The organism is Microbispora hainanensis (genome assembly GCF_036186745.1).
In the GTDB taxonomy this organism is placed as follows: Bacteria; Actinomycetota; Actinomycetes; order Streptosporangiales; family Streptosporangiaceae; genus Microbispora.
In genome coordinates this window covers 7,689,867-7,747,537 of record NZ_CP108086.1, presented here as the reverse complement: position 1 = coordinate 7,747,537, position 57,671 = coordinate 7,689,867, and the positions used below count along the sequence as shown (strand labels likewise).

48 protein-coding genes (2 of these 48 cut by a window edge) are annotated in these 57,671 nt (G+C 72.9%); 31 read left to right on the top strand and 17 right to left on the bottom strand.

Translation table 11 applies throughout. From position 1 onward, the window contains the following. The 4 genes in view from OHB01_RS35300 to OHB01_RS35285 are tightly spaced (at most 27 nt apart) and all read left to right on the top strand, a layout consistent with a single transcriptional unit that may run on beyond the window. Positions 1-10,421 carry the 3' end of an SDR family NAD(P)-dependent oxidoreductase gene (locus OHB01_RS35300; RefSeq protein ID WP_328854559.1) on the top strand. 10,894 nt of this gene lie to the left of the window's left edge, so only the last 10,421 of its 21,315 coding nucleotides appear in the window; its start codon lies off the left edge, out of view; it ends in the stop codon at positions 10,419-10,421. Next, entirely contained in the window at positions 10,418-11,659 is a 1,242-nt protein-coding gene (locus OHB01_RS35295; RefSeq protein WP_142648893.1) for a hydroxymethylglutaryl-CoA synthase family protein, read from the top strand. The genes OHB01_RS35300 and OHB01_RS35295 overlap by 4 nt, the downstream gene beginning before the upstream one ends. Before the next feature lie 17 nt (positions 11,660-11,676). Continuing rightward, the gene (locus OHB01_RS35290) at positions 11,677-11,916 is read left to right on the top strand and encodes a phosphopantetheine-binding protein (protein WP_142648894.1); all 240 of its coding nucleotides are present in this window, start codon (positions 11,677-11,679) and stop codon (positions 11,914-11,916) included. 27 nt (positions 11,917-11,943) lie between these two features. Further along, positions 11,944-13,176 (top strand): beta-ketoacyl synthase N-terminal-like domain-containing protein, encoded by a 1,233-nt coding sequence (locus OHB01_RS35285; RefSeq protein ID WP_147943988.1) that lies wholly within the window; start codon positions 11,944-11,946, stop codon positions 13,174-13,176. A 155-nt stretch (positions 13,177-13,331) separates the two neighbouring features. On the opposite strand, the gene OHB01_RS35280 is transcribed toward OHB01_RS35285, so the two are convergent. The 3 genes from OHB01_RS35280 to OHB01_RS35270 form a co-directional block, all read right to left on the bottom strand. Beyond that, on the bottom strand, positions 13,332-14,006 hold the full coding sequence (locus OHB01_RS35280; protein ID WP_142648896.1) for a Crp/Fnr family transcriptional regulator: 675 nt from the start codon (positions 14,004-14,006) through the stop codon (positions 13,332-13,334). A gap of 186 nt (positions 14,007-14,192) precedes the next feature. Continuing rightward, positions 14,193-14,390 carry a ferredoxin gene (locus tag OHB01_RS35275; RefSeq protein WP_142648897.1) on the bottom strand — a complete coding sequence of 66 codons (198 nt, stop codon included), beginning with the start codon at positions 14,388-14,390 and terminating at the stop codon, positions 14,193-14,195. 72 nt (positions 14,391-14,462) lie between these two features. After that, positions 14,463-15,659: a cytochrome P450 gene (locus OHB01_RS35270; RefSeq protein WP_142648898.1), complete on the bottom strand. Its 1,197-nt coding sequence runs from the start codon at positions 15,657-15,659 to the stop codon at positions 14,463-14,465. Between the two features lie 409 nt (positions 15,660-16,068). Here OHB01_RS35270 and OHB01_RS35265 point away from each other — a divergent pair, with 409 nt between their 5' ends. Continuing rightward, on the top strand, positions 16,069-16,620 hold the full coding sequence (locus OHB01_RS35265) for a hypothetical protein (RefSeq protein WP_142648899.1): 552 nt from the start codon (positions 16,069-16,071) through the stop codon (positions 16,618-16,620). 204 nt (positions 16,621-16,824) lie between these two features. Here the strand turns inward: OHB01_RS35265 and OHB01_RS35260 are convergent, their stop codons facing one another. Together OHB01_RS35260 and OHB01_RS35255 are read right to left on the bottom strand one after the other, a co-directional pair. Beyond that, a complete protein-coding gene (locus tag OHB01_RS35260) occupies positions 16,825-17,328 on the bottom strand; it encodes a MarR family winged helix-turn-helix transcriptional regulator (protein ID WP_147943986.1) in 504 nt (167 codons plus the stop codon). A gap of 152 nt (positions 17,329-17,480) precedes the next feature. Then, on the bottom strand, positions 17,481-17,888 hold the full coding sequence (locus OHB01_RS35255; RefSeq protein WP_205830475.1) for a four-helix bundle copper-binding protein: 408 nt from the start codon (positions 17,886-17,888) through the stop codon (positions 17,481-17,483). A gap of 237 nt (positions 17,889-18,125) precedes the next feature. Between OHB01_RS35255 and OHB01_RS35250 the strand changes: the two genes are divergently transcribed. Then, positions 18,126-18,305, top strand: a complete 180-nt coding sequence (locus tag OHB01_RS35250) for a DUF4236 domain-containing protein (RefSeq protein WP_142648901.1) — start codon at positions 18,126-18,128, stop codon at positions 18,303-18,305. A 319-nt stretch (positions 18,306-18,624) separates the two neighbouring features. Here OHB01_RS35250 and OHB01_RS35245 read toward each other — a convergent pair whose 3' ends face one another. Together OHB01_RS35245 and OHB01_RS35240 are read right to left on the bottom strand one after the other, a co-directional pair. After that, positions 18,625-18,954: a DUF3140 domain-containing protein gene (locus tag OHB01_RS35245; RefSeq protein ID WP_142648902.1), complete on the bottom strand. Its 330-nt coding sequence runs from the start codon at positions 18,952-18,954 to the stop codon at positions 18,625-18,627. A gap of 1 nt (position 18,955) precedes the next feature. Beyond that, complete coding sequence (locus OHB01_RS35240; RefSeq protein ID WP_142648903.1) at positions 18,956-19,183, bottom strand: DUF2945 domain-containing protein; 228 nt, start codon at positions 19,181-19,183, stop codon at positions 18,956-18,958. A 176-nt stretch (positions 19,184-19,359) separates the two neighbouring features. Between OHB01_RS35240 and OHB01_RS35235 the strand changes: the two genes are divergently transcribed. The 4 genes from OHB01_RS35235 (at position 19,360) to OHB01_RS35220 (ending at position 22,402) form a co-directional block, all read left to right on the top strand. Next, positions 19,360-19,584, top strand: a complete 225-nt coding sequence (locus OHB01_RS35235) for a type II toxin-antitoxin system HicB family antitoxin (RefSeq protein WP_142648904.1) — start codon at positions 19,360-19,362, stop codon at positions 19,582-19,584. A 273-nt stretch (positions 19,585-19,857) separates the two neighbouring features. Continuing rightward, positions 19,858-20,397, top strand: a complete 540-nt coding sequence (locus OHB01_RS35230) for a hypothetical protein (RefSeq protein ID WP_142648905.1) — start codon at positions 19,858-19,860, stop codon at positions 20,395-20,397. Positions 20,398-20,661: 264 nt separating this feature from the next. Further along, on the top strand, positions 20,662-21,324 hold the full coding sequence (locus OHB01_RS35225; protein ID WP_142648906.1) for a fasciclin domain-containing protein: 663 nt from the start codon (positions 20,662-20,664) through the stop codon (positions 21,322-21,324). A gap of 358 nt (positions 21,325-21,682) precedes the next feature. Next, a complete protein-coding gene (locus OHB01_RS35220) occupies positions 21,683-22,402 on the top strand; it encodes a hypothetical protein (RefSeq protein ID WP_147943985.1) in 720 nt (239 codons plus the stop codon). A gap of 82 nt (positions 22,403-22,484) precedes the next feature. Here the strand turns inward: OHB01_RS35220 and OHB01_RS35215 are convergent, their stop codons facing one another. Continuing rightward, a complete protein-coding gene (locus OHB01_RS35215; RefSeq protein WP_142648908.1) occupies positions 22,485-22,685 on the bottom strand; it encodes a transposase in 201 nt (66 codons plus the stop codon). A 151-nt stretch (positions 22,686-22,836) separates the two neighbouring features. Between OHB01_RS35215 and OHB01_RS35210 the strand changes: the two genes are divergently transcribed. The 7 genes from OHB01_RS35210 to OHB01_RS35180 all read left to right on the top strand — a co-directional run bounded on the left by OHB01_RS35210 (position 22,837) and on the right by OHB01_RS35180 (position 31,245). Continuing rightward, positions 22,837-25,032 carry a glycogen debranching N-terminal domain-containing protein gene (locus OHB01_RS35210; RefSeq protein WP_142648909.1) on the top strand — a complete coding sequence of 732 codons (2,196 nt, stop codon included), beginning with the start codon at positions 22,837-22,839 and terminating at the stop codon, positions 25,030-25,032. 7 nt (positions 25,033-25,039) lie between these two features. Beyond that, entirely contained in the window at positions 25,040-25,483 is a 444-nt protein-coding gene (locus OHB01_RS35205) for a DUF6157 family protein (RefSeq protein ID WP_142648910.1), read from the top strand. A 153-nt stretch (positions 25,484-25,636) separates the two neighbouring features. Further along, the gene (locus OHB01_RS35200) at positions 25,637-26,305 is read left to right on the top strand and encodes a dienelactone hydrolase family protein (protein ID WP_142648911.1); all 669 of its coding nucleotides are present in this window, start codon (positions 25,637-25,639) and stop codon (positions 26,303-26,305) included. Positions 26,306-26,329: 24 nt separating this feature from the next. Then, positions 26,330-27,307 (top strand): aldo/keto reductase, encoded by a 978-nt coding sequence (locus tag OHB01_RS35195; protein WP_142648912.1) that lies wholly within the window; start codon positions 26,330-26,332, stop codon positions 27,305-27,307. Positions 27,308-27,617: 310 nt separating this feature from the next. After that, positions 27,618-28,424, top strand: coding sequence for a carotenoid biosynthesis protein (locus tag OHB01_RS35190; RefSeq protein ID WP_142648913.1), 807 nt, complete (start codon positions 27,618-27,620; stop codon positions 28,422-28,424). Further along, complete coding sequence (locus OHB01_RS35185; protein ID WP_168066091.1) at positions 28,412-29,956, top strand: phytoene desaturase family protein; 1,545 nt, start codon at positions 28,412-28,414, stop codon at positions 29,954-29,956. Before OHB01_RS35190 ends, OHB01_RS35185 begins: the two co-directional genes overlap by 13 nt. Then, entirely contained in the window at positions 29,953-31,245 is a 1,293-nt protein-coding gene (locus OHB01_RS35180; protein WP_142648914.1) for a glycosyltransferase, read from the top strand. The genes OHB01_RS35185 and OHB01_RS35180 overlap by 4 nt, the downstream gene beginning before the upstream one ends. On the opposite strand, the gene OHB01_RS35175 is transcribed toward OHB01_RS35180, so the two are convergent. Next, positions 31,196-31,810: a glycerol-3-phosphate acyltransferase gene (locus OHB01_RS35175; protein ID WP_260617340.1), complete on the bottom strand. Its 615-nt coding sequence runs from the start codon at positions 31,808-31,810 to the stop codon at positions 31,196-31,198. The genes OHB01_RS35180 and OHB01_RS35175 overlap by 50 nt on opposite strands. Between OHB01_RS35175 and OHB01_RS35170 the strand changes: the two genes are divergently transcribed. Continuing rightward, on the top strand, positions 31,767-32,507 hold the full coding sequence (locus tag OHB01_RS35170) for a spheroidene monooxygenase (RefSeq protein WP_240971620.1): 741 nt from the start codon (positions 31,767-31,769) through the stop codon (positions 32,505-32,507). The genes OHB01_RS35175 and OHB01_RS35170 overlap by 44 nt on opposite strands. 40 nt (positions 32,508-32,547) lie before the next feature. On the opposite strand, the gene plsX is transcribed toward OHB01_RS35170, so the two are convergent. The 3 genes from plsX to OHB01_RS35155 are packed head-to-tail and all read right to left on the bottom strand — an operon-like array spanning position 32,548 to position 36,081. Beyond that, positions 32,548-33,645 (bottom strand): phosphate acyltransferase PlsX, encoded by a 1,098-nt coding sequence (plsX, locus tag OHB01_RS35165; protein ID WP_260617341.1) that lies wholly within the window; start codon positions 33,643-33,645, stop codon positions 32,548-32,550. A gap of 1 nt (position 33,646) precedes the next feature. Next, positions 33,647-34,576: a phytoene/squalene synthase family protein gene (locus OHB01_RS35160; RefSeq protein WP_142648915.1), complete on the bottom strand. Its 930-nt coding sequence runs from the start codon at positions 34,574-34,576 to the stop codon at positions 33,647-33,649. Further along, positions 34,573-36,081: a phytoene desaturase family protein gene (locus OHB01_RS35155; protein WP_142648916.1), complete on the bottom strand. Its 1,509-nt coding sequence runs from the start codon at positions 36,079-36,081 to the stop codon at positions 34,573-34,575. The genes OHB01_RS35160 and OHB01_RS35155 overlap by 4 nt, the downstream gene beginning before the upstream one ends. 352 nt (positions 36,082-36,433) lie before the next feature. Here OHB01_RS35155 and OHB01_RS35150 point away from each other — a divergent pair, with 352 nt between their 5' ends. The 3 genes from OHB01_RS35150 to OHB01_RS35140 all read left to right on the top strand — a co-directional run bounded on the left by OHB01_RS35150 (position 36,434) and on the right by OHB01_RS35140 (position 38,672). After that, positions 36,434-37,516 (top strand): MerR family transcriptional regulator, encoded by a 1,083-nt coding sequence (locus tag OHB01_RS35150; protein ID WP_328710398.1) that lies wholly within the window; start codon positions 36,434-36,436, stop codon positions 37,514-37,516. Positions 37,517-37,628: 112 nt separating this feature from the next. Beyond that, positions 37,629-38,150: an RNA polymerase sigma factor gene (locus OHB01_RS35145; RefSeq protein ID WP_142648917.1), complete on the top strand. Its 522-nt coding sequence runs from the start codon at positions 37,629-37,631 to the stop codon at positions 38,148-38,150. A 42-nt stretch (positions 38,151-38,192) separates the two neighbouring features. After that, entirely contained in the window at positions 38,193-38,672 is a 480-nt protein-coding gene (locus tag OHB01_RS35140; RefSeq protein WP_142648918.1) for a TspO/MBR family protein, read from the top strand. Positions 38,673-38,781: 109 nt separating this feature from the next. Here the strand turns inward: OHB01_RS35140 and OHB01_RS35135 are convergent, their stop codons facing one another. Continuing rightward, complete coding sequence (locus OHB01_RS35135) at positions 38,782-39,288, bottom strand: MarR family winged helix-turn-helix transcriptional regulator (RefSeq protein WP_142648919.1); 507 nt, start codon at positions 39,286-39,288, stop codon at positions 38,782-38,784. Between the two features lie 87 nt (positions 39,289-39,375). On the opposite strand from OHB01_RS35135, the gene OHB01_RS35130 reads away from it, so the two are divergent. Further along, complete coding sequence (locus tag OHB01_RS35130; protein WP_142648920.1) at positions 39,376-41,676, top strand: phosphoketolase; 2,301 nt, start codon at positions 39,376-39,378, stop codon at positions 41,674-41,676. Between the two features lie 184 nt (positions 41,677-41,860). Further along, positions 41,861-43,837 (top strand): threonine--tRNA ligase, encoded by a 1,977-nt coding sequence (gene thrS, locus OHB01_RS35125; RefSeq protein ID WP_142648921.1) that lies wholly within the window; start codon positions 41,861-41,863, stop codon positions 43,835-43,837. 157 nt (positions 43,838-43,994) lie between these two features. On the opposite strand, the gene OHB01_RS35120 is transcribed toward thrS, so the two are convergent. Next, positions 43,995-44,555, bottom strand: a complete 561-nt coding sequence (locus OHB01_RS35120; RefSeq protein WP_142648922.1) for an Asp23/Gls24 family envelope stress response protein — start codon at positions 44,553-44,555, stop codon at positions 43,995-43,997. A 287-nt stretch (positions 44,556-44,842) separates the two neighbouring features. Between OHB01_RS35120 and OHB01_RS35115 the strand changes: the two genes are divergently transcribed. Beyond that, entirely contained in the window at positions 44,843-45,394 is a 552-nt protein-coding gene (locus tag OHB01_RS35115) for an HIT family protein (protein WP_221889943.1), read from the top strand. Between the two features lie 51 nt (positions 45,395-45,445). Here OHB01_RS35115 and OHB01_RS35110 read toward each other — a convergent pair whose 3' ends face one another. The 3 genes from OHB01_RS35110 to OHB01_RS35100 all read right to left on the bottom strand — a co-directional run bounded on the left by OHB01_RS35110 (position 45,446) and on the right by OHB01_RS35100 (position 51,818). Beyond that, a complete protein-coding gene (locus OHB01_RS35110; RefSeq protein ID WP_328854558.1) occupies positions 45,446-47,668 on the bottom strand; it encodes a hypothetical protein in 2,223 nt (740 codons plus the stop codon). A gap of 169 nt (positions 47,669-47,837) precedes the next feature. Then, complete coding sequence (locus OHB01_RS35105) at positions 47,838-49,454, bottom strand: glycoside hydrolase family 10 protein (protein ID WP_142648925.1); 1,617 nt, start codon at positions 49,452-49,454, stop codon at positions 47,838-47,840. Between the two features lie 234 nt (positions 49,455-49,688). After that, entirely contained in the window at positions 49,689-51,818 is a 2,130-nt protein-coding gene (locus OHB01_RS35100; RefSeq protein WP_142648926.1) for an elongation factor G-like protein EF-G2, read from the bottom strand. A 267-nt stretch (positions 51,819-52,085) separates the two neighbouring features. Between OHB01_RS35100 and pgsA the strand changes: the two genes are divergently transcribed. The 7 genes from pgsA to OHB01_RS35065 form a co-directional block, all read left to right on the top strand. Further along, the gene (gene pgsA / locus OHB01_RS35095; RefSeq protein ID WP_142648977.1) at positions 52,086-52,691 is read left to right on the top strand and encodes a phosphatidylinositol phosphate synthase; all 606 of its coding nucleotides are present in this window, start codon (positions 52,086-52,088) and stop codon (positions 52,689-52,691) included. A gap of 47 nt (positions 52,692-52,738) precedes the next feature. After that, positions 52,739-53,662: a phosphatidylinositol mannoside acyltransferase gene (locus OHB01_RS35090; RefSeq protein ID WP_260617343.1), complete on the top strand. Its 924-nt coding sequence runs from the start codon at positions 52,739-52,741 to the stop codon at positions 53,660-53,662. Continuing rightward, complete coding sequence (locus OHB01_RS35085; protein ID WP_142648928.1) at positions 53,659-54,792, top strand: glycosyltransferase family 4 protein; 1,134 nt, start codon at positions 53,659-53,661, stop codon at positions 54,790-54,792. The genes OHB01_RS35090 and OHB01_RS35085 overlap by 4 nt, the downstream gene beginning before the upstream one ends. Positions 54,793-54,832: 40 nt before the next feature. Then, complete coding sequence (locus OHB01_RS35080) at positions 54,833-55,372, top strand: hypothetical protein (RefSeq protein ID WP_142648929.1); 540 nt, start codon at positions 54,833-54,835, stop codon at positions 55,370-55,372. A 135-nt stretch (positions 55,373-55,507) separates the two neighbouring features. Beyond that, complete coding sequence (locus OHB01_RS35075) at positions 55,508-56,512, top strand: DUF3048 domain-containing protein (RefSeq protein ID WP_142648930.1); 1,005 nt, start codon at positions 55,508-55,510, stop codon at positions 56,510-56,512. A 107-nt stretch (positions 56,513-56,619) separates the two neighbouring features. Then, positions 56,620-57,534, top strand: a complete 915-nt coding sequence (pdxS, locus tag OHB01_RS35070) for a pyridoxal 5'-phosphate synthase lyase subunit PdxS (protein WP_147944781.1) — start codon at positions 56,620-56,622, stop codon at positions 57,532-57,534. An 82-nt stretch (positions 57,535-57,616) separates the two neighbouring features. Then, positions 57,617-57,671 carry the start of a MarR family winged helix-turn-helix transcriptional regulator gene (locus OHB01_RS35065; protein ID WP_147944780.1) on the top strand. It continues 371 nt past the right edge of the window, so only the first 55 of its 426 coding nucleotides appear in the window; the start codon lies at positions 57,617-57,619; the stop codon falls past the right edge of the window.

Sequence of the window (57,671 nt, the reverse complement as noted above, 5' to 3'; positions counted from 1 at the left end):
GGACGATCAGCTACGTCGAGGCCCACGGCACCGGCACCGAGCTGGGCGACCCCATCGAGGTCTCCGGCCTCACCCGGGCGTTCGGCGCGGCGGGGGACCACGGCACGGGCCGGTGCGCGATCGGCTCGGTCAAGGCGAACATCGGTCATCTGGAGGCCGCGGCGGGCGTGGCCGGGCTGACGAAGGTGCTGCTCCAGATGCGCCACGGCACGATCGCGCCCTGCGTCCACCTCGAGACCCTCAGCCCGAAGATCGATTTCGCGGGGTCGCCGTTCCTTCCGTCGTCCGGGGCGAGGGAGTGGGCGCGGCCGGTGGTCGACCTCGGCGGCGGGCCGCGGGCCGTTCCCCGACGGGCCGGGGTGAGCTCGTTCGGCGCGGGCGGCGCGAACGCGCACGTCATCGTGGAGGAACATACAGAGAGCCGGCCTCGGCTGGCCGACGACGGAGATCGGCAGCTCTTCCTGCTGTCGGCCCGCAACGCCGAGCGGCTGCGCGCGTACGCGGCGCGGGTCGCGGACTTCGTGGACGACGACGCGGCATGCGACGCCACACTGCGCGAGCTGGCCTACACCAGCCAGGTCGGCCGCCAGGAGATGACGGAGCGCCTCGCGGTGCTGGCGACCGACCGGCGGGGCCTCGCGGAGCGCCTGCGCGCGTACGTCTCGGGCGAGCCGCATCCCGACGTCGTCACCGGCAGGGCGGAGGGGGCCGGCACCCTGCTCCTGCTGGACGACGACGAGGGCGCAGAGTTCGTGGCCACGCTCCTGGCCAGGCGCAGCCTTCCCAAGCTCGCCCGCGTGTGGGTGGCCGGGGCGCCGGTGGACTGGCCCGTGCTGTGGTCCGCTCCCGTGCCTCTGCGGGCGTCGTTCCCCACCTATCCCTTCCAGCGCCGCCGCTATTGGCTGGACCTGGACGGCCCGGTGCTGCCCGTCAACACCGGTGCGCCCGACACGACCGGCGCGCCCGACACGACCGGCGCGACACCTGCGACAGGTCCCACCCGTGCGGGTGCCGGGGACGCGCGCGCCGCGTCCCTCGGCGGCTCGATGACGTCCGTGCCGCCGGACGCGGGCTGGCCCGGCTCCGGGGAGACGGCGCTTCTGCGGCTGGACGGCGGTGAGCCGCACCTGACGGATCACCGCGTTGGCGGGGTGCGCTGGCTGCCGGGTGCGGCGGTCCTCGGACTGGTCCGCTCGGCCTCCGGCCTGTCCGGCGCCGCCGTGGCCCTGCGCGACGTGCGCTGGCACCACCCAATCAACCTCGAATCCGGCATCCGCGAGGTCTCGGTCCATTTCATCCAGGAGGAAGACGCCCGGCGGTTCCGGGTGCTCGGACCCGGCCGGGACGGCGCCGCGTACACCGAGGGCCTGCTGGCCCGGCTCGCTGCCGCGGCCCCGGCGGCTGACGGCGTGACCGGACCGCAGGCGGCTCGTCGCGACCGCGCGCAGGTGCTCGAACTCGACGCGATCAGGTCCCGGTGCGGCCGGGAGATCGACGTCGCGGGCTTCTACCGCGAGCTCGGCCGGGCGGGTCTCGACTACGGGCCCGGGCTCCGCGTCGTCTCCGCCCTGCGTGTAGGCGACGGCGAGTGCCTGGCCCGCCTCACCGCGCTCGCCGTATCCACTACGTCCACCGCACCCACAGTGCCGATCGTGCCCGCCCTTTCTGTAGCACCCACTGCGCTCGCCATGTCGGCGGTGTCCGCTCTGTCCGCCGAGCCGGACCCGGTGGCGGCCCGCGGCGTTCAGGCCGCGCAAGCCGCGTATGGCTCCTCTGCAGGGGAGCCTTCGGCGGAGGAGACGGGCGGGGACGGGGACGACGGCGGCCTCGCGCGCCAGGCCGCCCTCCTGGACGGCGCCTTCCAGGCGGCCGCCGCGCTGGTCGAAGGATCGGCGGGTTACGTCCCCGTCGGGCTCGACCAGGCCCTGTTCCTGGTCCCCCTGCCGTCCGCGTGCTGGGTCCACGTCGTGGAGAAGGCCCGGGACGTTCGGGGACGCCGCCGGTTCGACCTGCGGCTCGTCGACGACGACGGCGCCGTCCTGCTCGCTGTGGACGGCCTGACCGTCGCCCCGGTCACGCAGCCCGCCCCCGCGGGCACCGGCCGGATCAGCGCCCCGACCAGCGCCTCGACCAGCGCCTCGACCAGCGCCCCGACCAGCGCCCCGATCGGCGCCTCGACCAGCGCCCCGATCGGCGGCTCCGACGGCGGCGGGTGGCAGAGCGCCGGCTCCATCGACGCCGCCCGGGCGAGTGTCGCCGCCGCCACCGCTGTCGCGACGGCCACCCAAGGCGATGCAGGGGCCGGTGAGTGCCGTTATCTGCGTCCGGTCTGGCGTCCGGCCGGTCCGCCGCGCCAGGGCCGCCCGCCCCGCGTGGCCCTGCTCGACCTCGCGGACGAGCCGCTGCGCCTGGCCGTCGGGAGCGAGCTTGCGGGACGCGGCGTGACCTGTGTGTCCGTGGTCGCCGGAGCGGACTACGGACGACGCGACGACGGGACTTACACGCTGATCCCCGGCCACCCGGACCACTGCCGGCGGGTGATGGACGACCTCGCCGGTCGCGGCCTGCTGCCGGACGCGTTCCTGCGCGTACCGGCCGCCGGGGCTCGCGACGCGTCGGCCGACGTGCGGGAGGGGTTCCACGCGCCGTTCTGGACCGCCGTCTCGATCCTCGGGCGTAACGGCGGGGCACCGCTGCGCGCCGTTGTGGCGCACGGGGACGGCACAGGGCTGATCCGCCCGGCGTACGCCGCCGTGGCCGGGACCTTGCGGACTCTCGCCCTGGAGCACAGCCGCTTCACGGCCGCCCGGGTGGAGGTCGATCCCGGCACATCCGGCGAGCGGCTCGCCGCCCTCCTGGCGGAGGAGCTCTGCGCCGAGTCCGGCGGCGTCACCGAAGTGCGGTACGACAGTGCGGGACGCCACGTCCGCGGACTCGACGACTTCACGCCCGCCGACGTCGCCGGTCTCCCGCTGCGCCCCGGCGGCACCTACCTGATCACCGGGGGAGCCGGTGCCCTCGGGCTGCTCGTCGCCGAGTTCCTGGCCGGGCACGGTCCGGTCAACCTGGTCCTGACCGGGCGCTCCCCGCTCGACGAGACGCGCCGTGCCCGTGTCGAGGCCCTCGATCGCGAGGGCGTGCGGGTGCGCTACCTGGCCGCCGACATCGCCGTACGGTCCGACGCCGAGCGCCTGCTCCAGCGGGTGCGTGAGGAGTTCGGCGCGCTCCACGGCGTCGTCCACGCGGCGGGCGTCACACGCGATGCCCGGGCCGTGCTCAAGACGCCCGGCGAGGTGGCCGAAGTGCTGGCTCCCAAGATCGACGGGGCGCTCCACCTCGACGCGCTGACGAGGGACGACCCGCTCGACTTCTTCGTGCTGTTCTCCTCGGCCACGGCCGAGATGGGCAACCTCGGCCAGGCGGACTACGCATACGCGAACGGCTTCCTCGACGCGTTCGCCCGCGAGCGGGAGCAGGAGCGGCAGGCCGGGCGGCGCGCGGGCCGTACGGTCGCGATCGGCTACCCGCTGTGGCGAGAGGGCGGCATGGCCGTGGACGAGGCCACGGAACGCCTGATGGCCCGTCACTGGGGCATCGCGCCGCTGAGCACCCCCGCGGGCCTGGAGGCGTTCCGCCGGGCGCTCGCGGGGGACGAGCCGAGCTTCGTCGTCTTCCAGCCGGCGGTCGCCGAGTCCACCGGCGGTCCCGGCGCTCGGGACGCGGCCATGCCGTCACGCGTGGCGTACGAGGCTTCCGGCGCGGCCTCCGGCGGGGCGCCCGCGCACGCCTCGGAGGAAGGCGGCGGGCAGCACGCCGAGGGGTATGCGGCGCACGTGGAGCGCGACCTGCGCGCGGTGGCCGCCCGCTTCCTGCTGGTGGACCAGTCGGAGGTCGACCCGGACGCCGACCTGATGGAGCTGGGCTTCGACTCGGTCTCGCTCACCGAACTGATCAACGAGGTCAACGAGCGCTACTCGCTCGAACTCCTGCCCACCGTTCTGTTCGAGTGCCCCACGCTGACCGGCTTCGCCGCCTACCTCGACGCCCACCACCGGGCCGAGCTCGCCGCCCGGCACGGAAACCGGGAGCGGCCCGCCGACGAGGGGACGGACAGGCCGGCCGCAGACGAGCCGGTCACCGTAGCCGCGGAACCGGGTGCGGCCAGGGGCGGCGACGCGGGCGACGGGGACGGCGGCGTACGAGAACCGCATGGTGCGCGCGGGCCGGTCGAGGTGGCGGTGGTCGGCATGGCCGGGATGCTTCCCGGGTCGTCCGACCTGACCGAGTTCTGGCGCCACCTGATGCGCGGCGACGACCTCGTGGGCCCGGTGCCCGACGACCGTGCCGACCTTCGTGCGGACGATCGGACGCGGCACCTGCAGGGCGGCTTCCTGGACGACGTCGCGGCGTTCGACGCCGGGCTGTTCGGCATCTCACCCGCGGAGGCGGCGCTGATGGACCCCCAGCAGCGGCTGTTCCTGCAGGCGGCGTGGCGGGCGATCGAGGACGCCGGGCACCGGCCCTCGGAGTTGGCCGGCACCGCGACCGGGCTGTTCGCCGGGGTCGCGACCTCCGACTACGACGCCCTGCTCACCCGGCACGGCGTGCCGGTCCAGGCTCACATGGCGACCGGTGTCGCGCACGCGGTGCTGGCCAACCGGGTCTCGCACCTGCTGGACCTGCGCGGCCCGAGCGAGGCGGTGGACACCGCCTGCTCCAGCGCCCTGGTGGCCATCCACCGCGCGGTCCGCGCGATCCAGGCGGGGGAGTGCGAGACGGCCCTCGCCGGAGGCGTGAACGTGCTGCTCAACCCGGACGTGTTCGTCGCCTTCACCCAGTCGGGCATGCTCAGCCCGGACGGACGATGCAAGACGTTCGACGCGGCGGCCGACGGCTACGTCCGCGGCGAGGGCGTCGGCGTCGTGATGCTCAAGCCGCTCGACCGGGCGCTCGCCGAGGGCGACCACGTGTACGCGGTGGTGCGGGGCACCGCCGTCAACCACTGCGGCAGGTCGGCGTCGCTCACCGCGCCCAACCCGGAGGCGCAGGCCGACGTGCTCGTCCGGGCGCACCGCGAGGCGGGCGCCGACCCGGCCACGGTCACCTACATCGAGGCGCACGGGACGGGAACCCGCCTGGGCGATCCCATCGAGATCGAGGGCCTGAAGAAGGCGTTCAGCCGCTTGTACGAGGAGTGGGGCCGCCCGATGCCGCGGACCCCCCACATCGGCATCGGCTCGGTCAAGACGAACATCGGCCACCTGGAGGCGGCGGCCGGCATCGCCGGGGTCCTCAAGGTCCTGCTGGCGATGGAGCACGGGGAACTGCCCGCGACCCTCCACCGGCGAGAGGTCAACCCCTACCTGCGGCTCGACGGAACGCCGTTCCACCTGGTCGACGCCGCCCTGTCGTGGCCCGTGACCCCCGGGCCCGACGGGCGGCCGATCCGGCGCGCGGGCGTGAGCTCGTTCGGCTTCGGCGGATCGAACGCCCACGTGGTGCTGGAGCGGGCGGTGACCCGCGAGGAGGAGACGGTGGAGTCTTCGCACGCCGGACCCGAGCTGTTCGTGCTGTCCGCGCCGACCCGCGGGGCGCTCCGCGCGTACGCGACCCGGCTCGCGGGCTTCCTCGCCGAGCGGCCCGGCCTGGAGCTGTCGCGCGTCGCGTACACGCTGCAGGCCGGCCGGGAGGAGCTGCGCGAACGGCTCGCCGTGGTGGCGGCGAGCCACGAGGAGCTCGTGTCGGCGCTGCGCGCCGCTGCGGAGGGCGACACGGCGGCGAGAGGTGACAGGGCGACGGGTGACACGACGCCCGGCCACCACGGCGTCATCCACCTCGGCACCGCCGCGCGGAACGCCGGCCCCTGTGACGAGGAGGACCTGCACGCGCTGGCCCGTGCCTGGGTCGCCGGGGCGCGCGTCGACTGGGCCGCGCACAGGGCCCGGCGGGCGGGCCGCGGTGCCCGGCCGCCCCGCAGGCTGCCGATGCCGAGCTTCCCGTTCAGCCGGACGAGGTTCTGGTTCACCCGAGAGGAGTCCCGTCCCGTCCCGGAGGTCATCACGGAGGTTACGGTGCAGAAGCCGAACCAGCACGTGCGGCACAGCATGGGACCCCGGCCGGCCCGCCGGGCCCGGGTGCGGCTCGCCCCGCCGGACGCCGCGCGAGGACAGGAGGACCCCGCCTGGCCCGGCGAGCCCAGGGAACGTCCCGAGCCCGCGGCACGAGGCGTGGCGGCACCCGCGGACGGCGGCCGGACCGCGTCGAGCGAGCCCGCCGCCCTGCATGCCCCCCCGGAGCTCACTCCGCGGCCGGTGGCCGCCCCGGCCTTCGTGCGGGTGACGGCCGAGGCGGCGGCGCCGGTGACGCGGAGCATCAGAGAACACCTGGCGCGCATCCTCGCCATGCCGGCCGAGGAGATCGAGGGCGACCGGCCCTTCGCGGAGCTGGGTCTAGACTCGATCTTCCGGATGGACCTCGCCCGCAAGCTCGGCGCGGCGTACGGCCTGGAACTCAAGGCCGAAGACATGTACGAGCACGACAGCGTCGACGCGCTCGCCGCGCACATCACGTCGCTGACCGCGCCGTCCGGCGGTCGGCCCACTCACGACGGCGACGCCCGCGGCAGCCACACGCCGAACGGCCATGCTCCGGCGGCCGGTGCCCCGGCGGGCGGTGCCTTGAGCGGGAACCGCACCTCTGAGATGAACGGGAACCACGCGTTTGCGATGCGCGGGGACGACGCGGAGCACGGCGACGGCCGGGAGGCCGCCGAGCGGGCGGTGCGCGACCTGGTCGAGAGCGTCATCCGGCGGCCGCTGGACCCGACGCGGAGCTTCGAGCACAACGCGCTCACGTCGTTCGACATGCTGCGCGTGATCAGCGCGCTGGAGAAGCGGCTCGGTGGCCTGCGCAAGTCGCTGCTGTTCGACCGGCCAACGCTCGCCGAGCTGACCCGCTGGCTGCGGGACACCTTCGGGGCCGCCGCCGTCGCCTCGCTGGGCGCGTCCGGTGACGGCGCCCCCAGCCGCGTCGGCCCCGGCATCCCCGACGGCGCCACCGGAAGCAGCGCGTCACGAGCCGTCGAATCATCGGCCGAGGAGAAGGGCGCGCCGCTGATCGTCCCGCGGGCCGCCGTCGCCGGGCGGCCCGGCCTGCGGGAGGTGGTGGCCGACCTGGAGCGGCGCTACGCCAAGGAGACCGGGCTCGCGGGCCGGGACATCGCGCCGTTGCTGTTCCTGGGCTCGTCCCGCCAGGGGTTCTTCACGTTCTCGCAGCGGGACGACGACCTCTTCTCCTGGAGCTACGTCGGCTCGGAGGAGCACTTCACCGAGCTCGCGGCCGAATACCTGGACTACGCGCGAGGCCGCGGCCTCAGGGCCAGCTTCCTGTCGCTGCGGCGGCTGGAGGAGGCGGGAGGCCACCGCCTGACCGCCACGCCGTTCGGTGCGGTGCAGCGCCTGGAGGACCTGTCTCGGTTCACGCTGAAGGGCGGCCGGATGAGCCGGTTGCGCTACATGGTCCAGCGGTTCGAACGCAGCGGCTCCTGCCGCACCGTGGAGTATCGCTCGGGTTCCGACCCGGCGACGGACCGCCGGCTGGCCGAGCTGGTGGACCGCTGGGCCGGCGGCAAGCAGATGACCAACCCGTACGTCCGCAGGGTCCGGGAGGAGATCCGCGAGGGCCTGCTGGACGAGCGGCACCGGGTCTTCCTGACCTACCTGGACGACGCTCTCGCGAACGCGGTGGTCGTGACCCGCATCCCGTCTGAGAACGGCTACCTGCTCGACGTGGAGTTCTATCCCGCCGACGGCCCGCTGGGCGGTCTGGAGTACGCGATCGTGCAGATCATCGGCGTCCTCGTGGCGGAGGGGTGCACGCTGTTCAGCTTCGGCGCGAGTTTCGGGGCCAAGGTGTGCGACTCGCCGAACGCCGCGCCCGAGGTCGAACAGGGCCTGGAGGAGCTGCGCGGCGCGGGCATCTTCGGCGCCGGCAACTTCCAGTTCAAGAACAAGTTCCGGCCCGTGAACGTGCCCCTCTACCTCTGCCAGCCCGCCGACGGGCCGCGGACCCCGGTCGCCGACGTCATCTTGATGATCGCGGACCCGTCCGCGCCCACCGGCATCACGGCACCCGCCGCCCCCGACCGCCCCACCGCCTCCGACGACGGCCCCGCTTCCGACGGTCGCGCCGCCGTGAGCGCGCCCGCCGCTGTCGCCGTCTCGTCCGGCCCCTCCAGAAGAGGCGACGCCGGTCCGGCGGTCACGGCTGAGGAGCGGGAGGCGCTGCTGGCGGCTCACGGGCACAACCCGCTGCGGCTGCCGCCGGAGGCCGTCGAGTTCGACCTGGTCACCGACTCGTGGGCCGAGCGTACGGACGAGGTGGTGGCGCGGCGAGCCGAGGAGCTGATCCGCCGGGCCGCCGAGCCGGGCGCGGGCGACGAGCTCACCCCGCCCTGGCTGCCGTTCGAAACGGTCGTCGCGGCGCCGTCCGGCCGGGCCGCCGAGGCGCTGCTGTGCCGGTCGTGGCCGGGACGGCGCGGCGCCGTGCCGCACAACGGGCTCTTCCCGACCCTGCTGTTCAACCTGGCCGACAACGGCTTCGACCCCGTCCCGTTGCCGTCCGTCTCCAGCGGTCATTTCGGCGGCGACCTGGACCTCGCCGCCCTGGACAGGGCGCTGGAGGCCGGGGAGATCGCCTTCGTCGCCGTCGAGCTGACCGGCAACGCCGGGGGCGGCGCACCGGTGTCGGCCGCCAATCTCCGTCAGGTGCGGGAGCGTGCCGCGGCGCAGGGTGTGCCGGTGGTCGTCGACGCGACCCGCGTGGTGGAGAACGCCGTCTTCGTGGCCGAGCATGAGCCGGGACACCAGGGCCGCGGAGTGTGGGACGTGGTACGCGACCTGCTCTCCCTGGCGGACGTCGTGACGATGAGCGCCACCAAGGACTTCGGGGTCCACGCGGGCGGCCTGGTGGCGACCCGCCTGCCCGAGGTGGCGGCGCGGCTGCGGGAGGAGGCCGAGCTGCGCGGGCCCGGTCTCAACCTGCTCGACCGCCGCGCGCTGTCGCTGGCCCTCGCCGACTGCGAGGGCGTGCTGAAGCTGGTGCGTCAGCGGATGCGCGGCGTGCGGACCCTGTGGCGGAGTCTCGACGCCGCGGGCGTGCCGCTCGCCGGCCCCACCGGTGGGCCCCCCGGCGGGCACTGCCTGCTGCTCGACCTGTCCCGCATGGACCACCTCGCCGGTCTGCCCCATCCGGTGCCGTCGTTCCTCGCCTGGATGTTCCGCGAGACCGGTGTGCGCGGCGGGCCGCACCTCGCGGGCGACCGGCTGGTCCGGCTCGCCGTCCCCCTGGGCTACGGCAAGGCCGAGATCGATCTCGTCGCCGAGCGGCTGACCGGGCTGTTCGGCTCCGCCGCCGAGGTGCCGTGCCTGGTGACGGCCGAGGAGCCGGTCACGGCCCTCGACGCCGCCCGCGCCGCCTACCGTCCCGCCGGGGAGGTGCCGTCCGACATCCAGGACGTGCTGCGCGAGGGCTACCGCCCGGCCGACCAGAACTGGGCGGCGGTGCGGGAGGCCGCTCCCGGTGTCCGGCGCACGCTCGTGGCGTACGTTGGGGGGCAGGTCGAGGTGCTCAGCGCGGGCGAGGGCCCGACGCTGCTGCTGATGCATCCGTTCAACATGGGCGCGGGGGTGTTCGCCCGGCAGTTCCGCGACCTGGCCGGGCGGTGCCGGGTCGTGGTGATCCACCACCCCGGGGTCGGCGCGACCACCGCGGACGGCGACATCAGCCTCGACGGCATCACCGCCCTGCACTTCGACGTCCTGCGCCGCCTCGGGGTGGAGTTCCCGGTCCACGTCGCCGGCGCGTCGTTCGGCAGCCTGCTGGCGCAGAACTTCGCGTTGCGGCATCCCGAGGCCACCGCGTCCCTGTCGATCATCTGCGGGTCGTACAAGTACGCCAACCGTGCCGGCGCCGTGAACCGGCTGGAACGCGTGGTGGCCGAGGACCTCGACCACATCGTCGCCGGATCGGGGTCGGCCCGGATCCGCGAGCAGCGGGACGACCTGGAGGCGGCGCTGCTGCGCTGCGAGAGCATGGACCCGCGGATCGGCCTGCGCTACCTCGACGTCTTCGCGGCCGAGCCCGACCTGCTCGGCCGGCTGCCGGGTATCTCGGTGCCCACGCTGATCGTCCAGGGCCGCCACGACTCGGTCATCCCGCTCAAGACCGCGCATCTGCTGCACGGCCTCATCCCCGACGCGCGGTACGTCGAGATCCCCGACGCGGGCCACTTCCCCTGCGTCACACACCCGGAAGAGGTGAACCACGCACTGGCCGGCTTCCTCCGCCTCGGAGCCGGTGACGAGCGCCCCGGCGCCGCCGGGCGGACCGCGTCGATCAAGGAAGGGCAGGGCCGACGATGACAGACCGGCTCACCGGCATCGAGTCCCTCAACGTGTACGGCGGCGTGGCGTGCGTGCCGGTCGCCGAGCTGTTCGCCGGGCGGGGGCTCGACACCGGCAGGTTCGGCAACCTCATGATGGCGCGCCGCGCGGTGGCGCTGCCGTTCGAGGACCCGGTGACCAACGCGGTCAACGCCGCCGCACCCCTGCTGGAGCGGCTCGGCGAGGAGGAACGCGACAGCGTCGAGTTCCTCATCACGGCCACCGAGTCAGGGGTCGACTACAGCAAGTCGGTCGCGTCGTACGTGCACGAGCACCTCGGCCTCGGCCGGCACTGCCGGCTGCTGGAAGTCAAGCAGGCGTGTTACTCGGCGACGGCAGCGCTGCGCCTGGCCGCCTCCTATGTCGCGTCGGACGTCTCGCCGGGCGCCCGCGCGCTGGTGATCGCCACCGACGTCGCGCTGGCCGACGAACGGGCGGAGTACGCCGAGCCGGCCACCGGCAGCGGCGCGGTCGCCATGCTGGTCGGCGACGACCCGCGGGTGCTCGCCCTCGACCCCGGGGCCTTCGGCCTCTACAGCTTCGAGACGCTCGACACCGCCCGGCCCTCCCCGGCGTACGACATCGCGGACGTGGACCGGTCGCTGCTTGCCTACCTGGAGTGCCTGCGGGAGAGCTTCGCCGACTACCGCGCGCGGGTCGAGGACGTCGACCTGATGACGACGTTCGACCTGCTGGCGCTGCACACGCCGTTCGCGGGGATGGTCAAGGCCGGGCATCGCAAGCTGCTGCGCGAGTTCACCGCGGCGACCCCGGCCGAGATCGAGGCGGACTTCGAGCGGCGGGTGGGCCCGTCGCTGACCTATCCCGGAGAGGTCGGCAACCTCTTCTCCGGCTCGCTCTACCTCGCCCTGGCCGCCGCGCTCGACACCGCACGGCCCGCCGCGCCGCTGCGTGTCGGCCTGTTCTCCTACGGCTCGGGCTGCTCGTCGGAGTTCTTCAGCGGTGTGGCCGACCAGAGGTCGGCCGAGGAGGTCGCGGCCATGGACATCGCCGGCCGGCTGTCGGCCAGGGCCGAGCTGACCTTCGCCGAATATCTGGAGGTGCTGCCGGAGAACATGCGCTGCCTGGTGCCGGAGCGCGACCGGAAGGTGGACGTGGCCGCCTACGAGCACCTTCTGGACCGGTGCGCCGACCGGCGCCCGATGCTGGCCCTGCGCGCGGTGGAGGACCACCACCGCCGGTACGAGTGGATCTGAAGGGAGTTGAGGGGTGCATGGACGATGTCGCGATCCTCGAATCGATCCGGCGGCAGACGGTGGCGGTGGTCCCGGAGATCGACCCGGCTGAGATCACGCCCGACCGCAGCCTGGCCGACCTCGGCTGCAACAGCGTGGACCGGGCCGACATCGTCACCGCGGTGATGGAGGAGCTCGCGATCGAGGTGCCGCTGTCGGAGTTCCGTCAGGGCGCGCCGGTCGGGGAGCTCGTCGAACTGCTGCGCACGCATGCCTGAGCGGCACGTTCCGATGGAGGCGCTGCGATGCACACGGTGACCGTCACGGGCGTCGGCGTGGTCTGTGCGATCGCGGGCGACGCCGGCGCGTTCGAGCGGGCGCTGCGGGAGGGACGGCGGGGCGTGTGCTCGTGCCCTGACGGAGGCCCTCCGGCCGCCCTGCTGGACGAGGAGGTCCGCGAGGCGTTGCCCGTCCTGCCCGCGGGCGCGCCCGACGCCCTGCGGCGCTCCGCCGAACGGCTCACCCGGCGGGCCCCGCTGCCGCTGCGCGCCGCCGTCGGCGTGGCCGCCGAGGCCTGGATCGGGGCGGGCCTGCACATCGCGGCCGTGCCGGGCGACCGCGTGGGGCTCGTGGTCGCCGGGAGTAACCTGACCGGTCGGCACCTGACGGACCTGCACGACCGGTACGCGAACCGGCCCGCCCACCTGCCCCCGCGTGCGGCCCTGCGGCTCCTCGACACCGATCACGTCGGCACGATCAGCCAGCTGCTCCAGATCAGGGGGGAGGGCTGCACCGTGGGCGCGGCCTCGGCGAGCGGCAACGCCGGCCTCGTGCACGGCGCCCGCCTCGTCGCCACAGGAGAGGCCGACGTGTGCCTCGTCGTCGGCGCCCTCGCCGACCTGTCCGCCATCGAGGAGCGGGCCCTGCTCAACGTCGGCGCGATGGCCCCGGGTCCGGTGGGACCGCCCTTCGACGAGACGCACGGCGGCTTCGCCTACGGCCAGGGCGCCGCGTGCGTGGTGCTGGAGTCGCGGCGGTCCGCGCGGGCGCGGGGCGCCGAGGTGCTCGCCGAGCTGGCCGGATGGGACCTGCGCCTGGCCGCGAACAGCCTCACCGAGCCCGACGGCGAGGCCGAGGCGGCCACGATGACCCGGGCGATGAGCCGGGCCGGCGTCTCGCCCGGCGACGTGTCGTACGTGAACGCGCACGGCACCGGAGCCCCGCTGGGGGACGCGGCGGAGGCGGAGGCGCTGCGGTGGGTGCTCGGCGAGGCGGTGGGCGGGGCCTGGGTGAACTCCACCAAGGCCCTTACCGGCCACTGCCTGGCGGCGGCGGGGGTGGTCGAGGCGGTGGCGACCGTCGTGCAGATGCGGGGCGGGTTCGTTCACCCCAACCCGGGGCTCGCGCACCCCGCCGACCCGGGTCTCCGGTTCGCGCCGGCCACCGGCGGGGTCCGCGCCGATATCGGGGTCGCCCTCTCGAACGGCTTCGGCTTCGGCGGATTCAACGGCAGCGTGGTATTCCGCGCGCCCGCATGATCACGGGCGGCCCCGGCGGTCCAAAAAGCATTTTCCTACCCCCGATGATCGGTTGTATTCCTGAGGATTCGAAATCGTTCGGATGAAAGGCCGACGGCCGGGCGCGGAAAACCGCCCCGGCCGTCCTGTTCCGCCGGACGACGTTCGTCCGAATTTCAGGAAATCGCTTCCATGTAGTCGCCCAGCCGTTCCTCGTCCACCGCCAGGAAGGCGTCCGGCCGGCTCTCGATCAGCCCGCTGTCGCGGAAGCGCTTGAGGAAATAGCCCACCCGGGAGCGGGTGGTGCCGACCATGCCGGACAGCTCCTCCTGCGTGATCTTGTCGTGGATGCAGAGCTTCCCGGCCTTGGGCGTGCCCAGTTTGCGGGCCAGGCGCAGCAGGGTGTGCGCGAGGCGCTCCTCGCTGTCCGCCGTGACCAGGCTCGTGATCACCTGCTGCTGCTCGGTCAGGCGATGGGCCAGGTAGCACAGGAAGTCCTCGAGTAGACCGTCGTCCGCCAGCGCGGACAGGAAGTTCGCCCGGGGGATCTTGCGCAGGGTGGCCGGGGTCATCGCGGTCACCGTCTCGCCCCGCCTGCCGCCCAGCAGGCAGGACTCGCCCAGCAGGTCGCCGTAGGTGTGGATGCCCAGTAGGCACTCCTTGCCCGAGCGCGAGACGCTGACCGTCTTCAGCCGGCCGCTGATGATGATGTAGAGATGACTCGCCTGTTCACCGCATACGTATAAATGCTCGTTGCGGTTGAGTCTGACGACAGATGTGTGATCGGAAGCGGTACAACAGAGGGCGCGAAGCCGCTCGCCAACCTGTAAAGAGCCGGATGCCCGACGCATACACCCCCCAATGATGTCAACGCCTCATGATCCGCTTAGAGTTTAAGCGAAGCATGCTTAATGTGAAAAGTGCGCTTATCGTGCGCATTGTCGTGCCTATTTGGGCTGGTCGGAGTTCGAGAGGTGGTCACAGGCGCCGCGCCGGCGCATCCCGGACGCGATGAGGGGCAGGGAAGGCCCTGCCCCTCATTCGTCGTCGACGTCGATGGCGCTGCGGGGACACGCGACCGCCGCCTCCCGCACGTCGTTCCACAACTTCCGCGGAGGGCACGGGTCCATCAGGACGACCGTGCCCTCGTCGTCGGTCTGGTCGAAGACGCCGGGCGCGATGAGGACACACGTCCCCGCTCCGCAACATCGGCTGGTGTCGACGCTGACACGCATACTTCCTCCTCGGCCGCCCCGGCGTACGGGGACCGGCTCGTCCGATCTCGTCCTGCGGGCGCGCGGCCCCTGTCACCAGGTGACGGGAAGTTCCTGCACGCCGTACACGATCGCGTCGTAGCGGAAGGGGATCCGCTCGACGGGGGTTGCCAGGCGCAGGCCCGGGAACCGCTCGAACAGCCGGGTGAACGCGACCTGCAGTTCCAGCCGGGCGAGCGTGTGCCCGAGGCACTGATGCGGGCCGTACCCGAAGGCGACGTGGTTGCGCGCGCCGCGGCGGATGTCGAACCTGTCGGCGTCGGGGAAGACCTCACCGTCGCGGTTGGCCATCGCGAGGAGGGCGATGACGCCCTCGCCGGCCCGGATGAGCTGCCCGCCGACCACGGCGTCCGCCACGGCCACCCGCGTCATGCCGAGCTGCATGACGGTCTGGTGCCGCAGGAGCTCCTCCACAGCGCACGCCATCAGCTTCGGATCGGCCTTGGCCGCCGCGAGCTGATCGGGGTGCTCCAGGAGGGTCAGCACCCCCAGGCCGATCATGTGGGCGGTCGTCTCGTGACCCGCGGCGAGCAGCATCCAGGAGATCGTGATCAGCTCCTGCCTGCTCAGCCGTCCGGGGAGCACCTGCTCGGTCACGAGACGGCTGATCAGGTCATCGCCGGGCTCGCGCTCCTTGTCGGCCACGAGCCGGTCGAGGTAGGCCGCGAGGCCGGTCTTCGCGGCGCCGATCTGCTCGCGGTCGCTCTTGGCGTCGAACAGCGTCTGCAGATAGCCGCCGAAGGTGCCGTGGTCTTCGTGGGGGACGCCGAGCATCCCGCAGATGACCCGGGAGGGCACCGGCAGTGCCAGATCGCGCACCAGCTCGGCCGGGGAGCCGGACGTCTCGATGCGGTCGAGACAGCCGTCCACGACCGCTTCGACCGCCGGGCGCATGGCCTCCACACGCTTCACCGAGAACTCCCCGGTCAGCATGCGCCGATAGTGGGCGTGCTCCTCGCCGTCCATGCGGATGAACGTGCCCTTGAGCACGGGCTCGACGGGCTTGGCGTAGAGGTTGGGAAACCCGGGCCGGCTCATGTCGGAGCTGAACCGAGGATCGTCGAGCACTGCCCGCACGTCCTGGTGCCGGGTGAGCAGCCACGCCCACTGGCCGCTGGGCAGGTCGACCTGGCTGACCGGCCGTTCGAGCCGGAGCCTGGCGTACTCCCGCGGCGGATCCAACGGGCAGGCCCGTTCCGTCACGGGAAAGGCAAGGCGGGCGTCCGTCATCGATTCTTCCTTCGCTGTACGGCGCTCAGCTTGACGGGTGACCGGCCGGGCGGGGTCTCGGTCTCCCACGCGCTGATCTGGGCGGGAAGCCGGAGTGGCACTGGGATGCTACCGAGGGCCTTTACTCCTTGTTTGCTCAAGAATGAGCATGCTCGGGGGACTTGTCGTGACACCGCAGGTCCGGCGGCCTATGGAGATTCATGATTGTTTAGCCGTCTATGTGAAATTTGGTCACGGGTGGAGTTAGGGTGGGCAGCCACCCGCGGAAGCCGTGGAGGTTTCCCCCGAACACGACCGCTGGGAGTTGTCTCGCATGCAAGGGCGCGTCCCGTCACAGACGAGCCACGATGACCGGCTCCGGCAGGAGATCCTCTCCAGCCGGCAGGAGCCGCCCCCCAGGACCAGGAACATGAAGCCCGTCGTCATCGCCGCCGTGGCCCTGGTGGCCGTGCTCGCGGCCGGGGGAGCGGGCTTCGCGCTGCGCGGCGGGTTCGGTCCCGCGGACCCGCCCGCCGGGGCCGGGACCGGCCAGTCGGCCCCCGCCCAGGACACCGGTTCCGCCGCGGACGACGGACAGAGCGACGGACGGGGCGACGGACGGGGCGACGGACAGGGCGACGGACTGGGCGGCGAGGGCGGACAGGACGCGGAGGGCCCGGCCGACCAGGGCTCAGCGGATCAGGGCGCGAACGATCAGGGCGCAGGGGACCAGGGCGCCGGCGGATCGCAGGCGTCCGGTGGTGGCGGCGCGGACACCGCCTCCGCCTCCTCGGGCGGCGGCTCCGCCTCCGGAGGGAAGAGCACGGGCCACACCGGGACCGGCTCGTCTGGCAAGACGAGCGGCGCCTCGAAGGGCGGCGGTTCGAAGGGCGGCAGCAGCCAGGACCAGGGTGAGGTGCCGTCCGGCGCCGATGGAGCCCCCGGGCTCATCCCCGGAGCCTGCGCCGCCGACGGCTGCTGATTCCGGGGTCGCGCTTCAGAGCACTGGATCCCCTTCAAGGCGCTGGATCCCAGGGCGCTCGCCCTGAGCCGACCCCGCGGAAGCCGCGTCCGGCGCTGAATCGCCGGGGCCTGCGCCGCCTCCGGGCGCTGAATCTCCGACGACCCTGCGCCTGGATTTCGGCCTGTGCCCGGGGCGACGGCGTGGAAGCCGCTCAGGCGGTGGTCAGGCGGACGGGCCGGGCCAGCCGAGCGGGAAGGCGATGCGGGCGGGCGGCTCGCCCGCCGCGTCGTTGAACTCCCGCATGGCGGTGATGAGGGCCTGCCGCTGGGACGCCGGCATTCGCGTGAGGATCGCGGCGATCTCCTCCTTGCGCCGGGCGGTGACCTCCTCCACGATCCGCCGCCCGTTGTCGGTCAGCCGCAGCAGGGTCTCCCGGCGGTTCTGCGGATTCACCTCGCGCTTCAGCAGGCCGGCGACGGCGAGGCGGCCCGCCATGCGCATGGCCGTCGACGGATTGACGCCGAGCTTGTCCGCCAGCGTCACCAGCTTGGTCTCGCCCTGTCCGACCACCATCAACATGCGGAACTGCGGCAGGGTGACCCGGTCCTCCGCCGCGGCCAGCGACCGTGCCGATATCGCGACGAGCACACGCGAGGCGGTGAGCACGGCTGCGGTGACGGCCTCCAGGTCGTCGCCGATCGGCTCCTCGTCCGCTTCCTTTGCCATAGGAACAGTTTTTACACGGTCCCTGCCGCGGCCATGCCAACGCCCCGGCGACGTACGGCGGGCGAGGCCGCGCCGTGGAAGCCGCCAAGAGAGCCGCCCTGATGAACCGCCCTGATGAACCGGCCTCGGGGAGAAGGTCAGAGTGCGGGTGCTCAGCCGAGCGCGGCCAGCAACTCGTTGCAGGCCTGGGCGCAGCGACGGCACGCCTCGGCGCAGACCCGGCAGTGCTCGTGCATGTGGGCGTGCAGGCCGCACTCGTCGCCGCAACTGCGGCACGCCTGCGCGCACGCCTCAAGCTGGGCGCGCGTCAGGTTCGCGTCGTAGCCGGTGTGCCTCGACAGCACCCGGCCCGTCGTCGCGCAGATGTCGGCGCAGTCGAGGTTGGTGCGGATGCAGCGGACGAGCCCCGCCACCGCGTGCTCGCTCAGGCAGGCGTCGGCGCAGGCCGTACAGGTCTGCGCGCAGTCGAAGCAGGCCTCGATGCACTTGGCGAGCACCTGCCTGTCCACGCCGCCGAGGTCGGCGGGATAGGTCTCCAGCATCACTCCGGCGTGTCCCATCGCACAGCTCCTTCCGCTCTCGGGCAGGCGTCCCCGCGAGGAGGCGGAGACCCGCCGACGAGGTCGGGTCCGTCGCCTCCGGCGCCCGCTCGGCGATCCGATCGCGTTCCTGACGGCCGGATTGCTCTTTGGTGGCCATACCCGGCAGCACGGTCGTAAACGGAGATGATCCGTCGGCCGGTGTGCTGATCGTCCTCCGGGGTAGTCGCGAGGCCACGGCAGAACAAGGAGGAACTCATGGGCTGGAGCTACCGAAAAGCGATCAAGATGGGACCGTTCAGGCTCAACCTCTCGCGCGGCGGCGTCGGGCACAGCTTCGGCGGACGCGCCTTCCGCGTCACGAAGACGGCGGACGGACGCCGCACCCTCACCGTGAACCTGCCCGGCGGCTTCCACTGGAAGAAGACGCTTGATTAGCGAGTCTCCGTCGCCATACCCCCCGACCTCGGCCACGCGCAGCGGGGCGTGACTCGTCGGAGACGACATAGCGGCGGCAAGACGACCGGCACGGCGGGCGCGTCCCCGCGCCCGCGAACCGGGCGTCACGGACCGGCTGTGGTGCACCTGGCGGTAACGCGCGGCGGCACGTTCGCGAACCCGGTCGCGGACCTGCCGCAGGGCACCTCGCGTCGGCACGCGGGGGACCCGGCGTCGCGGACCGCCCGTCGTGCACCTGGCGGCACGAGGTGAGGTGCCTGCGTACCCCCGGGGCGGCGGACCTGGCCGTTCGAAGGCGCTATTTCAGCGGGTCGTGGCCCCAGTTCATGAGGGAGTATCGCCAGCGGGTGTCCCGCACGTCGCCCGAGGGGCGCTGGGCCAGGTGCCGGCGGACATATCCGACGACCTTGCGCATGTGGGCGTAGTCCTCGTCGTCCAGCTCGCTCGTCTTCTTGCGGAGGATGGCGACGATGTGCCGGCCGGACTCGCGGCCCGTCGACTCGCCGCCGTCCGGCTTGTCGCCGACCGCCTTCGACGGCTCCTCGCGCAGCCATCGCTCCAGTTCGTCCGCGGACATGTTGACCGCCTCACCGAACTCGGCGGCGGTCTGCTTCCTGTCGGCGGTCACGTCACTCCTTCGGATGCAGGGCCGACGGCTTGTGCACCGCCGTCCCACCGCTCTTGTCGCTACGTACGAGGAACTGCGGGTCCTCGGGCGAGGCGGCCACGGTGCGGCCCGCCTCCTCCGTACGCTCGGTGATCTTCTTCTCGACCTTGCCGGCCGCCTCGCCGCCGTGGCTCTTCCAGGTGACCTCGTCGCCCGCCGACGGCTCTTCCTTCTTGTCCTTCTTGCCCATGGGCCCGGCCCTACCCGAGGAAGCCCGCCCGCCTCGCGACTGGCCACCGAAATGCCTCTCTATCAGGCAAAATCGGCGCGAAGCGCATAGGTCGCCGAGCCGATCGGGCGGGGGATCTCCGTACTGTTGCCCGGGTGCCGGGATTACCTCGGCCCGTCACCGCGCACGGTGGGAGCATGGGACGGACCGTGCGGCTGACCGCGACCGTCACCCCCGAGGACGACGGCCTGTACTGTGCGCGGTGCGTTCAGGTCGAGGTCGCCTGCGAGGGGCATTCGGTCGACGAGGCGCTCGACCGGCTGCGGCAGGCCCTGGAGCACTACTTCGAGCGGCGGCCCGTGCCGCACCCGCCCCAGTGTCCGCCGATCGTGGTGCCGATCGAGGTCAGGCTGCCCGAGTGAGACCGCGGGCGAAGCGGCGGTGCGCCGGCGAGCCCGTCCGGCCCCCTCACCCGCGGGTCCCGTGAGGAAACGGCACCCTACGGGCCCCGCTGCCCGTCCCGCTCCGGCCCTCTCCACGGCCGTGCCGAGGCCGCTCGCGGGACTGATGGGATCTTTACGGGTGAAGCGCCCGATCATCATGCTTGACCGGACATTGGTCGTCGGATGCGTGATCACTCCCCGGTGCGGCGCTTACCGTCGTGCTCGTACCATCCATGACCTCGGGGGAGTCTCATGCCTCTCTGCACAGCCGTACTGGCCGCCGCCCTGCTTTCCGGGCCGGCCGCCGTGCCGCCGGACCCGGCACCGCCCGGTACGAGGGCAACCACGGACAACACCAACGCCGCGTCGCCGTCCACGGGCCGGCCGCAATTCGCGACCCTGCCCGCCATGGTGCCGCAGGCCGGGGGACCCTCGTCCACCATTCCCCAGGCGCCGCCATGGATGACCCCCAGCGGGACGGAGGGCGAGCGCGACGACAGCGCCACGGCTCCCCGCTCGCCGGTCACGATCGAGGGCACGGAGGCCGATGGAGAGACCACGACCAAGTACGTCCCGGTGATCGATCCCAAGACACGCGACGTCTTCATCCGGCCAGTCGTCGCTTCCGGCTCGAACGCACAGGCGCCGCAGCCGTTCACCTTCGGCCCGGTGCAGGGCGTCCAGTCGACCAGGATCTATCCGCTGCCGCAGGCGGAGCAGAAGGCGGCCCAGCCGAAGACGGCGCGCAAGAAGCCGGTCACCAGGCCCCGCCAGCATCAGCGGCCGCGCTAGTGAGCCAACCCCAGACGGCCTGACGGAAGAGGCCCGTGTGACCGGCCCGTCAGAACGGCCCGCCACACCGGTCCTGAGCCCGTGTGGCGGGCTCTTCCGGTGTCGCCGTCCACAGGGGTCGCCGACGGCGCGGACGGTCGTGCGGGTGGCACGCCGGGCACCGCGTCCGGTCCCCGGGACCGATCGGTGCGCCCGTCCCGTGTCTCATCACGCACCCGACCAACCACCCAGCAACGACCTTTCCACGACTAAGGAAACACGATCATGAATACCCGTCTGCTCGCCCTTGCCGCCCTGACCGCGGCGCTTTCCATGTCCGCGGCGTGCGGCGGCCAGGGCGGCGGCAATCCCGCTCCGGTCGCGGCCAACGAGACCGCGACGGACATGACCAGCGAGACTCCCAGCGCGGAGGCGAGCGAGAGCCCCACCGCGTCGGGGTCCGCGTCTCCGTCCGTCTCCGGAACGCCCGTCGGCGCGGGCTGCTCCTCGCTGCCGGCCTCGGGCAAGGGCAGCCCCGCAGAGCTGGCCAAGGTGCCCGTCGGCACCGCGATCTCCGACGTCCCGCTGCTTTCCACGCTGGCGCGCGTGGTGAAGAAGGCCGGCCTGGTGGAGACGCTCAACTCCGCCCAGGACATCACGGTGTTCGCGCCGACGAACGACGCGTTCAACAAGATCCCGAAGAGCCAGCTCGACCAGCTGATGAAGAACCGCAAGTCGCTCCGGGGGCTGCTGGCCTACCACGTGGTCAAGGGGCGCAAGGCGCCCGCGGACATGCACGGCGAGCTCACCACTCTCGAGGGGCGCAAGCTCACCGTCACGGGGTCCGACTCCACGCTCAAGGTCAACGACGCCACTGTGACCTGCGGAAACATCGCGACGAGCAACGCCACCATCTACGCGGTCGACAAGGTTCTCATGCCGAGGTGATCGGCCGTCGTACGGAAACAGCCTTCACGGGGGTGAGCCGCTCACGGCTCGCCCCCGTTCCGTTTTTCGCGGTTTCCCTGTGTCCTTCACGCCGTCCCCGGGCCGCTTCCCCGCCTTCTCCCGCCTCTTCCCCGGTCTCTCGCCGCGCGATTTCACCGCATGCATTGCCGTACGGGCACTTGGAGCATGGCGCGGTCATTTCCGTAATGAGCGAAGCAGGGGGTGAGCTGGGAGTCTATGTCCTGAAGCGGCTGATCCTCTTATTTGACCGGACACTGAGCATCGGGTCCGTGATGGCCCGGCATCGTGCGCTTACCTTCGTTCTTGTACCGTCCACGAGATTTCGGGGGAAATTCTCATGCCTCTTTGTACTGCCGTACTCGCTGCGGCCCTGCTTTCCGGCCCCGCTCCCGCGGACCCGGCTCCGCTGTCCGCCAAGGAGCCGATGTCGCCCGGCAAGCAGATCGCCGCCATGGCGATGAACCACCCGGAGGAGCCCGACGTCGTCGCGTCCAAGAGCCTGGACATCCTGGACAAGGGCGCGAAGGTCGGCCCGTTCTTCCCGGCGGACGACGAGGCCGAGGATCGGGCGAGCGGACCGGCGGCGAACGACCAGAGCAGGCAGGCGCCGGGCGGCGACACGGCCCAGGGCCGGCAGGCCGGCACGCAGCCGGTCGGAAATCCCGCCGGAGGCGGCCCGCTGGCCGGCGCGAACGGGAACCAGGTGAGCGGATCGCAGCCGGGCTCCATGTTCACGATGCCCGCCAAGGGGAACAGCGGCCAGGGCTCGCCGCAGGACGTCTTCCTTCGCCCCACGTCCAACCAGCCGACGATTACCAAGATGTCCGGCAACGACCTCGCGGGTAAGCCGTCGAAGGCCGACGACGACGAGGCCGCCGACGCCTGGGTGCGCGGGATGATGCCGGGCTGGGGCATGCCGCAGGCCGGCAAGGCGAAGACCACCGCGAAGGCCAAGCCCAAGGCCCCGGCCAAGGCCCCGGCCAAGGCCCAGGCCAAGGCACAGCCCAAGCCGGCCGCCGCCGACAGCTTCTGGAACATGCCGGGCTGGGAGGACTGAGCGTCCGCGCCGCGGTGAGGCGACGCGGTGATCAGAGGGAGGGGTGAGCCTGTCCGGCTCACCCCTCATCCTTGTCCACGGGTCATCCGTGTCCACGGCCCCTGGCGGCGTGAGGCAGGTCGACGACCTCCACCAGGTCGGCGAGATCGAGGTGGGCCGCCACCTCCGCGACGGAGGCGCAGTAGCCGATGTGGTAGCCCAGGTGTCGCACGCGCAGCAGGGCGCGGCCCTCGATGACGACCACGTCTACCTCATGTCCCTCCGAGCTCATCCACCTGTGCATGGCGGAAGGGTAGGAAACGCCGGGTCATGGCCGAGTAAACCCCTCTGGATCACTGGATACGGAAACAAGGCCGCATATCAGGCGAAAATTCGCGCCACCTCCGGGTATGAGGGCACCGTCGGAACAGCCACCGGGGGCCGGGGTGATCGGCATGACGAGCGGATGGACGTTCGAGGGACAGCCCAGCGCCATCGGCGGGGCCATGACACTCGTGGCCGGGGGATCGTTCTGCGTGTCGGCCCGCAACGGCGACATCCTGCCCGGGTCGGCGCAGGGGATCTACTACGCCGACACCCGGCTGCTGTCCCACTGGGAGCTGCGCGTCGACGACAGCCCGATCGAGGAGCTCCAGGTCCTCGCGGGCGAGCCGTACCACGCGACCTTCGTCGGCCGGACATCGCCGCGGCCGGGGCAGGCCGAGAGCACGCTGCTGATCGTGCGCGACCGGTACGTCGGCGGCGGGCTGTCGGAGGACATCACCATCCGCAACATGTCCCACGAGCCGGCCGGCTGCATGGTGACCCTGCACATCGGCTCCGACGTGTGCGACCTGTTCGAGGTGAAGACCCACCGGGTGCACTGGGTGGCCGACGTGACCACCGTCGCGGACGAGCGGTCGCTGCGCATGTTCTCGGGCAGCAAGGCCAGGGGAGTGCGGGTGATCGCCAAGGCCGACGGCACCCCCGTGCTGCCGATGATCAACCCGCGCCTGCTCGTCTTCCGCGTGGTGGTGCCGGCGCGCGGCGAGTGGGCGGGCTGCGTGCAGGCCAACCCGATCATCGACGGGATCGAGACCGAGCCGTGGTACACCGAGAAGCAGTTGTCGCCCGCGCTGGTCCAGCGGGCCGGTCAGCTCTTCGAGTGGGACAAGCGCCTGCCCAAGGTGACGACGACCAACACCGCGCTGGCGGGAATCCTGCGTCAGTCGCAGAAGGACCTCGGCGCACTGCGGCTGTTCGATCCCGGGCAACCGGAGCTGCCGCCCACCGTCGCCGCCGGGGCGCCCTGGTTCATGACGCTGTTCGGCCGCGACTCGCTGCTCAGCTCGTGGATGGCCCTGCCGCTCGATCCCGAGCTGGCGCACGGCACGCTGGGACGGCTGGCCGCCCTGCAGGGCACCAAGGTCGACCCGTTGACCGAGGAGGAGCCCGGCAAGATCATGCACGAGCTGCGCTACGGCGCCAGGAAGGACGACAGGTCGGCCGCCGGGCACGCCTACTACGGCTCGGTCGACGCCAGCCCGCTGTTCGTCATCCTTCTCGGCGAGCTGCGCCGCTGGGGCCTGCACCGGGCGGCGGTGGAGCGGCTGATCCCGCACGCCGACGCCGCGCTGGAGTGGATCGAGCGGTACGGCATGCGCGACGGGTTCCTGTGGTACCAGCGCAAGACCGACCAGGGCCTGCTCAACCAGGGCTGGAAGGACTCCTTCGACGGCATCAACTTCGCCGACGGCACGATCGCGCGGCCGCCCATCGCCCTCGCCGAGGTGCAGGGATACGTCTACGCCGCCTACATCGCCCGCCACTACTTCGCCAAGGAGGCGCGCGACACCGAGACCGAGCAGCTCTACCGGCAACGGGCCGCGGAGCTGCGCGCCCGGTTCAACGAACGGTTCTGGCTGCCCGACCGCGGCTACTTCGCCGTCGGGCTCGATCACGAGGGCCGCCCGATCGACGCGCTCGCCTCCAACATGGGCCACTGCCTGTGGTCCGGGATCGTCGACCGCGACAAGGCCCCGGCCGTGGCCGGGCACCTGCTGTCGCCCCGGATGTTCTCCGGCTTCGGCATCCGCACCCTCGCCTCCGACATGGGCGCGTACAACCCGATGAGCTATCACAACGGGTCCGTCTGGCCGCACGACAGCGCGCTCGTGGCGTCCGGGCTCATGCGCTACGGGTTCGTGGAGGAGGCCCAGCGCATCGCCACCGGCCTGCTCGACGCCGCCCGCGCCTTCGGCGACCGGTTGCCCGAGCTCTTCTGCGGGTTCGACAGGGCGGAGTTCGACCTGCCGGTGCCCTACCCGACCTCGTGCTCGCCGCAAGCCTGGGCCTCGGCCACGCCGATCCAGCTTCTGCGGCTCCTGCTCCGCGTCGACCCGTGGGTGCCGAGCCGCAGGGTGTGGATCGCGCCGGTGCTGCCCAAGGGATTCGGGGAGCTGCGCATCTCCGGCTTCCCGATCGCCGGCACCCGGGTCGACCTGGAGGCCCGGGAGGACAGCGGCGAGGTGCACGTGGACGGGCTGCCGGAAGAGGTGCGTCTCATCGAGGAGCCCCGCCCGCCCGCGGCCCTCCGCAGGTCTTCCATGTGCGACCGGAGTGAGGAAAGCCGGCGATCTCCTCGGGCATAGTGGAGCCATGCCCGAGGATCTGAACTACTACTCGACGCTCATCGCGGTCGCCGACGACTGCCCGGTGACCGCCGCGGAGGTGCCCCGGGGCCGAGGCGGCAAACCCACCGTCGCCGTCCTCCAGTACGAGCTGATCTCCGGCGCGCCGTACGGCCTGACGCAGGAGGACGTGCTGTTCGAGACCTGGCTGCGCCGTCAGGACCTGTCGGCGGACCTGCCCGCCGAGCGGCGCGCGGAGCTCAGGAAGGAGTTCTTCTCCCGTCCCCAGGCGTGCCTGAGGTCGTCGCCGCTGGCGAAGAGACACGGCTGGGGCCTGCTGTTCGACCGGGACGGACGCATCGCGCTGTGTCCCATGGAGTCGGAGGAATACCGGCGCCTGGTGGACGGCGCGCGCGCCGGGGAGGACGGCGGCGTGCGGGTGCTCAAGGCGCTGCGCTCACGCCGCGCCTGACGCGTCGTTCCTGGTTTGCCGAGAGTTGTCCCGGTTTGTCTGGGCCGGCCCGGGGTACGGCCCCCGATTGTCCAGCGCTGTCCTGGTTGTGCGGCGTCATCCTGATGTCGTACGGCGCCGCCGAGCCGGGCACGGCCGAGGGGGGCGGGCGTCATGAGCGATGTGGAACTCAGCGTACGGATGCCGGTCGGCGACGTCGTGCTCGACGCCGACGTGGCGGTCCCCAGGGATGCCAGGGGAGCGGTGCTGTTCGCCCACGGCAGCGGAAGCGGCCGGCACAGCCCGCGCAACCGATACGTCGCCAGGGAGTTGCAGCGGGCCGGGCTGGCCACCGTCCTGGCCGACCTGCTCACCGTGGAGGAGGAACGCGTCGACGCGTTCACCGGCCACCTGCGCTTCGACATCGGCCTGCTCGCCGACCGGGTGGGCGCGCTGGCCGACCGGCTGCCCGAGGACGAGGTCGTCGGCGGCCTGCCCGTCGGCCTGTTCGGCGCGAGCACGGGCGCCGCCGCCGCGCTCGTCGCCGCGGCGACGCGGCCCGGCCTGGTCAGGGCGGTGGTGTCCCGGGGCGGCAGGCCCGACCTCGCGGGAGGCGCGCTCCGCTCGGTGCGCCAGCCGACGCTGTTGATCGTAGGGGGGCGTGACTCCGTCGTCCTCGACCTCAACAGGGAGGCGATGCGGGCGATGACAGCGCCGGTCCGGCTGGAGATCGTGCCGGGCGCCACGCACCTGTTCGAGGAGCCGGGCGCGCTGGAGACGGTCGCAAGGCTCGCCCGCGACTGGTTCGTGCACCATCTGGCGGGTGGATCGGCCTCCGCCTGAAGTGCCCCGCTACGATCAGACCCCATGGAACAGCGCGTGTTGGGCAGGACGGGCAGGCAGGTCGGCGTGGTCGGGCTGGGAGCGTGGCAGCTCGGGGCCGACTGGGGCGAGGTGAGCGAGGCCGACGCGTTGGCCACTCTCAACGCCGCGGTCGACGCGGGGACCACCCTCATCGACACGGCCGACGTGTACGGCGACGGCCGCAGCGAGAAGATCATCGGGAAGCTCATCAAGGAGCGGCCCGGCCTGACCGTGGCCACCAAGATGGGCCGCAGGGTGCAGCAGACGCCCGACGTCTACACGCTGGACAACTTCCGCGCCTGGACCGACCGCTCCCGGGCCAACCTGGGCGTCGACACGCTCGACCTGGTGCAGCTCCACTGCCCGCCGAGCGCCGTCTTCGAGACCGACGAGGTCTTCGACGCGCTCGACACGCTGGTCGCCGAGGGCCGCATCGCCGCGTACGGCGTGAGCGTCGAGACGGTGGCCGAGGCGCTGACCGCGATCGCGCGCCCCGGCGTGGCGACCGTGCAGATCATCCTCAACGCCTTCCGGCTCAAGCCGCTGGACGAGGTCCTGCCCGCCGCGGAGAAGGCCGGAGTCGGCATCATCGCCCGGGTGCCGCTGGCGAGCGGCCTGCTGTCGGGCAAGTACGGCCCGCAGACGGTCTTCGGCGAGGACGACCACCGCAACTTCAACCGTCAGGGCGAGGCGTTCGACGTCGGCGAGACCTTCTCCGGCGTCGAGTACGGCGTGGGCCTCCAGGCGGTCGAGCGGCTGCGTGGTCTCGTGCCCGAGGGCATGACGATGGCGCAGTTCGCCCTGCGCTGGATCATCGACCAGCCCGGGGTCAGCGTCGTGATCCCCGGTGCCCGCAACCCCGGACAGGCCGAGGCCAACGCCGCGGCGGCGCAGTTCCCGCCGCTGCCGGCCGAGACCCACGACGCGGTCCGCCAGGTCTACGACGACCTGATCCGCCCGCAGGTCCACCACCGCTGGTGACGGCCCGGCCGGTGTAGCCGGGTTCCACCGGGCGCCCAAGTGGGGCCGGAGCGCATCCGATCAGGGGGACGCGCTCGAATGACCCTACGTGGAGACGTGGGAGGCCGCACGGAAGAACGCGGCGAAGAGCGCGGCCAAGGCTGATGGCACGCCACCCGAACGGCGCGGAGCCCGGCCGCCCCGGCGTTCGTCGAGCGGGCCGGAACTCCCCGGAGCGCCCTCCGGCCCGTCACCCGGCCCATCACCCGGCCCGTCACCCGGCCCGTCACCCGGCCCATCACCAGGGCCGTCGTCCGGAGCGTCCTCCGGGATGTCGTCCGAGCCGGAAGCGCCGCGGACGCCCCGCCCGGCGGGCGCGTGGCCGAACGCGGCCGGCGTGGTCGCGCTGGCCGCGATGGTGGCCGCCCAGATCGCGACGGGACTGCGGCCCCAGGACCCGCGCCTCACCACCGCGGTCGTGGTGCTGCTCGCGGTGGGCGCGCTCGCCTTCGCGGCGGCGGCGTACACCCCGCGCAGGGCGGCGGGCGCGTTCACGGCGGCGGTGGCGGCCGGTTATGCCGCCGAATGGATCGGCACCAGGACGGGCCTGCCCTTCGGCGACTACCGCTACACCGACGTTCTGTGGCCGCGGCCGGGCGGCGTCCCGCTGATCGTCGCCATCGCCTGGGGCGGCATGGGTCTGGCCGCACACGCCGTCGCCCGCCGCGTGGCGCCGCGCGGCCGGATGGCGCCGATCCTCGCCGGAGCCCTGGCGCTCACCGCGTGGGACCTGTTCCTCGACCCGCAGATGCTCGGGCTCGGGCTGTGGGTCTGGGCGGAGCCGGGACCCTACCGCGGGGTCCCGCTCACCAACTTCGCCGGCTGGCTGCTGGTCTCCTTCCTGGTCATGGCGCTGCTCGACCGCATCACCGGCCGTCCCGCCGCCGACCGGCCCGTGACCGGCGCCGAGGCGGCGGGGACGACCGGGCTCGTCGCGCTCTACACGGTCATGGCGCTGATGGAGACCGTCGGCTTCGCCGTGGTCTTCCGGCCGCCCGATCCGTTCGTGGCCGCCGCCGGAGGGCTCGCGATGGGCGCCTTCGCCCTGCTCGCCTGGGGGTGCGCATGGCGGAGGTGATCGTGGTCGGGGGCGGCGTCGGCGGCATGGTGGCCGCTCTGCTGCTCGCGCGGGACGGGCACGACGTGCGGATCCACGAGCGGCTGCCCCGGCTCGGCGGCAAGCTGGCCGAGCACAGGCGAGACGGCTTCACGTTCTCGATCGGCCCCTCGCTCCTCACGCTGCCCGGCCTCTTCCTCGACCTCGGCGTGCCGCTCGACCTGCTCGAACTCGACGAGCTGTGCCGGTATCGCTTCGCGGACGGCTCGACCCTGTCCACCTACCGCGACCCGGGGCGTACGGCGGAGGCGGTGGACCGGCTCGCGCCCGGCGAGGGCCGGGGCTGGCGGGCCTTCCACCGCTGGGCCGAGCGCTGCCTGGACGCCTCCACGCGCACCTTCTTCGCGGGCCCGCTGTCCGGGCCCGTCGTAGAGCCGCCGTTCCGGCCGGGCGGTCGCCCGTCGGGCGGCCCGTCGGGCGGCCCTGCCGGTGGGCGGCCGGGCAGACCCCTCCCACGCCCCCGGCCGGGCGACCTGCTCGCGGTCGCGCCGGGCCGCACCCTGCACGGTCTCGCGTGCCGCTTCTTCCGGGACCCCCGTCTGCGCCAGTACGCCGGCCGCTACGCCACCTACGCCGGCTCGAACCCCTACCGTGCGCCCGCCGCCCTGGGCTGCGTCCCCGCCATCGAGCACGGTGACGGCGGATGGTACGTGCGGGGCGGGCTGCCCCGCCTCGCCGAGGCGCTGGCCGCCTCGCTCGACAAGGCGGGCGTCGAGGTCCGGCTGGAGACCGAGATCACCGAGATCCTCGCCGACGCGGAGCGGGTCGTCGGCGTCCGTACGGCTCCCGGCGAGGTGGTCAGGGCCGACATCGTGATCGTCAACGCCGACGCGGCCGCCCTGTACGGGCGGCTCCTGCCCGACCGCACCCGGCTGCGCCGCATCGCCCGGCTGGGCCTGTCGTCGTCCGCCTTCCTGATGCTCGCCGCCGTGGAGGGGCGGACCGAGGGCCTGCCGCATCATTCGGTGGTGTTCTCCGCCGACTATCGGCGCGAGTTCGGCGACATCTTCGAGCGGCGGCGTCCGCCGGAGGATCCCACGGTCTACATCGGCTGCCCAGCGGTGACGGACGACACCCAGGCTCCCCCCGGCGCGGAGAGCTGGAGCATGCTGGTGAACGTCCCGGCCGGCGACCCCGCGCGCTGGCCTAGGCCGCCCGAGGCGTACGCGGAGCTGGTGCTCGAACGGCTGGCGAGCCGGGGGCACGACCTGTCCGGACGGCTGCGCTTCCTCGACCTGCTGACCCCGGCCGACCTGCGGGACCGGTACGGCGCGTGGGGCGGGGCGATCTACGGGGGCGCGTACGGCGGGCCGTTCGCCCCGTTCCGCCGCCCCGGCAACCGGGGGCCACGGCGCGGGCTCTACCTCGTCGGCGGGTCCGTGCATCCGGGAGGCGGGCTGCCCCTGGTGGCCATGGGCGGGCGGATCGTGGCCGCCTTGGTGCGCGGCGACTTCCCCCGTTCCGCCCGGCACCCGGGTAAGGCAGCCCGGTGAAGGCCGAGGCGACCACGACGACCGGAAAACCCGCTCCGCGGCGGCCACGGGCCGGGGCCGCCGCGCGCGTGCTCGCCGTGGCCCAGGCCGTCGCGGCCGTCGTCGTGCTGGCGCGGCTCGCGCGTGGTCGCCGGCGCCTCCCTCCGCTCACCGCGCCCGCGCCCGGGGAATTCCCCGGTGACGCGCCCCCGGGCGGTGTCGCCGGCCGGGCGGCGTGGATCGGCGGGGGCACGACATCAGGCGGCGGAAAACCGGGTGCCGGAAGTCCGGGGATCTCGGTGGTCATCCCGGCCAGGGACGAGGAGCGGCGGCTCGGCCCCTGCCTGCGGGCGGTCCTGGCCGATCCCGCCGTCACCGAGGTGATCGTGGTGGACGACGAGTCCTCGGACGGCACCGCCCGGCTCGCCGCCGCGTACGGGGCGACGGTGGTGCGCGGACGCCCGCTGCCGGAGGGCTGGGTGGGCAAGCAGTGGGCGCTGCACCAGGGGCTGGAGGAGGCACACGGCGAGATCGTGGTCACCCTGGACGCCGACACCCGGCCCCGGCCCGGCCTGTTCGGCGCGCTCGCCGCCGCACTCGCGGAGCACGACCTGGTCAGCGCGGGCCCGCGCTTCGTCTGCGACGGCCTCGCCGAGCAGGCGTTGCACGCGTCGTTCCTCGCCACGCTGGTCTACCGGTTCGGCCCGATCGGGCCGCCGGTCCCGCCGCCGCCCCACCGGGTGGTCGCGAACGGCCAGTGCCTGGCCTTCCGGCGTGAGGCGATGCGGCGGGCCGACGGCTTCGCCCGCGTGCGCGGCCACATGACCGACGACGTCGCCCTCGCACGGGCCCTGGCCGCCGACGGCTGGAGGGTCGGCTTCCTCGACGCGGGCGGCTTGCTGGAGGTGGACATGCACGAGTCGGCGGCCGAGGCGTGGCGGGAGTGGGGGCGCTCGCTGCCGCTGCGCGACGTCACCCGCCCCGCCTGGCAGGCGGCCGATCTCGCCGTCGTCTGGCTCGCCGCCGCGCTGCCCGCGCTCCGCCTGGCCGCCGGGCGGCCGACCCGGCTCGACCTGGCGCTGCTCGCCGTACGGTTGCTGCTCGCCACCGCGCTGCGGCGCAGCTACGCCCGGCCCGGCGCGGGCGTGCTGCTGTCGTTCCTGCTCGATCCGGCCACCGCCGTACGGCTCACGCAGGCGACGCTGCGGCCGGTCAGGACCTGGCGGAGCCGCGCGTACGGCCTGGGCCGCGCCGACGCCGTCACGTGCGGCGCGCGGCCAGGGCCGCCTGACCGAACCGCAGCCCGATGAGGCACATCAGCGCGCCGGTCGCGGCGACGTGGCCGATCGGCGCGAACGGCAGTTGCAGCAGCGGGATCGCGAAGACCCCTGCCCTGGCCCCGATCGCGAACGACCGGGTGAGCAGGAACGTCACCCCCATTACGGCGAGCGCGAGCAGGAACGCGGGCGGGCAGATCACCGCGATGCCACCGGTGAAGGTCAGCACCGACCGCCCGCCGCGGAACCCGGCGAAGACCGGCCAGGCGTGCCCGATCATCGCGGCCCCCACGGCCAGGTACGCCGCCGGGGCGCTCGGCCCGGCGACCACTCCCGGCCCGGTCGTGTGCCCGCCCGCCGCCAGCAGGCCGAGCAGCCCGGCGAGCACGCCTTTGGCCATGTCACCGGCGAAGACCGGCACGGACGCCCGGCGGCCGAGCCGTTCGCGCACGTTCCAGAAGCCGGGGTTGCGGTCGCCCACCTCCCGGGGATCGACTCCTCGCCGTCCCGCGACCAGCACCGCCACCGGAATCGAGCCGAGAAGGTAGCCGCCGATGAGCGCCACCAGCATGGGGACGAGCGGCGGGAGCGTCGTCACGTTCCACCTCCACAGATACGCCGGCCGGGGGGCGATGCGTCACATGGCCTTCGACCGTCCGGTGCTGCGCCGCACCGGGGGGCTGCTGTTCTGGCGGCTGCTCGGCACGGGCCGGGGGCCGTCGACGACCCTCGGCGCCGACCTGCGCCGCTGGGCGCTGCTCGCCGTCTGGCGGGACGAGCAGGCGGCGGAGGAGTTCCTGGCCCGCTCGCCGATCCCCGGCAGGTGGCGGCGCGAGGCGGTCGAGACCTGGCACGTACGGCTCGCGCCGATGGCATCGCGCGGACGCTGGAACGGCGTCGAGCCGTTCGTGCCAGTGACGGGCGGCCCCGGCGACGAGCCGCACCGCGGCCCGGTGGCGGTGCTGACCCGGGCGTCGATCCGGCCGTCGCGGCTGCCGGCGTTCTACCGGTCCGCACCCGCCGTCGACCGGTCGCTGCGGGCACAGGGGGGCTGCCTCGCCTCCGTCGGGCTGGGGGAGTGGCCGGTCGCCAGGCAGGCCACCTTCTCGCTGTGGCGCGACGCCGCCGCCGTACGCGCGTTCGCCTACGCCGGGCGGGCGCACCGCGAGGTCGTCGCGCGGGTCCGTGCCCACGACTGGTACTCCGAGGAGCTGTTCGCCCGGTTCGTCCCCTACGCGAGCGAGGGCACCTGGGACGGGCGCGACCCCCTCCGCGATTCGCCTGCCGATCGCTGAGCGATCCCGCAGGCCGGGACAAGCTCGTGAGCGCAGGAGGTCACCGCCCGGGGTGGATGGCGAGCCGGTCGCCGAGCCGGGCCACGATCTCGCCCACGGCCAGGTCGCGCGCCACCACGCAGGCCCTGGCGATGGTCGCGGCGCGGGAGGAGCCGTGCGCCACGACGACGGTGCGGGTGAGCCCGAGCAGGGCCGCGCCGCCGTGCGTCTCTGGGGCGTAGCGCCGCGCCACCCGCCCGAGGCAGTCGGTCGCGCCCACGTCCTGCGCCGCCACGAGGGCGAGCGTGGCGCGCACGGTCCCCTCCACGTTCTTCAGCACGATGTTGCCGGTGAAGCCGTCGGTGACGATCACGTCGACGGCCCCGGTGAGCACGTCGCCGCCCTCGACGGTGCCGTGGAAACGCAGCGGCAGGCCCCGCAGCAGGGTCTCGGCCCGGCGGGTCAGCCGGTTACCCTTGCCGGGCTCCGCGCCGATCGACAGCAGCCCGACGCGCGGGTCGGCCACGCCCAGCACGAGTTGCGCGTACGACGCCCCGAGCAGCGCGAACTGGGCGATCATCTCGGGCGTCGGGTCCACCGTCGCGCCGGCGTCGATCAGCACGGTGGCGCCGCCCGCCGTCGTCGGCAGCGCCACGGCCAGCGCGGGACGCAGCACGGCGGGCGCGGTGCCCAGCCGGTCGACCGCGCAGGCGACCACGGCGCCCGTGGACCCCGCCGACACGAAGGCCGCGCCGGCCCCCTCCCGTACGAGATCGAAGCCGACGGCCAGGCTGGAGCTTCCCATGCGGACCGCGCCCGCGCCCCGCTCGGTCATCGGGACGACGTCGGCGGCGTGCGCGACGTCGATCTCGCCCGCCGCCCCGAGCCGGGCCAGCTCCGCGTGCACGACCCCGGCCTGGCCGACGAGGACGACCGGCACGCCGTGCTCCCGCCACGCCGCGACCGCGCCCCGCACGATCTCCGCGGGCCCGTGGTCTCCGCCCATGGCGTCCACGACGACCGGCCGGGAGGCCGCGTCCGGCTCGCGGGCGGGGATCCTCGGCCCCGGCACCGGACCGGGGCCCGCCGTGGCGCTCGCAGGGGCGCCCGGTGTGGCGCCCGGTGTGGCGCCCGGTGTGGCCTCCTGCCCGGGAGCCACGTCAGGCCACCCCCACGCGGAGCTCGGCCTGCGCGGCGGCGCGCGCGGCCAGCAGGTGCCTGCCGAAGATCGCGAGCCTGCGCCGCCGTCCGACCCTGGCCCGCCTCGCCAGCACGTCGTGCCCGGCCGCCTCGACCTCGTCCAGGATGCCGCCGTACAGCTCGTACGCCGCCCTGATGCACGGCCGCGACGACGGCGCGAGCAGCTCGATCCCCTCACGGGCCCGCCTGTAGTGGTCGCGGGCGCGGTCGCACTCGTAGGCCACCAGCTCCCGCACCGCGGGAGTGGCGTACGGCGCGGCCAGGTCGGCCTCGGTCACGCCGAACTTGTCCAGATCCGACAGCGGCAGGTAGACGCGGCCCCGCGCCAGGTCCTCGCGGACGTCGCGGATGAAGTTCGTGAGCTGGAAGGCCAGCCCGAGCTGGCGGGCGGGCTCGCGGGCCCGTGCCTCCTCGCCCGGCAGGGCCTCCAGCACCGGCAGCATCATCGTCCCGATGACCGCGGCCGATCCCTCCATGTAGCCCAGCAGGTCGTCGTACGTCGCGTACCGGTCCACGGTGAGGTCGGCGCGCATCGACGCGAGGAACGCCCGCACGTCGGCCTGGTCGATCCCGAACGCCCGCACCGTGTGCGTGAACGCGGGGAGCACGGGATCGTGGACGCGGTCGCCGTCCAGCGCGGCGGCGAGCCGGGAGGACAGGCGCTCCAGCGCCGCGGCCCGGTCGCCGGTCATCGCGAGCGAGTCGACGATCTCGTCGGCGTAGCGGGCGAAGCCGTACAACGCGTGGACGTGCGGCCGTTTCCAGGCGGGCAGCAGGCGGGTGGCCAGGTAGTACGAGCGGCCGTAGCTCGCGTGCAGCCTGCGGCACCGCTCGTAGCCGGCCGTCAGCGTCGCGGCCGACGCCAGGGACGGCGTGCTCAGCGTGCTCATGGGGTGCTCTCCAGGATGCGTTCGGCGGCCAGGCGGCCGGAGATCAGGACGGGGGGCACTCCGACACCGGGAGCCGTGTACATACCGGCGAAGTGGAGGCCGGGGACCCGCCGGGCCGCGCCGGACGGGCGGAACCACGCGGTCTGGGTGAACCGGGCGTCGAGCGCGAAGGGCGTGCCGGCCGAGTGGCCGCGCCGCCGCCATCCGGGGGGATCGAACACCAGCCGGGGCGCGCCGGACAGATCGCCATATCCGAGGTCGGCGAGCCGGCTCGTCATGCGGTCCACGAGACGGGGGGTGAGTGAGGCCCAGTCGGCGCCGCTGCGGGTGTTCGGGGTGGGTTCCAGCACGCTGAGCACGGCCGGGCGATGGTCGTGCCGCCCGTGAGTATCAGGCCCGGGGTCGGGGGCGTGGTCGTCCGCGCAGGTCACCAGCAGGCTCGGGTCCGGCTGTGGCCTGCCCGCATCGAGCGCCGCGAACGTCGGCTCCCACTCCCGCCCGAAGTGCAGCGTGTGATGGGCCTGGCCGTCCGGGCGCCGGTCGAGCGCGAAGTGCGCCACCAGGCACGAAGGGGAGAAACGGGGCCGGCGCAGCCGCCAGTCGGCCGCCTCCTCCGGCAGCAGGCCGTCGCCGCCCTTCCGGCCGTGCGCCCGGACCAGGTCGCAGGCCACCACGGCGTGCCGGGCGGCGAGCCGTTCGCCGGTGTCGAGGCGCACCGCGACGACCCCCGCGCCGTCGGTCTCGATCCGCGTGGCCCGCACGCCGTAGCGGAAGACCGCCCCGGCCTTCTCCGCGGCGGCGGCCATGGCCCGGGGGACGGCGTGCATGCCGCCCTCCCGGGGGAAGTAGACCCCGCCGACCGTGTCCATGTGGGCGATCACCGCGTACACGCCGAGGGCGCGGCGCGGCGACAGGCCGACGTACAGCGCCTGGAACGTGTGCGCCCTGATCAGCCGTTCGTCGGTGAGGTGACGCCGCACGAGCCCGTCGAGCCGGCGGAAGCCGCCGAGCGCGGCCAGCCGCGCCAGCGCGTACGGCCGGGCCAGCGCGCCCAGCCGGGTCATGTCCCGGTCGATGAACGTGCTCCACTCGGCCTCGAACAGCTCTCCCAGCAGATGCCGGAACCGCAGGTAGCGCCGGGCCTCCTCGGGCCCGCACAGCGCCCGCACCCGCTCGGCCATCGCGTCGGCCCCCGCCACCACGTCGAGCCGCGATCCGTCGTGGAAGGTCAGCCGGTAGTACGGGTCGAGCCGCCGCAGCGGGAGCCAGCGCTCCAGATCCTGCCCGGCGGACGCGAAGGTGTCGGCCAGCACCCCCGGCATGGTCAGCACCGATGGGCCGGTGTCGACGCGGTGCGGGCCCAGGGCCGCCGTGCCGCAGCAGCCGCCCGGCACGTCGGCGGCCTCCACGACCGTCACCTCGCGGCCCGCCCCGGCCAGGCGCATCGCGGCGGACAGGCCGCCCAGCCCGGCGCCGATCACCACGACCGGCCCGCCCGCGCTCATCGGCGCGCCCCATCGGGAGCGGGATCGGCGGAGCCACCCGAAGCCGGCGCCTCGCCGGTCCCCGGAAGCGGGTCCGGCGGCGCCGCTCCCGGGTGGTCCGCCCGCTCGGGCGCCGGCGCCAGGAGGCAGGATCGCTTGCCCGGGAGCAGGTCGGCCCCGGCGGGCTGGGTCAACGTCGGCATGCGCACTGCTCCTCGGATCGTTACGGTGATCGGCGGCGCCGTCAGTAGAGTTTTCGCGCCCGCCCGCTCCGGCGGTTGCATCCGTGCCGGGCGCCCGGGCCGAAACAAGGTCAGGGGCGGGCACAGGCGCCGCGCGCGGGGCCGCGGCGACGACCGGACGGGGTGAGCACGTGACGCGCGAGGGCGGGCCGGCGGCCGGTGAGAACCCGGGTGCCGGCGAGGAACCGGGCTACGGCATCGGGGCCGTCTCCCGGCGGCTCGGCGTGCCCGCGTCCACGCTGCGCACGTGGAACCTCCGATATGGCATCGGCCCGAGCAGGCGCAGCCCCGGCGGGCACCGCCGCTACGACGACGCGGACCTGCGCCGTCTGCAGGAGATGAACCGGCTGATCCGGACCGGCATGCCGCCGGCCGACGCCGCCAGGCAGGCGCTGCGGACGCGGCCCGCCTCCGGGGAGCGGCCGTCGCGGGAGAGGGCTCCCACCACGGCCACGCCGCCCGGGCCGTCGGACTCCCCGGCGCAGGCGCACTCCCCGAGGTCGTCCGAGTTCTCCAGGTCGTCCGAGTTCTCCAGGCCGTCCGGGCTCTCCAGGCCGCCGGAGAGCGCGGCGCCGCCCGCCTCCGCCGCACGCGCGGGCGGGGAGCCCGGACTGCCGTCGGCGGTCATGCTGGCCCGGGCGGCGGCGGCGCTGGACGTCGCGACCGTGAGCGCGGCGCTGGACACGGCGCTGGCCGCGCACGGCGTGGTGTGGACCTGGGAGCGGCTCGTGCTGCCGGTGTTCGCGGCCGTCACCCGCAGGCAGCGCGACACGGGCGCCGGGATCGACGTCGAGCACCTGTTCTCCGACCGGCTCCAGGCCGCGCTGGCGCGGTTCGCGGCGCGTGCGCCCTCGCCCGTGCATCCCCGTCCTGTCCTGCTGGCCGGTGCGGAGGAGGAGCAGCACGCGCTGCCGATCCACGCGCTGGCCGCCGCGCTCGGCGCGCTCGGGGTGGAGACCCGCGTGCTCGGGGCGCGCACGCCGTACGCCGCGCTGGCGGACGCGATGCGCCGTCTCGGTCCCGCGGCGGTGTTCGTGTGGTCGCAGATCCGGGAGACGGGCGATCCGGCCCCGCTGGCGGGTCTGCCGGGGCTGCGTCCCGCCTGCCGCGTCGTGGCCGGCGGTCCCGGATGGTGGGACGGCCTGCCTACGCATGTCATCCGGGTGAACACGTTTCGTGACGCCATCTCGGCGGTAATGACCACTCTGCGGTGATTCTGCGCCTTTGATGCGTTTTTGAACCAGCCTTCGGCCCCCATGGTTGTCCGCTTCGAACGTGGGCAGCTATGAATAGGTTTTGAATAGGTTTGTGGCCGAAGGGGGCCCGATGGAGGAGACCCTGGAGTTCCGCCTAGCCGCGGGGGACATCGGAGCGCTTGGGGAGTGCTACCGGGTGCATTCCCCGGCCGTGCGCTCCTACCTGCACAGACTCGTGCCACCCCAGGACGTGGAGGACGTGCTCCAGGTCGTCTTCACCGAGGTGTGGCGCTTCCGCCACCGATTCGACCCGGCCCGGAGCCTCCCCGCCTGGCTGTTCGGCATCGCCCGCAACCGGGCGGTGGACCACCTGCGGGCGCGTACGCCCGCCACGGTGCCGCTGGAGGCGGTCCCCGACCCCACGGGGCATGACGGGCGGATGGTCGGCGACGAGCTCGCCGACCGCGACCGGATCCGCCGCGCGCTGGCAGCGCTGCCCCAGGTGCAGCGCCAGGCGATCGAGCTGGCCTACTACGCAGACCTGACCCAGCGGGAGATCGCCGAGCACCTGCACGTCCCGCTCGGCACGGTCAAGGCGCGTACGGCACGCGGCCTGCACCGCCTGTCCACCCTGCTGCGACCGGCGGCCTGATCACGCGTCTTGAACGCGGTCGCGGGGGCAGAGGGAAGACCCATGAGACGCACATCGAAGAAGACGCTGCTGGGCACGGCCCTCGCCGTGACCGCCGCCGCCACTGTAGGCGGCCTGTCCACCGACGCCCGCTCCGGCTGGTACGCCCGCCTGCGCAAGCCCTCCTGGCAGCCGCCGCCACAGGCGTTCGGCCTGGTCTGGACGCCGTTGTACGCCTCGATCGCCTACGCCTCCGCCCGCGCGCTGTCGCGGGCGGACGACGGCTCCCGGCCGGCCCTGCGGCGGGCGCTCGCGGCGAACCTCATGCTCAACACGGCCTGGACGCCACTGTTCTTCAGGGCGCGCAACCCCCGCCTCGCGCTCGCCGAGATCCTCGTGCTCAACGTGTCGAACGCGCTGCTGACCCGCCGCCTTCTGCGCGAGGACCGCACGGCCGGGCTCCTGCTGCTGCCGTACGCCGGGTGGACGGTCTTCGCCACCGCGCTCAACGCCGCCATCGCGCGGCGCAACCCGAAGAACTGAACCGGCCACCCCCCGCACCGCGCCCGGCCGACCACCCCCCGCCGACCACCTCCTACCGGCCTCCCCGGGCCGGAGAGGTGGCCTCGGGCCGTGGTCACTGGGGGGACCACTACTGAGCGGTGACGTCGAGCGCGCGGAAGCGCTCGGCCTCCTCGGCCCGCCGGCACTCGAAGGCGGACAGGATCGTGTCGAGGATCTCGCCGAACTGCCGCACCTGGCCGGGGGTGAGGGGATCGAACAGCACCTGGCGGACCTCCTCGACGTGGCCCGGCGCCGCCTCCGCGAGCGCGGCGAAGCCTTCGTCGGTGAGCTCGGCGACGGTCGTGCGCCGGTCCTCCGGCCGCTTGACCCGCCGCACCCAGCCCTTCTCCTCCAGCCGGGAGACGGCGTGCGACAGGCGGCTGACCGAATACTGGAGCATGGCGGACAGCTCCGTCATCGTCATGGTCCGCCCGGGCGACTCCGAGAGCACCACGAGGATCATGTAGTAGGCGTGCGGCATGCCCGAGTCGCGCTGCAACTGCCGTTCGAGGGCCTCCTGCAGGAGCTGGCTCGTCCGCAGATAGGCACGCCAGATGCGCTGCTCGTCCTCGTCGAGCCAACGGGTGCCGGACATGCGGCCAAGACTACCGGTCGGTCGGCACGCTGATTTGCGGGCGAAAGACCCTGGTTCGGCCGCTCCCGCTGGGAAAGTGTCAGGGGCATGGACGCATACGGGAACATCGACGCCTACTGGCGGGCCGCGAACTATCTGTCCGTCGGCCAGATCTACCTGATGGACAACCCGCTGCTGACCGAGCCGCTCAGTCCCGAGCACATCAAACCGCGGCTCCTCGGCCACTGGGGCACCACGCCCGGGCTCAACTTCTGCTTCGCCCACCTCAACCGGATCATCCGGGAGCGCGGCCAGGACATGATCTACATCGCCGGCCCCGGTCACGGCGGACCGGCGGCGGTCGCCCACGCGTGGCTCGAAGGCACCTACACCGAGCGCTACCCCCACATCACCCAGGACGCCGAGGGCATGCGCAGGCTCTTCCGCCAGTTCTCCTTCCCCGGTGGCATTCCCAGCCACGTCGCCCCCGAGACTCCGGGCTCCATCCACGAGGGCGGCGAGCTCGGCTACGCCCTCTCCCACGCGTACGGCGCGGCCTTCGACAACCCCGGCCTGGCGGTGGCCTGCATCGTCGGCGACGGCGAGGCCGAGACCGGCCCGCTCGCCACCGGCTGGCACTCCAACAAGTTCCTCAACCGGGACACCGACGGGGTGGTCCTGCCGATCCTCCACCTGAACGGCTACAAGATCGCCAACCCCACCGTGCTGGCCAGGATCCCCGAGGACGAGCTGGTCAAGCTCTTCGAGGGGTACGGCTACCGCCCCCACATCGTCTCCGGGCATGAACCGGCCGAGATGCACGGGCTCATGGCCGCGACCCTCGACACCGTCTTCGACGAGCTGGCCGACCGCGGCCCGCTGCCGATGATCATCCTGCGTACGCCGAAGGGCTGGACCGGGCCACGCGAGGTCGACGGGCTCCCGGTCGAGGGCACCTGGCGGGCCCACCAGGTGCCGCTCGCCGGTGTGCGCGACAACCCGGCGCACCTGGCGATGCTGGAGGAGTGGATGCGCTCCTACCGGCCGGAGGAGCTGTTCGACGCCGCCGGGCGGCCGGTCGAGGCGATCACGCGGACGGTGCCGGACGGGCCGCTGCGGATGAGCGCCAGCCCGCACGCCAACGGCGGTGAGCTGCTGCGCCCGCTCGTGCTGCCCGACTTCCGCGACTACGCGGTCGAGGTCAAGGCCCCGGCGGCGGCCTCCAGCGAGCCGACCCGCGTCCTCGGGACGTTCCTGCGCGACGTCATCGCGGCCAACCCGGAGAACTTCCGGCTGCTCGGCCCCGACGAGACCGCCTCCAACCGCCTGTCCGCCGTCTACGAGGCGACGGGCAAGGAGTGGGAGGCCGCACTGCTGCCGACCGACGAGAACCTCGGCCCGGGCGGCAGGGTCATGGAGGTGCTCAGCGAGCACCAGTGCCAGGGCTGGCTGGAGGGCTACCTGCTCACCGGCCGGCACGGGCTGTTCAACTGCTACGAGGCGTTCATCCACATCGTGGACGCGATGTTCAACCAGCACGCCAAGTGGCTGGAGTCCTCCCGCAAGATCCCCTGGCGCCGGCCGGTCGCCTCGCTCAACTACCTGCTGTCGTCGCACGTCTGGCGCCAGGACCACAACGGCTTCAGCCACCAGGACCCCGGCTTCCTCGACGTCGTCGCCAACAAGAAGGCCGAGGTCGTCCGCGTCTACCTGCCGCCGGACGCCAACACCCTGCTGTCGGTCGCCGACCACTGCCTGCGCTCGCGCGACTACGTCAACGTCGTCGTCGCCGGCAAGCAGCCCGTGCTCGACCTGATGAGCATGGACGAGGCCGTCGTCCACTGCACCCGCGGGCTGGGCATCCTGCCCTGGGCGTCCACCGACGAGGGCACCGACCCCGACGTCGTGCTCGCCTGCGCCGGCGACGTGCCCACGCTGGAGACCCTCGCCGCCGCCGCGCTGCTCCGCGAGCACCTGCCCGAGCTGCGGATCCGCGTGGTCAACGTGGTCGACCTCATGCGGCTGCAGCCCGCCTCCGAGCACCCGCACGGCCTGCCCGACGCCGAGTTCGACGCGCTGTTCACCACGGACAAGCCGATCATCTTCGACTTCCACGGCTATCCGTGGCTGATCCACCGCCTGACCTACCGCCGTACGGGGCACGACAACCTGCACGTGCGCGGCTACAAGGAGGAGGGCACCACGACCACGCCGTTCGACATGGCGATGCTCAACGACATCGACCGCTTCCATCTGGTGATGGACGTGATCGACCGGGTGCCCGGCCTGGGCAGCCGTGCGGCCCACCTGCGCCAGCGCATGGCCGACGCCCGCCTGCGCGCCCGCGCCCACACCCGCGAGTTCGGCGAGGACCCCGCCGAGATCCGCGACTGGACCTGGCCCTGTTAGATCGTGTTCACGGAGGGACGACCCGTCTCCGGCCGCCGGCCCGGCACGGAAGATCACGCGGGGGCGGCGGATGCGCGCCATTATTGGGCGGCGTCACCGGTAGCATCGGATGCGACCGGAGCCGTCGCCTCGCGTGCGCGCGGCCCCCGAGATCCATGCGCCGAACCTGTCCTAAGGAGCCACCGTGTCCGCCGCCCTTGAGATACGCATCACCCTCGCCGGAGCCGAGCGCGTGGTGGCGGCGGGTACGACGGCCGGGGAGGCGCTCGGCGCCGACGGCAGGTCGGTGATCGCCGCCCGGATCAACGGCGAGCTGCGCGACCTGGCCACCGAGGTCGCCGAGGGCGACGCGGTCGAGCCGGTCGCGATCGACAGCCCCGACGGCCGCGCCATCCTGCGCCACTCCACCGCGCACGTCATGGCCCAGGCCGTCCAGGAGATCTTCCCCGAGGCGAAGCTCGGCATCGGCCCGCCGGTCGAGAACGGCTTCTACTACGACTTCGACGTCCGGGAGCCGTTCACCCCCGACGACCTCAAGCGCATCGAGAAGCGCATGCGCGAGATCGTCAAGCAGGGGCAGACCTTCCGCCGCCGCCCGGTGGGCGACGACGAGGCCCGCGAGGAGCTCGCCGCCGAGCCGTACAAGCTGGAGCTGATCGGGCTCAAGGGCGGCGCGGCCGAGTCCACCGAGGGCGCGAACGTCGAGGTCGGCGGCGGCCAGCTCACCATCTACGACAACCTCGACCCCAAGACGGGCGAGCTGTGCTGGAAGGACCTGTGCCGCGGGCCCCACCTGCCCAGCACCCGGGTCATCCCGGCCTTCAAGCTCATGCGGTCCGGCGGCGCCTACTGGCGGGGCAGCGAGAAGAACCCGCAGCTCCAGCGCATCTACGGCACCGCCTGGGAGTCGCGGGAGAAGCAGGACGAATACCTCCACCTCCTGGAGGAGGCCGAGAAGCGCGACCACCGCAAGCTGGGCGCCGAGCTCGACCTGTTCTCGTTCCCCGACGAGCTGGGCTCCGGCCTGCCGGTGTTCCACCCCAAGGGCGGCGTGATCCGCCGGGTGATGGAGGACTACTCCCGCCGCCGGCACGAGGAGGCGGGCTACTCCTTCGTCAACACCCCGCACATCACGAAGGACAACCTGTACAAGATCTCCGGCCACCTCGACTGGTACGCCGACGGCATGTTCCCTCCCATGGAGCTGGAGGGCGCGCGCTACTACCTCAAGCCGATGAACTGCCCGATGCACAACCTGATCTTCAGGGCGCGCGGGCGGTCCTACCGTGAGCTGCCGCTGCGGCTGTTCGAGTTCGGCACGGTCTACCGCTACGAGAAGTCGGGCGTCGTGCACGGCCTCACCCGCGTACGCGGCCTGACCCAGGACGACGCGCACATCTACTGCACCCGCGAGCAGATGCGCGATGAGCTCACCTCGCTGCTGCGCTTCGTGCTCGACCTGCTGCGCGACTACGGCCTGGAGGACTTCTACCTGGAGCTGTCCACCAAGGACCCGGAGAAGTTCGTCGGCTCCGACGAGACCTGGGAGGAGGCCACCCAGACCCTGCGGGAGGTGGCCGAGTCCGAGAAGCTGGAGCTGGTCCTCGACCCGGGCGGCGCGGCCTTCTACGGCCCCAAGATCTCGGTGCAGGCCCGGGACGCGATCGGCCGGTCGTGGCAGATGTCGACCATCCAGCTCGACTTCAACCTGCCGGAGCGCTTCGGGCTGGAATACCAGGCCCCCGACGGCACCCGGCAGCGGCCCGTCATGATCCACCGGGCGCTGTTCGGCTCGATCGAGCGTTTCTTCGGCGTGCTGGTCGAGCACTACGCGGGCGCGTTCCCCGCGTGGCTCGCCCCGGTGCAGGTCGTCGGCATCCCGATCGCCGACGCCCACGTGCCCTACCTGCAGGACGTCGCCAAGCGGCTGCGTGAGCACGGCATCCGGGTCGAGGTCGACGAGAGCGACGACCGCATGCAGAAGAAGATCCGCAACGCCCAGAAGGCGAAGGTGCCCTACATGCTCCTCGCGGGCGACGACGACATCGCCGCGGGCGCGGTCTCGTTCCGCTACCGCAGCGGCGAGCAGAAGAACGCCGTGCCGATCGACCAGGCGATCGAGGAGATCGTGGACGCCGTCCGCCGCCGCGTCCAGGTCTGACCGCTCACACGGAGAACGCGGGGGCCCCACCCGGGGCTCCCGCGTTCGCGTTGCCGGCAGGGACGGCCAGTACGGCCAAGGGGTCTCCCGGCGCGCGCCAGAGGCGTCCCCGGGGCCGGGGGCGGTCATGGCCCGGGGCGTCTCAGGGGCGGCCGGCTCAGGACGCCTGGGCGGCCTCGGCGGGGGAGTCCTCACCAGGGAGACGGACGTCGTCGACGGTCACGTTGACCTCGACCACGTGCATGCCGAGCATCCGGCTCACCGAGCGGGCGACGTTGACCTTGACCTCGGTGGCGACGTCCATCACCACGTGGCCGTACACGATGACGATGGTCACGTCGATGGAGACCTGCTGATCCTGGATCTTGGCTGCCACGCCCTGCGTCGCCCGCTTGGAGCCCACGCCGATGCGGTCGCGTACGGATTCAAAGGCGCGTTCGAGGTCGCCGCCCAGGTCGGCGACGCCGGGGATCTCCAGGGCGGCCAGCGCGGCGACCTTCTCCACGACCTCGTCGGCGACCTTGATCCGGCCCTTGAGCACGTTGGCGGTCGGCGCCTCGGGCCTCGGCGTCGGCGCGGACGGCTCAGGCTCCGGCCTCGGCTCCGCCCGATCGGCCGCCGCTTCCGCCGGCACGTCGGCCGGGTCGCCGAGGCTCTCCCCGGCGTACGCGCCGGTCGGCTCTTCCACTCGCTCCTCGACGACTGCGGCCTCGCTCATGTGACGGCTCCTCGGGGGTCTGGGCGTCCGGCAGGTGCATTCTGCCCCATGATCGAGCAGGTCGTCCGGCCTCCGCGGATATCGGTCGCGGCCCTGGCGCAACCCGGCCGGTGAGAGGAGATCCGCGAGGTCATATGCTGCTGCCGGTGTCGTTTTTCGCGCACAGCACCGTGCAGATCGGTGCCGGTGCACGTGCCGCCGGCGCGGAGGCGGCGGCGCCGTGAACAACGGCGGCGCCGTGAACAACAGCAGCACCGGGGACAACGGGAGCGGAGGAGATCGCGGACGTGGACTCAGAGCCGATCGAGCAGGCGGGCGCCGGGATTCCCGACAGCTTCCAGCGCCTGTGGACCCCGCACCGGATGGCCTACATCAAGGGCGAGAACAAGCCCAGCGGCTCCGGCGCGGATGACGGCTGCCCGTTCTGTGAGATTCCCAAGCTCTCCGACGAGGACGGCCTGATCGTGGCCCGGGGCTCGGCCGTGTTCGCCGTGCTCAACCTCTATCCGTACAACTCGGGGCACCTGATGGTCTGCCCCTACCGGCACGTGTCCGACTACGCCGACCTCGACGGGCCCGAGACGGCGGAGCTGGCCGAGTTCACCAAGCGCGCGACGCAGGCGCTGCGCAAGGCGAGCGGGGCGCAGGGCTTCAACGTCGGCATGAACCTGGGCAGTGTGGCGGGCGCGGGCATCGCCGCCCACCTCCATCAGCACGTCGTGCCGAGGTGGGGCGGCGACACCAACTTCATGCCGGTGGTGGGACGCACCAAGGTGCTGCCGCAGCTGCTGCGCGACACGCGCGACCTGCTCGCGGAGGCCTGGCCCGCCGCCTCCTGACGACTCCCCGGCACCGGCCGGAACCGGCCGGGAGCCAGGGCCCGGACGGCGTCAGGCCGTCGCGGGGCTCGGCGGCGTGCCCGGTGATCCGGCGGCGGCCGGGACGGGCTCGCCGTGCTGCAGGGCGCGGATGCCGGCGCTGAGCACGAGCGGCACGGCCAGGGCCAGCGCCATGGACAGCACCGCGGCCCCCGAGTCGTTGACGAGCATGCCGACCAGGCCGCTCACGAGCGCGCCGAGCAGGCCCGCCTTGAGCATGGGCGCCCGTTCGAACGCGATCGGCAGCACGCCGGCGCTCGCCGCCCCCGGCCGCAGCAGCGCGAAGACGAGGAACGCGAACGCGGCGAGCACCACGGGCATCAGGTTCGGGCTGAGCAGCGTGGAGAGCATCGCGCCGAGCTTGCGGGAGATCACCGGCAGGAACGTGCCGTCGGCCACCTGTCCCACGAAGCGGCCCAGGTGCGTCTGGCTGGCCGGGGGCCGCAGGTAGTCGAGGTAGGCGATGGCCATCACCAGGGCGCCGCCTCCGGCGCAGAAGGCGCCCAGCTTGACGATCGACACCCGCTTGCCCGCCACGATCAGCGCGGTGACCGCGATGCCCGGGACGAAGGCGATGACGCCGCCGAAGTCGCTGCCCACCCCGGGCCAGCCGTCGAGCAGCATGGCGAACGCCCCGAGGGCCGTGACCAGGGCCACCGCGAGGGCCTTGCGGCCCACTCGGACCAGCCGGTCGGCGGCGGCCGTGGTGACGAGCAGCACTGCCGTGGCGAGCAGCGCGAAGGGGATGTTGCCCAGGCCGTAGTAGCGGGCCCCGACCACGCCGGTGTAGCCCATCAGGCTGTTGAGCTGCAGGGGCGTGCCGGTCAGCAGGTCGCCGAGCAGCACGGCCGCGGTCGCCGCCGCGATCACGGTCAGCGGGCCGAGCACGCCCCGCCGCCACGGTCCGGCGAGGGCCACCACGGTCAGCGCCGCGGCGATCGCCGCGATCGAGGCGAAGAGCGTGACCGCGGGCTGTGCCGTACGGGCCCACGGGGTGAGGTTGACCAGGTAGGTCGAGACGGGAATCGAGGCGAGCGCCACGGCGGCGGCCCGTACGGCGGGCAGCCCGTCGCGGCGGCGCAGCAGCAGGAACGCGGTGACGTAGAAGACCACCTGGAGCATGGCGAGCGAGGTGAAGAAGACGCCGGTCGCGTCGCGGATCGTCTGCCCCGCGACGTCGGCGGCGCGCAGGGCCTCGACGCGCTCGTCCAGGGTCCCGTCCGCCGCATGGGTCTCGACCGGCACGCCGACGACGACGGGAGGAGCGGCCACCCCGGTCCTGGCCAGGATCGTGGCGGTGAGATCCGGGACGATGACCATGTCGTCCCGATGGGTGGACCGGGCGCCGAGCGCCCACGCGGCGCCGCTGGAAGCGCGGCTGGAGGTGCCGCTGGAGGTGCCGCTGTCCGGGCCGCGCAGCATGGCGGTCCTGAGGTGGGGGACCGAGCCGTGGTCGGAGAGCCCGGCGACCAGCACCGTCGCCGGTCCGAGCTGCGGCAGGAACGACCCGAGCTTCGCGTCGGCCGCCCGGGCCGCGGCCCGGCGCGCGTCGTCGGACAGGCTCTCGGGCACCTCGCTCATCCGGTCGCCGGAGACGTACGGGGAGATGAGGTCGGGGATCTCCACGGCGACCACGTCGCCGCGCGACCACTGCGTGACCTCGGCGGGGGAGGGGGCGTAGAGGTCCACCCGGCCCTCGCGGTCGGCGAGCGCGAGCGCCGCTCCCGGGCCGACGGCCATCGTCGTCCGCCCGGCCGCGTGCAGGGCCTGCCCCAGCGTGCCCGCGGCGTCCTGCTCGCGCACCTCCCACAGCCAGGAGAACTCGGGGACGACCGCGCCCTCGCCGTCGGCCTTGGGAGTGGGGGCCATGCCGCACGCTCCCCCCACCGCCGACCGCACCCCGGCCGAGACCGTGAGCCAGGCGTCGTACGGGCAGGTGTCCTTGCGTACGGCCCGCACCGACAGGGACCCGAGGGCGGACTCGCCGGCGAGCCGCCAGAGGTTCGGGGTGCCGGCCGGGGTCACGTCGCTCCACATCAGGCCGGGGATGCCGACGAGCACGACGCGTTCACCGGCCGCCGTCGGGACCCGTTCGGCCACCCGTTCGGCCGCCCGTACACCGGCCGTGGTCGCCGCCCCGGACGCGAGCCCGGAGGCCGCGGCGGGAGCGGCGGCCAGCACCGACACGCCGAACACGACGGCGACGAGCGCGCGCCTCACCCACGTGCCACTCACCGGCGACCCCCATGTCCTCGTACGCGCAGCCCAGTCGCGCAATCCTGTACGCGCAGTCCCCGTACGTGATCTTGAAAAATCTCGCGACCACGCTACCGGACCCGCTGACGGCCGCGCAGCAATCCGCGACCGGCCCGTTCCCGCAGGCCCCCAAGGGGCACTGCCGAGGTCAGGCCGCCCGGGTGGCAGGGCTCTCGTTGCCGAGGCGGTCGACGGCGGTGACGTAGTAGGTGCCGGGGGCTCCGGCGGCGTACGACGGGGCCTGGGACGCCGGGACGACGGCCACCAGGTTGCGCGCGTCCGCGGTGGCGCAGGAGGCGTCCTTGCCCGTCACCCGGTAGATCCCGTACGACTGGGCGCCCGGCTGGGCCTGCCACGTCAGCGTCCCGCCGGCCGCCTTCACCCCGCGCGGAGCGGCGGGCGCGGACCCCTGGCGGAGCACCGGCGGCAGCGCCGGGCGGGCGTAGTGGCTCTTCACGATCCGGTCGAGCACGCCCAGCGGGTTCTTCACCAGTTGCGCGGCACTGAAGTAGACGTCGCCCGAGATCTCGGGATATTTGCGGTTCAGCGTGAGATGAGCGGGCAGCTCGCCCGCCCTGGTCCAGGCCGGGGTGTCGGCGGTGCCCACCCGATAGAGGGCCTGCCCGATGAAGAGGTCCACGTCGGTGCCCTTCACCGCGTCGGCCCACCACTTGGCGAGCACGGTGTAGTCGGCCGCGGCGAAGCCCCGGGGCCAGTAGAGCTGGGGCATCACGTAGTCGACCGAGCCCGCCTTGATCCACGCCCTGGCGTCCGCGTAGATCGAGTCGTAGGCCGACATGCCCTTGGTGGCCGAGCCCGCCGGGTCCTCGGCCTTGTTGCGCCAGATGCCGAACGGGCTGATCCCGAAGACCGCGTACGGCCTGGCCGCGTGCACCGCCTGCGAGACCTGGGCGACGAGCTGGTTCACGTTGCGCCGCCGCCAGTCGGCCAGCGTCAGGCCCTTGCCGTACTTCTTGTACGCCGCCTGGTCGGCGAACCGCGTCCCCTGGCCGGGGTAGGGGTAGAAGTAGTCGTCGAAGTGGACGCCGTCGACGTCGTAGCGCGTGACGACGTCCGTCACGACCTTGGTCACCCAGTCGCGCACCTGCGGCAGGCCGGGGTTGTAGTAGAGCTTGCCCTCGTGCTTGACGGTCCAGTCCGGGTGCAGGCGCGCCGGGTGCCCGGCGGGCAGCTTCGAGGTGGCCGAGTCGGCCGCCCGGTAGGGGTTGAACCACGCGTGGAACTGCAGGCCGCGCTTGTGGGCCTCGTCCACCAGGAACGGCAGCGGGTCCCAGCCCGGGTCCCTGCCCGCCGTGCCGGTGAGCCACTGCGACCACGGCTCGAGCGACGAGCGGTAGACCGCGTCCGAGGCGGGCCGCACCTGGAAGAACACCGCGTTCAGGCGCCGCTTGACCGCGTTGTCGAGGATTTTCAGATATTCGGCCTTCTGCCGCTCGGGCGGCAGTCCCGGCTTCGACGGCCAGTCGAGATTGTGCACGGTGGCGATCCAGACGCCGCGAAGCTGGCGCTTGGGGTATTTCACGCTGGTGGCGCAGGAGCCCGCCGCGGTGAGCGTCTGCGCCTCGACCTGCTCCCGTGCCGCCTTCGCCGGCGCCGCCGTACTTCCGGCCTTCGCGGCGGCCTTGTCCGCGCCGACCTGCTCGGCCTGAGCGCCGGGGCCGAACGTGTAGGCGGCTCCGACGGCGACGGCGGCGATGACGGTGGTCGCGATCAACGGGCGGACGACCTGTCTCCGCTCGGTCACGTGGCTTCCCCCATGATTTGCCAGTAAGTCAGGCCATAAGTCTTACATCGGCAAAAGAGCGGTTTAGCCAGAAAAACGAAATGAATTTGTGATGCGGAAGTGACGCGGGGCACCTCGTGGGGCTCCCCGGGCCCCGGGCACGCGAAACCCCGCCCGAGGAGACAGTGCCGTTGAGCTGGGCGGACCCCGGCGGGCGGGAGGCGGGCCGCCGGAGTCCGCGAACCGTTCCGGCCGCTACTCGCTCGCGGCGGCGACCTTGTCGGCGAGGTGGGCGGGCAGCGGCTCGTACCGCAGGAAGGAGCGGCTGAACGTGCCCGTCCCGTGGGACAGCGAGCGCAGGTCGATCGCGTACCGCGTGATCTCCAGCTGCGGCACCTCGGCGCGCACCAGCGTGCGGCCCGTGCCCACCGGCTCGGTGCCGAGCACCCTGCCGCGCCGGGAGGACAGATCGGACATCACGGCTCCGACGTAGTCGTCGGACACGAGCACCGACACCTCGTCCACCGGTTCGAGCAGGTGCGTCGCCACCTTGGACGCGGCGTCCTTGAGCGCGAGCTGCCCGGCGATCTGGAAGGCCATGTCGGAGGAGTCGACCGAGTGGGCCTTGCCGTCGTAGAGCGTCACGCGGACGTCGACCATCGGGTAGCCGGCGACGACCCCGCGCTCCATCTGGGCCCGCACGCCCTTCTCCACCGACGGGATGAACTGCCTCGGCACCACGCCGCCCACGATCTTGTCGACGAACTCGAACCCGCCGCCCGACGGCAGCGGCTCGACCTCTATGTGGCAGATCGCGTACTGTCCGTGGCCGCCGGTCTGCTTGACGTTGCGCCCCATGCCCTGCGCCTTTCCGGCGAACGTCTCCCGCAGCGGCACCCGCAGGTCGATCTTCTCGACCTCGACCCCGTGCCGCTTGGCCAGGCGGTCGAGCAGGACGTCGGAGTGCGCCTCGCCCATGCACCACAGCACGAGCTGGCGGGTCTCGGCGTTGTTCTCCAGCCGCAGCGTCGGGTCCTCCGCCACCAGGCGGCTCAGGGCCTGGCTGAGCTTGTCCTCGTCGGCCTTCGACTTCGCCCTGATGGCGACCGGCAGCAGCGGCTCCGGCATGGTCCACGCCTCGACCAGCAGCGGGTCGCCCTTGTCCGAGAGCGTGTCGCCCGTCTCGGTGTGCGACAGCTTGGCGACCGCGCAGATGTCCCCGGCGACGCACTTGCCCACGGTCCGTTGCATCTTGCCGAGCGGCGACGACAGGGCGCCCACCCGCTCGTCGACGTCGTGGTCCTCGTGCCCCCGTTCGGCCAGGCCGTGACCCGACACGTGCACCGTCATGTCCGGCCGCAGCGTGCCCGAGAAGACCCGGACCAGGCTGATCCGCCCGACGTACGGATCGCTCGTGGTCTTCACGACCTCGGCCACGAGCGGGCCGTCCGGGTCGGCGGTGCACTCCCTGCACGGCTTGCCGTCGATCGAGGTGATCTTGGGCAGCGGGTGCTCCAGGGGTGAGGGGAAGCCCTGCGTGACGATCTCCAGCAGCTCAAGCATGCCGACGCCGGGCGCCGTGGCGAGCACCGGATAGAAGCCGGCCCGGGCGACCGCCTTCTCCAGGTCGTCGATGAGCACCTTGGTGTCGATCGTCTCGCCGGAGAGGTAACGGTCCATGAGGGACTCGTCCTCGCTCTCCTGGATGATCCCCTCGATGAGGTCGCCGCGATACTGCTCGATGAGCGCGAGCTGGCCGGCGTCGGGCTCCCGCTCGGTCCTGCGCCCGCCGGTGTAGTCGAACAGCCGCTGCGACAGCAGGCCGAGCAGCCCGGTGCCGTTCACCGGCAGGTAGAGCGGCGCCACCCCGTCGCCGAACACGTCCTGGCAGGTGGCGAGCACCTCGTCGAAGTTGGCGCGCTGGTGGTCGATCTTGGTGATGACCACGGCGCGGGGCATCCCCACGAGCGCGCACTCCTCCCAGAGCATGCGCGTGAGCCCGTCCACACCCTCGGCGGCGGAGACGACGAACAGCGCCGCGTCGGCCGCGCGCAGGCCGGCCCGCAGGTCGCCGACGAAGTCGGCGTACCCGGGGGTGTCCAAGAAGTTGATTTTGATGCCGTTGTGGACGACGGGAGCGACCGACAGGTTGACGGAACGCTGCTGGCGCACCTCCACCTCGTCGAAGTCGCTGACCGTGGTGCCGTCCTCGACCCGGCCGGGGCGCTGGATGGTGCCCGTCTCCGCGAGCAGCGCCTCGACCAGCGTGGTCTTCCCGGCCCCGGAATGGCCGACCAGCACGACATTGCGCACCATGTCCGGCCGATCGGCCGCGGGTGCCCTGCCCGCGGCCCCTGTTGTCGCGCCGGTTGATCTTTCGGCCACATCGCCTCCCGAATCTCTGAGCGGTCGGGATGGGCACGTGGCACGCACCCCGCGCCGGCCGCTCTGCCGTCGCTGTCCGCGCCCGGGGGCCTCGCCCTCTCAGGACCGTGCGGCGGCCGGCACGGCGGTTCACCTCCGTGTCGTCTCCGCGCGGCCCCGCGGGCGCGTGCTCTTCACCCTTTACCCATGTGGCGCATATCACAAGACTTTTCGGCGGAATGTGCTTGCGAGGTGCGGCGGCGCTGGATGGCCTACGATCGGACGGCGATGTTGAACATCCTGCGCCCCGCCGTCACCCGAGTCATGACCCCTCTGGGGCGAGCCCTCGCCCGCTGGGGGATCTCGCCCGATGTGATCACCACGATCGGCACGCTCGGAGTGGTGGCCTCCGCTCTCGTCTTCTACCCGCTCGGGCATCTGTTCGCGGGAACGCTCGTCATCACGTTCTTCGTGCTCGCCGACCTCCTGGACGGCGTGCTGGCCCGGATGACGGGCAAGGGGAGCACGTGGGGCGCCTTCCTGGACTCCACGCTCGACCGTCTCGGCGACGCCTCGATCTTCTCGGGACTGATCCTCTACTTCGTCCTCAAGGACGAGCAGGAGATCGTCCTCGCGGTCGTCGCGCTCTTCTGCCTCGTCGCGGGAGCATTGGTCTCCTACGCCAAGGCCAGGGCCGAGGGCCTCGGCATGTCCGCGAACGTCGGCATCGCCGAACGGGGGGAGCGTCTCGTGGTCGTGCTCGTGGCGGCCGGGCTGTCCGGCCTCGGCGTGCCGTACGTCCTGGCGGCCGGGCTCTGGCTGCTCGCCGCCGCCAGCGCCGTCACGGTGGTGCAGCGGATGGTGCACGTCTACAGACAGGCGGTGGTCAGATGAAGGGCTCGGACGGCCCACCCCCCGGGCGGTCCGCGCGACCCGGTGCGGTGCCCCTCGCCGACCGGCTGGTCGCGGCGGCGTACTCCGTCGGCTGGGCCGTGGTCCGATACGTGCCGGAACGGCTGGCCGCGTGGTTCTTCCAGGTGCTCGCCGACTGGCTGTGGCTCAGGCGCGGCAAGTCCGTGCGCCGCCTGGAGTCCAACCTGGCCCGCGTCGTCGGCGGCGACGCCGGCGACCGCGCCGTACGCGAGCTGAGCCGGGCGGGCATGCGCTCCTACTTCCGCTACTGGATGGAGTCGTTCCGCTTCGCCGCCTACACCCGCGAGCGCATCCTCGATGGCACCCGGGCCACCGGGGGCGAGCACATCTTCGACAACCTCGCCCGGGGCAGGGGAGTGGTGGTCGCACTGCCCCACATGGGCAACTACGACCTCGCCGGGGCCTGGCTGGTGCACATGGGCCACCGCTTCACCACGGTCGCCGAGCGGCTGAAGCCCGAGTCGCTGTTCGAGCGCTTCGTCGACTACCGCGAGCGGCTCGGCATGGAGGTGCTGCCGCTGACCGCCAAGGGCGGCGGCAGCGCGATGGCGTTCGGCACGCTCGCCAAGCGGCTGCGCGAGGGCAAGACGGTCTGCCTGCCCGCCGAGCGCGACCTGACCGCCTCCGGCGTCGAGGTCGACTTCTTCGGCGCGAGGACCCGCATGGCCGCCGGGCCCGCGGCGCTGGCGGTCCAGACGGGCGCCGCGCTGCTGGCCGCCGTGCTGTGGTTCGAGGGGGACGGCTGGGGCATCCGCATCCACGAGGAGATCCCCGTCCCGGCCGAGGGGACGCGCGAGGAGAAGGTCGGGGTGATGACCCAGGCCGTGGCGGCGGTGTTCGAGAAGGGCATCGCCGAGCATCCGGAGGACTGGCACATGCTCCAGCGCCTCTGGCTCGACGACCTGGAGCCCCGGGGCGGGGCGCAGTCGTGAACGTCGGCATCGTCTGCCCGTACACCTGGGAGGTCCCCGGGGGCGTGCAGGCGCACATCAGGGACCTCGCCGAGGCGCTCATCGAGGACGGGCACAAGGTGTCGGTCATCGCCCCCGCGGCCGACGACGCCGGCCTGCCGTCGTACGTGACCCCGGCGGGCCGCGCCGTGCCCGTGCCGTACAACGGGTCGGTCGCCCGCCTGGCGTTCGGGTTCCTGTCGGCCAACCGGGTGCGCAAGTGGATCAGGGAGGGCGGGTTCGACGTGCTGCACGTGCACGAGCCCGCCGTGCCGTCCCTCGGCGTGCTCGCCTGCTGGGTCGCTCGCGGCCCCATCGTGGCGACGTTCCACGCCTCGTACGAGCGGTCGCGGGCCATGTCGGTGGCCGCGCCGATGCTGCAGAGCGCGCTGGAGAAGATCACGGGCAGGATCGCGGTCTCCGAGGCCGCCCGCAAGACGCTGGTGGAGCACCTCGGCGGTGACGCGGTGCTGATCCCCAACGGCGTCACCGTGCGCAGGTACGCCGAGGGCGAGCCGCTGCCCGGCTGGGGTCCCGACGGCGACGTGATCGGCTTCCTCGGACGGATGGACGAGCCGCGCAAGGGCCTGGCCGTGCTGCTGGAGGCGTTCGCCCTGCTGGCTCCGGAGCGGCCGAGGCTGCGCCTGCTGATCGCCGGCCCGGGCGACCCCGACGACGTGCTCGGGCGGGTGCCGCGGGAGTATCGCGACAGGGTCGGGCTGCTCGGCATGGTCAGCGAGGCCGACAAGGTGCGCGCCTATCACTCCGTCGACGTCTTCTGCGCGCCCAACCTGGGCGGGGAGAGCTTCGGCATCGTGCTCACCGAGGCGATGTCGGCCGGGGCGCCGATCCTCGCCAGCGACATCCCCGCCTTCCGGCGCGTGCTGGACGACGGCCAGGCCGGTGCGCTGTTCACGACCGGGGACCCCGCGGCCCTGGCCAGGGAGGCCGCCCGGCTGCTCGACGACCCCGAGCGCCGCGCCAAGCTCTCCGACGAGGCCCGCCAGGCGGTGTGGAAGTACGACTGGTCGACGGTCGCGCGGGAGGTCGTGCGCGTCTACGAGACGGTCACCCACGCCAGCGCGGGCGTGGTCGAGGACGCGCTGCCATGACGATCCGTGGCGGTCAGGTCGCATACGGGGAGGTGCCGGCGTGACCACGACCCTGATCCTCGTGGCGGCCGTGGTCGTCGTGCTGTTCGCCGTCTACGTCTCCTGGCGGGCGGGGCGGCTCGACCGTCTCCACATCCGCCTGGAGACCGCCCAGGCCGCGCTCGACGCCGCGCTGCTGCGCCGCGCCGCGGTCTGCCTGGAGCTCGCCGGTTCGCGCATCCTCGACCCCGCCACCTCGCTGGTGCTCGCCGCGGCCGCCCACGAGGCCCGTACGGCGGGGCCGGACGAGCGCGAGCACGCCGAGAGCGACCTGTCGAGGACGCTGCGGGCGGTGGTCGACCAGGAGCGGTTCCGGGAGAAGCTGGCCGAGCACCCCGCGGGGGCCGCCCTGCTGGAGGAACTGGACACCGCGGTCGCCAAGGTCGTCTACTCGCGCCGGTTCTACAACAACGCCGCCGCCGTCACCCGTGCGGCGCAGCGGCGCTGGCTGGCCCGCACGCTGCACCTCGCCGGGCACACCGACCCGCCCCGCTTCTTCGACATCGATGACGAACCGCCCGAATCGCTCGCTAGTGGATAGTCACTTTTTGTCGGGCATTTCGGGCTGATCCCGGTAAGCTCATGCCGATTCATTGCCATGCTGGTCAACGGGTCCGCGTGGGCCAGGTCCGTCGTGCCTGGTGGCGAGGGCTTTCCATCGGGAGGAGCGGATACGGTGCGGGCAGGGATCGGCTTCACGCTGGCCATGGCGGTCGTCCTGACCGGAGCCGCGTGCTCGGGGGGCGACAAGCCCGTCGCCCAGTCCCAGGGGGCCAGTGTCGTGGAGTCGCCGACTCCGCCTCCGCCGCCTCCCGAGCATCCGTTCACCGGCCGCCCCATCGCCGCGCGCAAGCCGGTGCTCGCCGTGAAGATCGAGAACACCCACGCGGGCAAGCCGCAGATGGGCCTGCGCAGCGCCGACATCGTCTTCGTCGAGCAGGTCGAAGGCGGGCTCACCCGGCTCATGGCGATCTTCTCCTCGAAGCTGCCCGCCCAGGTGGGGCCGGTCCGCAGCGCCCGCATCTCCGACCTGCACATCCTCCCGATGTTCGGCAAGCCCGCCCTTGCCTACTCCGGCGTGCAGACGAAGATGATCCCCTATGTCCAGAAGGCCTCGCTGTTCGACGTGTCCGACAGCCGGGTCCCCGCGGCGTACACCCGCGCGGCCGGCCGGGTCGCGCCGTACAACCTGGTCGGCAGCCCCAGGAAGCTGCTCGCCAAGGCGCCGCAGGCGACCAGGGCGCACGACATCGGCTTCGTCTTCTCCGACGAGCCGCCGGCCGGAGGCACGCCGCAGAAGAGCGTCACCGTCCGCTATCCCGCGGCCCGCTTCACGTTCACGTGGTCGGCGTCGCAGAAGCGGTGGCTGGTGACGCAGGACGGCGAGAAGGACATGGCGGCCGAGGGCGGCCAGCAGGGCGCCCCCACGATCGTCATCCAGTGGGTGAAGACCGACCGCTCGGAGTTCCACGACTTCACCGGCAGCTACACCCCGCTCGTGCACACGGTGGGCAAGGGCACCGGCGTCGTGCTCAGGGACGGCCAGGCATTCCGGATCAAGTGGTCGCGCTCCTCGGAGAAGAAGGGCACCACCTACACCATGGCCGACGGCACGCCCATGCCGTTCGCCCGCGGCCAGGTCTGGGTCGTGCTCGCCTCGCGCAAGCCTGTCGCGCCGTGATGGACAAAGAGGCTGATCGACTCCGACATATGGGTGCGTGAGGTGCGGGATCGGTCACGGCCTACCATGGAGAGGATTCCGTAGGCCCGCCGTCGTGAGGTAGCACCGTGTCCAGCAGCACCCCCGAAGTCAACGAGACCACCGCCGTCGGCACCGCCCGCGTGAAGCGCGGCATGGCCGAGATGCTCAAGGGCGGTGTCATCATGGACGTCGTCACCCCGGAGCAGGCCAAGATCGCAGAGGACGCGGGAGCCGTCGCCGTCATGGCGCTGGAGCGTGTCCCGGCCGACATCCGCGCCCAGGGCGGCGTGTCCCGGATGAGCGACCCCGACATGATCGAGGGCATCATCAACGCCGTCTCCATCCCGGTGATGGCCAAGGCCAGGATCGGCCACTTCGTCGAGGCCCAGGTGCTCCAGGCGCTCGGGGTCGACTACATCGACGAGTCCGAGGTCCTCACCCCGGCCGACTACGCCAACCACATCGACAAGTGGCAGTTCACCGTGCCCTTCGTGTGCGGGGCCACCAACCTCGGCGAGGCGCTGCGCCGCATCACCGAGGGCGCCGCGATGATCCGCTCCAAGGGCGAGGCCGGCACCGGCGACGTCTCCAACGCCACCACCCACATGCGCAAGATCCGCGGCGAGATCAAGCGCCTCACCTCGCTGCCCGAGGACGAGCTGTACGTCGCGGCCAAGGAACTGCAGGCGCCGTACGAGCTGGTGGCCGAGATCGCCAAGACCGGCAAGCTGCCGGTGGTGCTGTTCACCGCGGGCGGCATCGCCACCCCGGCCGACGCCGCGATGATGATGCAGCTCGGCGCCGAGGGCGTGTTCGTCGGCTCGGGCATCTTCAAGTCCGGCGACCCCGCCAGGCGCGCCGCCGCCATCGTCAAGGCCACCACGTTCTACGACGACCCCGACGTGATCGCCAAGGTCTCGCGCGGCCTGGGCGAGGCGATGGTCGGCATCAACGTCGACGACATCCCCGTGCCGCACCGCCTCGCCGAGCGCGGCTGGTAGGCGCCGGAAGCCGGAGCGAAGACGCCCGGCCGGACATCCCGGCCGGGCGTTCGTGCTGTCCGCCCCGTTATCGTGGCCTGCTATGACGACCGACGACACGGCACGGCTCGCCGAGAACCTGTCGCGTGAGCTGCGCC

Bases quoted from the DNA above. Each gene is read 5' to 3' on its own strand.
- OHB01_RS35255 (WP_205830475.1), bottom strand. From the start codon at position 17,888: ATGGGACACGCCGGAGTGATGCTGGAGACCTATCCCGCCGACCTCGGC.
- OHB01_RS35265 (WP_142648899.1), top strand. From the start codon at position 16,069: ATGAAGCCCGTCGTCATCGCCGCCGTGGCCCTGGTGGCCGTGCTCGCG.
- OHB01_RS35200 (WP_142648911.1), top strand. From the start codon at position 25,637: ATGAGCGATGTGGAACTCAGCGTACGGATGCCGGTCGGCGACGTCGTG.
- OHB01_RS35130 (WP_142648920.1), top strand. From the start codon at position 39,376: ATGGACGCATACGGGAACATCGACGCCTACTGGCGGGCCGCGAACTAT.
- OHB01_RS35215 (WP_142648908.1), bottom strand. From the start codon at position 22,685: ATGCACAGGTGGATGAGCTCGGAGGGACATGAGGTAGACGTGGTCGTC.
- OHB01_RS35240 (WP_142648903.1), bottom strand. From the start codon at position 19,183: ATGGGCAAGAAGGACAAGAAGGAAGAGCCGTCGGCGGGCGACGAGGTC.
- OHB01_RS35220 (WP_147943985.1), top strand. From the start codon at position 21,683: ATGCCTCTTTGTACTGCCGTACTCGCTGCGGCCCTGCTTTCCGGCCCC.
- OHB01_RS35290 (WP_142648894.1), top strand. From the start codon at position 11,677: ATGGACGATGTCGCGATCCTCGAATCGATCCGGCGGCAGACGGTGGCG.
- OHB01_RS35170 (WP_240971620.1), top strand. From the start codon at position 31,767: ATGAGCGCCACCAGCATGGGGACGAGCGGCGGGAGCGTCGTCACGTTC.
- OHB01_RS35195 (WP_142648912.1), top strand. From the start codon at position 26,330: ATGGAACAGCGCGTGTTGGGCAGGACGGGCAGGCAGGTCGGCGTGGTC.
- OHB01_RS35260 (WP_147943986.1), bottom strand. From the start codon at position 17,328: ATGGCAAAGGAAGCGGACGAGGAGCCGATCGGCGACGACCTGGAGGCC.
- OHB01_RS35235 (WP_142648904.1), top strand. From the start codon at position 19,360: ATGGGACGGACCGTGCGGCTGACCGCGACCGTCACCCCCGAGGACGAC.
- OHB01_RS35155 (WP_142648916.1), bottom strand. From the start codon at position 36,081: ATGAGCGCGGGCGGGCCGGTCGTGGTGATCGGCGCCGGGCTGGGCGGC.
- OHB01_RS35145 (WP_142648917.1), top strand. From the start codon at position 37,629: ATGGAGGAGACCCTGGAGTTCCGCCTAGCCGCGGGGGACATCGGAGCG.
- OHB01_RS35140 (WP_142648918.1), top strand. From the start codon at position 38,193: ATGAGACGCACATCGAAGAAGACGCTGCTGGGCACGGCCCTCGCCGTG.
- OHB01_RS35280 (WP_142648896.1), bottom strand. From the start codon at position 14,006: ATGCGTCGGGCATCCGGCTCTTTACAGGTTGGCGAGCGGCTTCGCGCC.
- OHB01_RS35275 (WP_142648897.1), bottom strand. From the start codon at position 14,390: ATGCGTGTCAGCGTCGACACCAGCCGATGTTGCGGAGCGGGGACGTGT.
- OHB01_RS35225 (WP_142648906.1), top strand. From the start codon at position 20,662: ATGAATACCCGTCTGCTCGCCCTTGCCGCCCTGACCGCGGCGCTTTCC.
- OHB01_RS35270 (WP_142648898.1), bottom strand. From the start codon at position 15,659: ATGACGGACGCCCGCCTTGCCTTTCCCGTGACGGAACGGGCCTGCCCG.
- OHB01_RS35185 (WP_168066091.1), top strand. From the start codon at position 28,412: ATGGCGGAGGTGATCGTGGTCGGGGGCGGCGTCGGCGGCATGGTGGCC.
- OHB01_RS35160 (WP_142648915.1), bottom strand. From the start codon at position 34,576: ATGAGCACGCTGAGCACGCCGTCCCTGGCGTCGGCCGCGACGCTGACG.
- OHB01_RS35285 (WP_147943988.1), top strand. From the start codon at position 11,944: ATGCACACGGTGACCGTCACGGGCGTCGGCGTGGTCTGTGCGATCGCG.
- OHB01_RS35120 (WP_142648922.1), bottom strand. From the start codon at position 44,555: ATGAGCGAGGCCGCAGTCGTCGAGGAGCGAGTGGAAGAGCCGACCGGC.
- OHB01_RS35250 (WP_142648901.1), top strand. From the start codon at position 18,126: ATGGGCTGGAGCTACCGAAAAGCGATCAAGATGGGACCGTTCAGGCTC.
- OHB01_RS35230 (WP_142648905.1), top strand. From the start codon at position 19,858: ATGCCTCTCTGCACAGCCGTACTGGCCGCCGCCCTGCTTTCCGGGCCG.
- OHB01_RS35205 (WP_142648910.1), top strand. From the start codon at position 25,040: ATGCCCGAGGATCTGAACTACTACTCGACGCTCATCGCGGTCGCCGAC.
- OHB01_RS35210 (WP_142648909.1), top strand. From the start codon at position 22,837: ATGACGAGCGGATGGACGTTCGAGGGACAGCCCAGCGCCATCGGCGGG.
- OHB01_RS35190 (WP_142648913.1), top strand. From the start codon at position 27,618: ATGTCGTCCGAGCCGGAAGCGCCGCGGACGCCCCGCCCGGCGGGCGCG.
- OHB01_RS35135 (WP_142648919.1), bottom strand. From the start codon at position 39,288: ATGTCCGGCACCCGTTGGCTCGACGAGGACGAGCAGCGCATCTGGCGT.
- pgsA (WP_142648977.1), top strand. From the start codon at position 52,086: ATGTTGAACATCCTGCGCCCCGCCGTCACCCGAGTCATGACCCCTCTG.
- OHB01_RS35295 (WP_142648893.1), top strand. From the start codon at position 10,418: ATGACAGACCGGCTCACCGGCATCGAGTCCCTCAACGTGTACGGCGGC.